General features: G+C 48.6%; 31 protein-coding genes. 7 read left to right on the forward strand and 24 right to left on the reverse strand.

All coding sequences use genetic code 11. The annotated features are described in order from the left end of the window. Positions 1–505 precede the first annotated feature (505 nt). Positions 506–3,073 carry an alpha-glucan family phosphorylase gene (glgP, locus tag AS151_RS12345; protein ID WP_071517369.1) on the forward strand — a complete coding sequence of 856 codons (2,568 nt, stop codon included), beginning with the start codon at positions 506–508 and terminating at the stop codon, positions 3,071–3,073. A 152-nt stretch (positions 3,074–3,225) separates the two neighbouring features. On the opposite strand, the gene AS151_RS12350 is transcribed toward glgP, so the two are convergent. From AS151_RS12350 to AS151_RS21565, 3 genes are all read right to left on the reverse strand, one after another. Continuing rightward, complete coding sequence (locus AS151_RS12350; protein WP_071517370.1) at positions 3,226–5,967, reverse strand: MASE1 domain-containing protein; 2,742 nt, start codon at positions 5,965–5,967, stop codon at positions 3,226–3,228. Between the two features lie 152 nt (positions 5,968–6,119). Further along, on the reverse strand, positions 6,120–12,041 hold the full coding sequence (locus AS151_RS12355; RefSeq protein ID WP_071517371.1) for a hybrid sensor histidine kinase/response regulator: 5,922 nt from the start codon (positions 12,039–12,041) through the stop codon (positions 6,120–6,122). 322 nt (positions 12,042–12,363) lie between these two features. Next, the gene (locus tag AS151_RS21565; protein ID WP_139240637.1) at positions 12,364–12,624 is read right to left on the reverse strand and encodes a hypothetical protein; all 261 of its coding nucleotides are present in this window, start codon (positions 12,622–12,624) and stop codon (positions 12,364–12,366) included. Between the two features lie 110 nt (positions 12,625–12,734). On the opposite strand from AS151_RS21565, the gene AS151_RS12360 reads away from it, so the two are divergent. From AS151_RS12360 to AS151_RS12370, 3 genes are all read left to right on the forward strand, one after another. Next, positions 12,735–13,736, forward strand: a complete 1,002-nt coding sequence (locus AS151_RS12360; protein ID WP_071517372.1) for an aldo/keto reductase — start codon at positions 12,735–12,737, stop codon at positions 13,734–13,736. Positions 13,737–13,901: 165 nt separating this feature from the next. Beyond that, on the forward strand, positions 13,902–15,164 hold the full coding sequence (locus tag AS151_RS12365; protein WP_071517373.1) for a type IV pilin-like G/H family protein: 1,263 nt from the start codon (positions 13,902–13,904) through the stop codon (positions 15,162–15,164). Positions 15,165–15,178: 14 nt separating this feature from the next. Beyond that, entirely contained in the window at positions 15,179–15,472 is a 294-nt protein-coding gene (locus AS151_RS12370; RefSeq protein ID WP_071517374.1) for a hypothetical protein, read from the forward strand. Between the two features lie 1,024 nt (positions 15,473–16,496). Here AS151_RS12370 and AS151_RS12385 read toward each other — a convergent pair. The 7 genes from AS151_RS12385 to ureG form a co-directional block, all read right to left on the reverse strand. Beyond that, entirely contained in the window at positions 16,497–18,008 is a 1,512-nt protein-coding gene (locus tag AS151_RS12385; protein WP_071517377.1) for an NAD(P)/FAD-dependent oxidoreductase, read from the reverse strand. Between the two features lie 9 nt (positions 18,009–18,017). After that, the gene (gene urtE, locus AS151_RS12390; RefSeq protein WP_071517378.1) at positions 18,018–18,716 is read right to left on the reverse strand and encodes an urea ABC transporter ATP-binding subunit UrtE; all 699 of its coding nucleotides are present in this window, start codon (positions 18,714–18,716) and stop codon (positions 18,018–18,020) included. After that, positions 18,716–19,465: an urea ABC transporter ATP-binding protein UrtD gene (urtD, locus tag AS151_RS12395; RefSeq protein WP_071517379.1), complete on the reverse strand. Its 750-nt coding sequence runs from the start codon at positions 19,463–19,465 to the stop codon at positions 18,716–18,718. Before urtD ends, urtE begins: the two co-directional genes overlap by 1 nt. Continuing rightward, complete coding sequence (gene urtC / locus AS151_RS12400) at positions 19,462–20,658, reverse strand: urea ABC transporter permease subunit UrtC (RefSeq protein WP_071517380.1); 1,197 nt, start codon at positions 20,656–20,658, stop codon at positions 19,462–19,464. The genes urtD and urtC overlap by 4 nt, the downstream gene beginning before the upstream one ends. 20 nt (positions 20,659–20,678) lie before the next feature. Beyond that, positions 20,679–21,821, reverse strand: a complete 1,143-nt coding sequence (locus AS151_RS12405) for a branched-chain amino acid ABC transporter permease (RefSeq protein ID WP_071517381.1) — start codon at positions 21,819–21,821, stop codon at positions 20,679–20,681. A gap of 79 nt (positions 21,822–21,900) precedes the next feature. Beyond that, complete coding sequence (gene urtA / locus AS151_RS12410; protein ID WP_071517382.1) at positions 21,901–23,226, reverse strand: urea ABC transporter substrate-binding protein; 1,326 nt, start codon at positions 23,224–23,226, stop codon at positions 21,901–21,903. Positions 23,227–23,577: 351 nt separating this feature from the next. After that, positions 23,578–24,216 carry an urease accessory protein UreG gene (gene ureG / locus AS151_RS12420; RefSeq protein ID WP_071517384.1) on the reverse strand — a complete coding sequence of 213 codons (639 nt, stop codon included), beginning with the start codon at positions 24,214–24,216 and terminating at the stop codon, positions 23,578–23,580. Between the two features lie 439 nt (positions 24,217–24,655). Here ureG and AS151_RS12425 point away from each other — a divergent pair, with 439 nt between their 5' ends. After that, positions 24,656–26,245 carry an iron uptake porin gene (locus AS151_RS12425; protein WP_071517385.1) on the forward strand — a complete coding sequence of 530 codons (1,590 nt, stop codon included), beginning with the start codon at positions 24,656–24,658 and terminating at the stop codon, positions 26,243–26,245. Positions 26,246–26,366: 121 nt separating this feature from the next. Here AS151_RS12425 and AS151_RS12430 read toward each other — a convergent pair whose 3' ends face one another. The 5 genes from AS151_RS12430 to AS151_RS12455 all read right to left on the reverse strand — a co-directional run bounded on the left by AS151_RS12430 (position 26,367) and on the right by AS151_RS12455 (position 31,166). Next, positions 26,367–27,077, reverse strand: coding sequence for an urease accessory protein UreF (locus AS151_RS12430; protein ID WP_071517386.1), 711 nt, complete (start codon positions 27,075–27,077; stop codon positions 26,367–26,369). Positions 27,078–27,107: 30 nt separating this feature from the next. Then, complete coding sequence (gene hetR / locus AS151_RS12435) at positions 27,108–28,058, reverse strand: heterocyst differentiation master regulator HetR (protein WP_071517387.1); 951 nt, start codon at positions 28,056–28,058, stop codon at positions 27,108–27,110. A gap of 228 nt (positions 28,059–28,286) precedes the next feature. Then, entirely contained in the window at positions 28,287–29,588 is a 1,302-nt protein-coding gene (locus AS151_RS12445; RefSeq protein WP_071517389.1) for a glutamate-5-semialdehyde dehydrogenase, read from the reverse strand. 204 nt (positions 29,589–29,792) lie between these two features. Then, positions 29,793–30,626, reverse strand: coding sequence for a class I SAM-dependent methyltransferase (locus AS151_RS12450; protein WP_244532992.1), 834 nt, complete (start codon positions 30,624–30,626; stop codon positions 29,793–29,795). A 51-nt stretch (positions 30,627–30,677) separates the two neighbouring features. Next, positions 30,678–31,166 carry a Spy/CpxP family protein refolding chaperone gene (locus AS151_RS12455; protein WP_071517391.1) on the reverse strand — a complete coding sequence of 163 codons (489 nt, stop codon included), beginning with the start codon at positions 31,164–31,166 and terminating at the stop codon, positions 30,678–30,680. Positions 31,167–31,374: 208 nt separating this feature from the next. Here AS151_RS12455 and AS151_RS12460 point away from each other — a divergent pair, with 208 nt between their 5' ends. Both AS151_RS12460 and AS151_RS12465 read left to right on the forward strand, forming a co-directional pair. Further along, positions 31,375–32,670 (forward strand): sensor histidine kinase, encoded by a 1,296-nt coding sequence (locus AS151_RS12460; RefSeq protein ID WP_244532994.1) that lies wholly within the window; start codon positions 31,375–31,377, stop codon positions 32,668–32,670. Next, positions 32,663–33,295 (forward strand): response regulator transcription factor, encoded by a 633-nt coding sequence (locus tag AS151_RS12465; RefSeq protein ID WP_071517393.1) that lies wholly within the window; start codon positions 32,663–32,665, stop codon positions 33,293–33,295. The genes AS151_RS12460 and AS151_RS12465 overlap by 8 nt, the downstream gene beginning before the upstream one ends. Before the next feature lie 31 nt (positions 33,296–33,326). Here the strand turns inward: AS151_RS12465 and AS151_RS12470 are convergent, their stop codons facing one another. The 9 genes from AS151_RS12470 to AS151_RS22135 form a co-directional block, all read right to left on the reverse strand. After that, positions 33,327–33,848, reverse strand: a complete 522-nt coding sequence (locus AS151_RS12470; RefSeq protein WP_071517394.1) for an O-acetyl-ADP-ribose deacetylase — start codon at positions 33,846–33,848, stop codon at positions 33,327–33,329. A 418-nt stretch (positions 33,849–34,266) separates the two neighbouring features. Then, the gene (locus AS151_RS12475) at positions 34,267–35,100 is read right to left on the reverse strand and encodes a DUF1868 domain-containing protein (protein WP_244532996.1); all 834 of its coding nucleotides are present in this window, start codon (positions 35,098–35,100) and stop codon (positions 34,267–34,269) included. Positions 35,101–35,172: 72 nt separating this feature from the next. Next, the gene (locus AS151_RS12480; RefSeq protein ID WP_084639554.1) at positions 35,173–35,844 is read right to left on the reverse strand and encodes a pentapeptide repeat-containing protein; all 672 of its coding nucleotides are present in this window, start codon (positions 35,842–35,844) and stop codon (positions 35,173–35,175) included. A 130-nt stretch (positions 35,845–35,974) separates the two neighbouring features. Then, the gene (locus AS151_RS12485) at positions 35,975–36,739 is read right to left on the reverse strand and encodes a hypothetical protein (RefSeq protein ID WP_139240638.1); all 765 of its coding nucleotides are present in this window, start codon (positions 36,737–36,739) and stop codon (positions 35,975–35,977) included. A gap of 148 nt (positions 36,740–36,887) precedes the next feature. After that, positions 36,888–38,120 carry a hypothetical protein gene (locus tag AS151_RS12490; RefSeq protein ID WP_071517397.1) on the reverse strand — a complete coding sequence of 411 codons (1,233 nt, stop codon included), beginning with the start codon at positions 38,118–38,120 and terminating at the stop codon, positions 36,888–36,890. A gap of 160 nt (positions 38,121–38,280) precedes the next feature. After that, a complete protein-coding gene (locus AS151_RS12495) occupies positions 38,281–39,069 on the reverse strand; it encodes a DUF1822 family protein (protein WP_071517398.1) in 789 nt (262 codons plus the stop codon). A 317-nt stretch (positions 39,070–39,386) separates the two neighbouring features. Further along, positions 39,387–40,091 carry a hypothetical protein gene (locus AS151_RS12500; RefSeq protein ID WP_139240639.1) on the reverse strand — a complete coding sequence of 235 codons (705 nt, stop codon included), beginning with the start codon at positions 40,089–40,091 and terminating at the stop codon, positions 39,387–39,389. Positions 40,092–40,242: 151 nt separating this feature from the next. After that, entirely contained in the window at positions 40,243–43,179 is a 2,937-nt protein-coding gene (locus AS151_RS12505; protein WP_084639555.1) for a CHAT domain-containing tetratricopeptide repeat protein, read from the reverse strand. 107 nt (positions 43,180–43,286) lie between these two features. After that, positions 43,287–43,460 carry a hypothetical protein gene (locus AS151_RS22135; protein WP_170861386.1) on the reverse strand — a complete coding sequence of 58 codons (174 nt, stop codon included), beginning with the start codon at positions 43,458–43,460 and terminating at the stop codon, positions 43,287–43,289. Between the last annotated feature and the right edge of the window lie 195 nt (positions 43,461–43,655).

Genomic DNA, 43,655 nt, shown 5'->3' on the forward strand with positions numbered 1-43,655 from the left:
GCGTTGACAGGCAATTTTCGGGATTTGAGCCCATCTTGGCGTTCTCTCAGCCCATCATTGCCAACTTGCCGACAGATTTCCCACTACGACTCTACCTTTGAGCCTGGCGGCATGTCGGCTTGAGGGGAGAATTCGTAGCTGAGAGGCAACATGATGTACGAAAATAGATAAAAAAAATTTCGCCTGCTTTTTTAGATTGTAGACCTCAACTTGATTTTAACGGTGGCGACCGCCGCACGGGTTGCTTTTCATCCCTGCGCGTGAAAAGTCAGGGCTTTCAAGCTCCCGATTCATGGGGTAACTTCAAAAACTTCCGTTAAGATCGGCAACCGTCCCTGCCAAGTTGATCGACAATAGACAACATAGATAGCATTTGTGCAACGGTTTTTGCGAACCCTTACCTATCCCCAACTTGACTTGTGCTGCTTTCTAGATTTGGTTTTCAACTTCCGATTGGCCACCATTTCCACAGTGCCGAATACTTCTATTTTCTAAGATTTGACATATGCAACCAATTCGTACATTTAACGTTTCGCCCTCCCTACCGCCGCAGTTGGAAAAACTGCGCAAACTGGCATACAACCTCCACTGGGACTGGAACGTAGAAACGAAAGACCTATTCCGGCGTTTGGACCGGGATTTGTGGGAATCCAGCCGCCACAATCCCGTGTTAATGCTAGGAACCATCAGTCAAGAACGCCTCAAAGAAGTGGCGGAGGATGAAGGGTTCCTAGCGCAAATGGAACGCGCCGAAAGCCAGCTCGATGACTATCTCCGAGACCGCCGCTGGTATCGCAAAAATCGCTCCAATCCGCCCCAATCGGAATGCTACGCCTATTTTTCGGCGGAATTTGGCTTAACCGATTGCATGCCCATTTATTCTGGCGGTTTGGGCGTTCTAGCGGGGGACCACCTCAAATCAGCCAGCGACTTGGGATTGCCCCTAGTTGGAGTGGGATTGCTCTATCAAGAAGGATATTTTGCCCAATATCTCAACGCTGACGGCTGGCAGCAGGAACGCTATCCCATCAACGACTTCTACAACATGCCCCTGCATCTAGAAAGGGATGCGGAGGGCAACGAATTGCGCATTACCGTTGACTATCCGGGTCGGCAGGTCTACGCGCGAATTTGGCGCTGCCAGGTGGGTACGGTGCCCCTGTACTTGCTCGATACCAACATCGAACCCAATAATCCCTACGACCACGATATTACCGACGAACTCTACGGCGGCGACCTGGATATTCGCATCCACCAGGAAATTATGCTGGGCATCGGCGGCGTGCGTGCTTTGAAAGTGTTGGGATACGAACCTTCTGTTTACCACATGAACGAAGGACACTCGGCGTTTTTGACCCTCGAACGCATTCGCTGCCTGATGCAAGAAGATGGGCTGTCGTTTTCCGAAGCCCAGGAAGTGGTGATTGCCAGCAGCTTGTTTACCACCCACACGCCTGTTCCTGCTGGGTTCGATATGTTTCCGCCGGATAAGGTGACCTACTACTTGGGACACTATGCCAATATATTTGGCATGTCTGCGGAGGAGTTTCTGTCTTTAGGACGGGAAAATCCCGGGGATTTAGAGGCACCATTTAACATGGCGATTCTGGCTATTAAAATGGCGAGTTTTATCAATGGTGTCAGCAAGCTTCATGGTAAGGTTTCCCAGGAAATCTTTAAGGGGTTGTGGCACAATCTCCCCGTGCAGGAAGTTCCCGTTACTTCCATTACCAACGGCGTGCACGCGCGCAGCTGCGTTGCCCAACCGGTGCAGGAACTATACGACCGCTATTTGGGTCCCAAATGGTCTTCTGCTCCCAGCGACCACCCTTTGTGGGAACGTATTGATTCGATTCCCGATGACGAACTGTGGCGGTTGCACGAACGCTGCCGTTCCGAGTTGGTGGTGTTTGCCCGGGAACAGTTGCAACAGTGGATGCAAGATATTGGGGCGTCTCCTTGGGAAATTGCCAAGGCTCAAGATGTACTCGATCCCGGCTATTTGACCATTGGGTTTGCCCGTCGCTTTGCTACGTATAAGCGGGCAACGCTGTTTTTGTGGGACTTGGAACGTATCAAGCATATCATGCGGGATAAGAAGGTCCAGTTTGTGATTGCTGGGAAAGCCCATCCCAAGGATGTACCGGGTAAAGAGATGATTCGCGATATCATTCACTTTATCCGCGAACATGGCATGCACGACCATGTGGTGTTTATTCCTGACTACGATATTCATGTTTGCCGCAAAATGCTGTGCGGTTGCGATGTGTGGCTGAACAATCCCCGCCGACCCCGGGAGGCTTCGGGAACCAGCGGCATGAAAGCGGCGATGAATGGGTTACAAAATCTCAGTATTCTCGATGGCTGGTGGAATGAGGCGGATTACGTGCGTACTGGCTGGCCCATTGGCAATGGGGAGGTTTACGAAGACCGGGAGTATCAAGACCGGGTGGAAGCGAATGCTCTGTACGATTTGCTGGAACAAGAGGTAGCACCGCTGTTTTACGAACATCGCGATGAGGAAGATGTGCCCCGTCGCTGGGTGAAGAAGATGAAGGATGCCATCCGGTTGAATACGCCGCGGTTCAATACGGCACGCATGGTACGCGAGTATGCCTTCCATTATTTTGAAGCAAGCGATCGCTACCATGCCCTTACCAAGGATAAGTGCCAGCCTGCCAAAGAGCTAGCCAGTTGGAAACACCATCTGTTCGAGCATTGGTACGAAATGAAAATCCGCGATATTGATATTTCGGCACCGGCTGATATTCAGGTAAATGAAAATGTGGCGGTGAAGGCACTTATTGATTTGGGCCAACTCAACCCCCAAGATGTACAGGTACAGCTGTATGTAGGCAGCGTCAATGAAGATGGGGAAATTACTGATGGTACACCCATGGGCATGCAATACCAAGGACAAAATCCAGACAACATTAGCATTTACACCGGCAACATCAGTTACGATTCTTCCGGCTTACAAGGATTTTCTCTCCGAGTGCTTCCCCAACACGACAATTTGAGCAACGTATACGAGCCGCGTTTGATTTTATGGGCTGAAGGTGCCGAAGGATAGGCTTTTTCGCTGCTCTCTTTTAGGTTGAGAAATCCCCTCAGGTAGTTTTTGGGGGGATTTTATTTTTTTTGGGATTTGCTATGAGCGCCCCTACCAGGGCAATGGGGAAATTCCGGACAATCGTTGTTTTGCGGATTGTTGCTTTGATCCCCTCAATTGGGATGGTGTTTTTCCAGGAACTCTAGTAGTTTTTCTTCTTGGAAGGAGCGGGCCAATTGGAGGACTTTTTGGGAAAAGCTGGTCAGTTGGGGATCTCGTTGCTGTAGAGAGGCAACGTATTTTTGAACTTTTTTTAAACTCCCTTTGCGGGTGAGTTGGTACAGGGTTTCTATTGCGTCGGCAGGGGGAATGGTGGGGGGGTCTTCGTTGCTTGCGGGGGAGGGTTGGGGGGTTGGGGATTTCTCTTGGTAGATCCACTGCAATTGTAAGTGTTTTTCTAATTTTTGCAAGAGTTCTGCCGGGTCGATGGGGTGCGATAAAAAGTCGTTGCCACCGGCGGCGATGCTTTGTCGGCGATCGCTAGTTTGGGAAGTATCTAGCAATACGATAATGGGAAGATGGGCCAAGTATTGGCTTTGCCGAATTTGCCGCACCAGGTAAAAGCGATCGCTGTTAGGAAAAGTGGCTTTGGTTAGAATTAGATCGGGTATCAATTCCTGCGCCCGGCGGATGCCACTGGTAGTGTCTGTTGCTTCTACAATATCAAATCCTAACGGTTGCAAGCAATCTGCGATCGCGGCGCGGTTTTCTGGTTGGGAATCTACCACCAACAGGCAACGGGTGTAACCTTGGTAACCGGTGACTTGCCTCTGCTGGATTGACATACCTAGCTGAGAGCTGGGTTGCGCCAAGGGAAAATCAACATCAAACCAGAAAATACTGCCTACTCCCGGTTCGCTAATAACTTGAATTTCGCTATTCATGAGATTTATTATTTTTTGACTTAGAGATAATCCCAATCCCGTTCCTGCTGACTTTTGGTTGAGTTCGCCGATTTGCTCGAAAGGTTGGAAAATTTGTTCTAATTGTTCGCGATCGATGCCTACTCCCGTGTCTTGAATCTGAAAGCGCAGGCGTTGGTTGGTTGCTGTTTCCGCAAAATTGGTGGGTTGTGTTTCTAAAATAGATACTTGAAAGGTAACGTTACCGACTTCTGTAAATTTAACTGCGTTGTCGAGCAAGTTAGTCAGCACCTGTCGCAGCCGTTTTTCGTCGGCATATACCGCTTCGGGAAGCTGCGGGTCGGGTTCGTAGGTGAGGGTAATATTTTTGCGGTTAGCTTGAAATTGGTATAAATGCACAATGCGAGCAAGCAAAGAAGGCAGGTGAAACTCGCTGGGATGCAGTTGCAGCTTTTGCAATTCGATTTGAGAAAGTTCCAAAATATCGTTGATGAGGGTCAGCAGGTGGGAACCGCATTCTTCGATGATTTGCACGTTTTGGCGATCGCTCTCGCTAATGGTCGCACAGCGGCGTAAAATCTGAGCGTAGCCCAAAATGCCGTTGAGGGGGGTACGCAGTTCGTGACTCATGGTAGCAAGAAACCGACTTTTGGCACGGTTGGCGGCTTCGGCGGCTTGACGTGCGTGTTCCAGTTCCGATTCTACTTGTTTGCGTTCGGTAATGTCAGCGGCTACACCCAGAACGTAGGTTTCTTGAGTTTCTGGTAATTGCAAAGGCGTTTTGATGGTCTGAAAATGACGCAGTTGCCGATTACCATTGGTGACGCTTTCTTCGAGAATACGCGTTTCGCCAGAACGAATAACCTGCTGGTCGTCTTGGTGAAATTGTTCCACTTGTTGGCGGTTGGGGTTGAAGTCGGCATCGGTTTTGCCGATTAAGTCTTCAATGGTGGTTCCGTAAACATTGGCCAAAGCTTGGTTGGCTAGCCGAAAACGACCTCGATTGTCTTTAACAAAAATAACGTTGGGATTGGTATCGATGACTTTGCGGAGAAAAGTTTCTTGTTTTTGTAACGTTTCTTCACTGTTTTTTAAGGAAGCTGTGCGGTCTTGAACTTGTTTTTCCAGCTGTTGGTTAGCTTGTTGTAGCTGGATTTGTGCTTGCTGCCGTTCGTACAAAACAGTTGACAGGCTTAAAATGGTCAGGGTAATGACGCTGAGAAACAGTTGAAAGGAGGTGATGGCTTCTAGCATGGAAGTTTCCACAAATTGGTTAGCGTTTTTGGTGGTAATTTCCCAGATGGCTAGTGCCGAGAGGATGGCAATCGATAGAGTCACGATTTGCCGGTTGAAACGATAGGCTATCCAAGCCAGCAGGGGCAGTAACAAGTATTCTAGAGAGAGGGATTGTGTAAAGGTAATATTTGTAAAAGCGATCGCACCCCCTAGCAGCCATACCAACTCGACAATTTGGTATTTCGATTGCACCCAATTTCCAGGAGATCCTTCGCTCCAGGTAAGAAATAGAGGCGTGGTTACAAAAATTCCTGTAATATTACCGACCACCCAAGTTTGCCAAATGCGTCCGAAAAGGTCCCAAGGAGCTTGTTCGGTGGCACATAAGATGATTCCTCCCAGGGTAGCACTGGCGAGGGGAGGGGCGATCGCGACGATGCCAATAAAAATAAAAGCGTCTTTTAATTGACTCAACCAAGGCGGTTGGCTGAAACGACGTAAAATCCAACCTCCCAATGCAGCTTCGCTGGTGTTGGTTAGAGCCACCCCAACAGGAAGAAGGAGACTGACAGCAGATAAGTTATAGTAGATTAGGTTGGCAATGAAGTAACCTAGGAACAAACCTGGCAGAACTTGCAAGCCAAAGATGGCTATCCATGCGATCGCAATTCCCGAAGCAATCCAAACCACCGCTGCCTTTCCATCCGGTAAGGTTAGCAAATAGAAACCAACTTGACTCGCCAGAAGTGCAAGCACAGCAGCCAGAAGATTTTTGGCGATCGTAGGGTTTCGTAACCAAGACGACAAACTAGAGAAATCCATGGTCTTTTAGAAATCACAACAACTGGAGACAACCAAAACCGCTACTATGAGATCGGTTAACCCCCCATATTCCCCGAGAAAACCAATTATTGTTGCTGTTGTCTCTGCGTACTACAGGTTTTTAAAAATTCTAGCAATTCCGTTTCTTGGAATCTACTGGCTAGCCGGGCAACTTTCCGAGCAAAAGTCTGTAACTTTGGGTCAGCTTGGGATAAACCGCGAACGTATTTTTCCAGTTTTCTCAAACTGCCTTTGCGGGTTAGTTCTTGGAGGTAATTTAGTTCTTCCATAGACGGTAAGAACAAAACTTCGATACTGTCAGATTCCGATTCTTCTTCGTTAGAGATGGCTGGGGTTGTTTCTTGGAGAATCCATTGTAGCTGCAGATGGAAAGCCAGTTTTTGTAGCAGTTCTGCAAAATCCACTGGTTTGGGAAGAAAATCGTCGCCGCCGGCTTTTTGAAATCTTTCCCGATGGCTGGGAAAAACGTTGGCAGAGGAGACAATAATAGGGATTTTGGCAAGTTCTGGCGCTTGGCGCAGTTGTTGCAGCCAGTCGGCTTCGTTTTCTGGAAAAACCGAGGTATCGGTAATCGCTAAATCGGGGGGCAATTCTCGACTTTTGCGCCATATGGCAGATGGATAGGTGGCTTCTACAATTTCAAATCCCAACGGTTGCAAGAAATTAGCAAAAACGGCACGATTTTCCCAGCAATCGTCTACTACCAAAATGCGTCGTTTTTTCCCGCGATAGCCTACAATAGAATGGCTGTCAAAGCGATCGCTTGGCTTCGTTTGTTGGGTGCTTTCTTCCCCCACAGGAAGCACAACATCCAACCAGAAAGTACTGCCATACCCAGGAGTACTGCGAACTTGAATGTGGCTATCCATAAGTTGGGCAAGTTTTTGACTTAAAGGCAAACCCAATCCCGTTCCTTGTATTTGCCGGTTATCGGGAGTGACTTGCTCGAACGGTTGAAAAATATTGTCAATTTTTTCCGGTGGGATCCCCATACCGGTATCCTGAATTTCAAAGCGAATGGTGGCAGTAGGATGACCCATATCGCTTGTCGTTTCTCTAGTTATCGCAGTCGCCTGAAAAGTAACATTGCCTGCATTGGTAAATTTCACAGCATTTCCCAATAAATTGACCAAAATTTGCCGCAGCCGTTGTTCGTCTCCTACCACCATTTTCGGCAATGCCTCGTCGGCTAAGTAGCAAAAGGCAAGTTCTTTTTGCTGTGCTTTAATGCGACACATTTGCACGACCCCAGTCAGAAAGGAAGGCAAGTGGAAAGGTGCCAAATGCAGTTCCATTTTCTTGGCTTCGATTTTGGATAGATCCAAGATATCGTTGATGAGGGTCAGTAAATGGGAACCACAGTCGTTAATGATTTTCGCACTTTGGCGATCGCTTGCAGAAATTTCTGGCGATCGCTGTAGAATTTGGGCATATCCCAAAATCCCGTTCAGTGGCGTGCGCAATTCGTGGCTCATAGCCGCCAGAAACTCGCTTTTCGCCGCATTTGCCGCATCGGCTTGTTCCTTGGCAACCGCCAGTTCCGCCGTGCGCGCTTCCACTTTTTGTTCTAGTGTTTTAGAATAGTCCTGCAACTGCTCGTACAAATAGGCATTTTCTAAAGAAATCGCCGCTTGCACTGCTAAAATTCGCAAAATTTCCCAGCGACTTTCCGTAAAAGCGCCCCGCGTAATGGTATTTTCTAAATAAAGAATTCCTTGCAGTTTCCCTTGATTGACCAACGGCGCACACAACAAGGATTGGGGTTGGTTTTGTTGGATGTACGGGTCATCGACAAAATTTCCCGATTCTGTAGCTTCATTTAACAAGACCGTCTCCCGCGTGCGAGCCACGTAGTTCACAATCCGAACAGATAAGCGAGAAGTATACTGTTCTACCGGGATAGATTGGCGCACTTGTGGCGGTTCAGTTTCGCTGTTTTTACTGGCTTCCACCAGGAGTTGGTTGTTGGTAGCGCGAATAAACATTCCCCGTTGCGCGCCGGCATTTTCCACCGATGTATCGATCAAAGAAGCCAGCAATTTATCGAGAACCAATTCGCTGGAAATGGCACTGGTGGCTTTGATAACTGTAGCCAAATCCAGGGTTTGGTTGCTATCTGAAAAACTGGTAGAATCTTTTTGCGGTCTAATTTCCTTTTCTTGAGCCAGCCAGTGGGGATATTGACCGGCGAGCAAGCTGGTTTTTGCCCAAGCACCCCACCGTTGATAGCTATCAAAAGCTTCTTTGAGATAGATTTTGGCAATGGTTTCCATACCTTGTGCGTGGTAAAAAGCACCCGCCAACTCCCAACCCAAAGCCTCTTCCTGCAAGTATCCATTGGATCGAGCACCTGCGATCGCGCGTTCGTAGGCTTGTGCGGCTTGCCAGGGATGGTGGGAAAGTCGAGCTTGTTCGGCAGCCACTAGATCCAACTTGTGTTGGAAATTCTGGGGAGCGTGGCTGGCCCAAATTTTCATTTTTTCTTGGTTGGCAGTAACGTGCTGCCAATATATTGGTTGTTCTGTGGTACTAGCATGGGGATAAAGTGCCAACAAAGCCAACGACTCGTAAAGAGATTTAACCGATAAATAATAGATACCCACCGCTGCTGCTTCGTAAGTTTCCGATTGTTGGCTGTAAAGGTAGCTGGCAGCAAAATCGCCAAATGTATAGCTAAGTATAATTTTGGCTAGATAAAATACAAACAAACTGGCATGATTGTTACTCTCGTTCAACCAAGCTAGCATATCCGCTTCCCGCATCCAAGTTCCCGTCAGTTCTCGATTTTGGCAGGCCGGCGCTTGTAAATTTTCTGCTACTTGTCCGTAAATACAACTGTTAATATAGGGATGTTCCTGATTGATGCGGCGGGCAAAATTGGCATTCGCCAGCAGCTTTTCTTGTACGAAGGGAAGTGGCGTGCCTAAATGGAAGGTATACAGTGCTGCCATCATGCGGCTGTAACCGGCAAATTCCAAATCGCCAGTCTCCAAACCATCTTCCGCACTGGCATCGAGGGGGTCGATGGTGGTTTGCAGGTGTTCTTGCCAACAGCGAATAAAGGTGTTAAAGACCAATCCTACTTTGCAGCTGACGGCTTTGGCTTGCAAGCGGTCCAACAATTTCCAGGCTAACTTGCCGTACTGGTAGCCGCGGGAAATATTTTCCAAAGTTGCGCACAAACACAAGCCATACTGTACGTAAGCAAAAGGAGCAATGGTAGAATGACCGTGGTGCTGGCAAATGTTGACCATGGTGAAAATAATTTGCGGATGCAGGGAAGGATCGGAACAATAGGCAGCTGCGACCATATGGCTGAGAATTTTTAATCCCGATCGCTTGTTAGGATTTTGAAGGAGAGGTAGTTGGTAGAGGGTATCTAAGTTGGCTGCTTCTGGTGGCGTGCTATCGATAGAAATTTTGAGTTGTTGCAGCACTTGCTTTCCTAAATGCAAAGCCGATTGCATTTGGTTTTGGGAAATATAAAATTGCATGAGGTTTTCATAGGCGGCGACACGATCTAAAATAGAACGGGCATGTTGCTCGATGGTGTCAAAGCAAGCATGCATTTTGGAAAAATCGCCCCCTAAATAAGCCGTTTCCATGGCTTCCACGTGCAATTCTAGGGTGAGTTGGTAGCGATCGCGCCAGTTGTTTTCGCCGAACTCTTGTTGTACAATGTCCATACCGGCTTGCAAGTAGCTAGCGGCGGCCGTGTAGGCGGTGGCAGTTTTGGCTTTTTTGCCAGCTTGCAGGTTTAAATGCGCGATCGCTTCCCGTTGCGAAGCATTTGCCAGTGCTACCCCTAGGTTCAACCGATCCACCATGGCAAACAGCCGTTCCTCGTATTTTTCCGCATCGGTTTCCTGCTGCCAGAGGCAACCGATTTGCAGGTGAATTTGTTTTTTTTCCGCTTCCGGTAACAAGCTATACGCCGCTTGCTGTACCCGGTCGTGGGAAAATCGGTAGGTAGCAACGGACAAATCGATATCCAACTGGGAAGTCGGCAGCAAAAATCCCGCTTGCACTATAGGTAACAACTGGCGTTCGATGTTGGCTTTGCTATCGCCAGCAATTTGCGAAAGCAGGGTGAGTTCAAATTTCGTTCCGATGCAGGCAGCTAGGGATAAAATCCGTTGGGTGGTGGCAGGTAGTTTTTGCAACTTTTCCACCATCAATGCTACCACGTTGTCGGTAATGCCTTTGGCTTGAATGCGGCCTATATCCCACTGCCAAACCTTGGCTTTGGCATCAAACCACAGGCAGCTTTCCTCGTATAAAGTAGCGAGAAACTGATTGATAAAAAAAGGATTGCCGCCGGTTTTTTCCGCAGTCAGATTGGCGAGGGGAAACGGGTTGCTTTGCAGTTGGTGGCGAAAGGTATCGCAAATCAGCTGGCTGATGTGGTTGGCGGTGAGGGGAGGCAGTTGTATGTGAGTGACGGTGGCATTTTGTTGTTGCAGTTTTTGCCAAGCCAGCAATAGGGGATGACCGGGGTCCACTTCGTTATCCCGATAGGCACCCACAAATAGCAAGTGAGCCAGATCGCGATCGCCAATCGTACGTTCTATGAATTTTAACGTAGCCGCATCCGCCCACTGCAAGTCATCTAAAAAAATAACCAAGGGATGCTCTGGCGCGCAAAACGTACGAATAAATCGCTGGAAAACCAAATAAAAGCGATTTTGGGATTCCGTCATTCCCAACGCTGGTGCTGGCGGTTGTGGACCAATGATTGCTTCTATTTCTGGAATTGCGTCAATAATAATTTGTGCGTTGTTCCCCAAAGCCGCTTGCAATGTTTCCCGCCACTGCTGCAGCCGGGTTTCGCTTTCTGCCAGCAACTGCCTCACCAAACCGGCAAAGGCATCCACAATGGCAGCGTAGGGGATGTGGCGTTGAAATTGGTCGAATTTTCCCCAAATAAAATATCCCCGCTTTTCGGTGATGGGTTTGTAAATTTCCTTGACCAAAGCCGTTTTGCCAATGCCAGCGTAACCGCTAACCAAAAGCAATTCGGCGGTTTGTTGGTTGGCTACTCGGTCAAATCCAGCCAGCAGCATCTCGATTTCCTTTTCCCGACCGTAGAGTTTTTGAGGAATTTGCAGTTGGTTCGCAAAATCCTGTTCGCCAAGGGGAAATTCGCAGATGGTTCCCCTTTGTTGCCACTGCTTCCGGCAGCGTTCCCAATCCGCTTGCAAGCCAGCAGTACTTTGATAGCGGTCTTCGGCGTTTTTTGCCATGAGTTTTTCTATAATTTGTGCGATCGCTGCTGGGATATCCGGTCGCTTTTCGGTGACCGCAGGCGGCGATTTCGCCAGGTGACAGTAAACCAATTCCAAGGAATCTTTTCCTACAAAAGGTAATTCCCCGCACAAAAGTTCGTAGCAGGTGACGCCTAGGGAGTAAAAATCTGTGCGATAGTCTAAGGTACGATTGGTTCTGCCAGTTTGTTCGGGAGATAGATAAGCAATGGTTCCTTCTAGGGTATTGGGATGGTTGGGGGTGGGGGTTTCGCCGCTGAGTTGGGTGGCAATGCCAAAATCAATAATTTTGACCACCCCAGTCTCAGGGTTGAAGGCGATATTGCTGGGGTTGATATCTTTATGAACGATATTTTGGGCGTGGATTTGGGATAAACTGTCCGTAATTTGGATAGCCAACGGCAGAAATTCATCCACCGATAGGGGTTGCTGCCTCTGCTGCAGCCACGCTTGTAGAGAAATGCCGCCAAAGTCTTCTAAGATCATGGCGAGGCTTTTGTTGTAGGTTCGCAGTTCGTAGGCTTGGGGAACACCTGGGATGTTTTGCTGGCGCAACAGGTGGTATTCTTGTTGGTAGCGTCGCAACTGTGCGGGGGAATGGCGATCGCTTTTGAAAATTTTAACCATGACCGGTTGGCGGTCTGCTACGCGCAAGCCACGGTAAACCTGTGAAGTTTCGCTATCGGAAACCAAAGCCAATACTTCGTATCCATCGAGATCCATAAAATGCAAACCAAAAATAAGGATACTGTGAAGGTTTATATCGGAAATAAGAGATTGAGAACCAAAGTTCGCATTTGGTGGAGAAGATACCGGCAAGTTTCAGCCGCAACCCACGGTCGTACATAGAAGAATCGTTGACCCGCATCAGCCATCCCAGCTTGCCAGCCATGTAGGATTTTTAGTTGATTTCGCCCATTGTTGACTTTTTGAGATCGATTGACCGCCTCCAGAGGGAACTACCGCTCCCTATTTTATCCCAAAATCTTTCTATACATTTAAGATATGTTAAGCTACGAACCGAATTTGATGGGAGCGAGCTAATTTACGTGTTTTCTACGTGTTTTCTACGAGATTGCGATCGCGAAATATCAAAAAAATTTTCTCTAAACCGTATTTTTCGTGAAAATACGGGAGCTTGAAAGCCCTGTCTCTTTCCCAGCAGGAAGGAAAAGCCACCTGTGCTACCATTTATTTGTGCAACCAAGCTGACAGCATTTTTGCCGAGGTACTGAATTTGAAAGCTCTTGAGCGAGTTTCTGTCCATTTTGTCTAATGAAGCGAGCATCTCACGAATAGAATTCATGAGAGTGTCAATCTGGTAGGGAAAGCTATCCTCGTTTTTACAGTCCCATCGGTGGATTTTATTTTTTTGTTAAAATTCCTCTAGCAGATGCAACGGTAGGCAAGCTGATTATGGAATACACAAACATTGGTCCTCTCAACAAATCGGTTTCCCGCGTTGGTTTGGGAACCTGGGCCATTGGTGGTTGGATGTGGGGTGGAACGGAAGAAAGGCAATCCATTGACGCCATTCTCTGTGCACTGGAACGCGGTGTTACATTGGTAGATACAGCTCCCATTTACGGGTTCGGTCGTTCGGAAGAAATTGTCGGCAAAGCCATTGCTGAATATGGCCAGCGGGATGAGGTGGTTCTTGCTACCAAGGTAGGTTTGGAGAAAAACGACGACGGCATCTTTCGCAAGTGTACCCGCGATCGCATTTTCCAAGAAATCGACGCTTCCTTACAACGATTGCAAACCGATTATATCGATATTTATCAAGTTCACTGGCCCGATCCGGTGGTTCCCTTTGAGGAAACGGCAGGGGCCTTAAAGGAATTATACGAACAAGGGAAGATTCGCGCCATCGGCACCAGCAACTATTCCCCCGAACAAATGCAGCAATTCCAAAATGCTGCTCCTCTGCATTCCCACCAACCCCCTTACAACTTGTTTGAACGCGGCATCGATAGCGATGTTTTGCCTTACTGTCGCGATCGCGGTATTGCTCTCATCACCTACGGTGCCCTTTGTCGGGGATTACTGAGCGGTAAAATGTCTCCCAAGCGTCAGTTTCAAGGGGACGACTTGCGCAAAATGGATCCCAAATTCCAATCTCCCCGCTACCAACAGTATCTCGAAGCTGTGGATAAATTGGATCAATTTGCTCAGGAAAACTACAACAAGCGTGTTATTGACTTAGCCGTGCGTTGGATTTTGGACCGCGGCGTCAGCGTTGCTCTGTGGGGAGCCAGAAATCCCGCACAATTGGAAACTGTTGACCGGGTCGCTGGCTGGTCATTGCAAGAAGATGACTTTGCAGAGATCGATCGCATCCTCACAGAAACCATTAAAGACCCTGTGGGTCCGGAATTCATGGCCCCTCCCAGCCGCCAACAAGCAACCGCTTCCTAGGATTTTTTCCACCAAACGACACATCGGGGCAACCACAAAGGTTGTCCTGGTAACCACCGAACCTAGAGAAAATGCTATAATAAATTGCTAATTGATTTGCTGAAAATTATCTCCATTTCCAAGTTTTGTTTTTGATATTTGGAAGGTTCGTTTTTGGAAAAGCTGATGGTCAAACGTTTCCTGTCATCTACTGCCGTAACCCTAAGTACCCTTATCCTCTTTGGCTGTACCCCGGAAACCAGCCGACAACAGTTGGAAATTCAGCAAAAATTTGCCTCTCCAACCAACAACCAAGAACTCCAAATAGAAAATTGGTACCGACAGGAAGAATTATATATCAACAGCCGTTCGGAAAATCGTCTTTCTCCCGCAGAAATGGATACTTGGGTGGCGGTAGAAGTAACAGGAACCAATACCTCCCAAACCGATACCAGTTCATTAGCTGGCGAATATCTTCTGCAAGACGCGCAAGGTCGCCAATACCAACCCTATGAAAGCGATACCATCGAACAATTCCGTCAGGAAAGAAGGTTTCAAGCAATTGACGCCGATATCGAACCGGGAAACAGTGCTAGCAGCGTTCTCCTTTTTCAAACTCCCCAAGACGCGCAAGAGTTTTGGTTGCAATGGGGGGAGCATACCATTTATTTAGGTTGCACGCAAAAAGCTCAAGAATGTGCCGGTCTTCAGGGGGAAACTTCGCCGCATCCTTTAATGAAAATACCACCAACGGCGGTAGAACTGCGAGCGAAAAATATTTTGGATGTTACCAATCGCATCCAACAATCCTATCGCTTGAAAAACGATCGCTTTGCGGAAAGTTGGGAAGACTTGCAACTGGATTTGGAACGGTTTTCCCGGGGAAAATTTTACGACTATCAAATCGAAAAAGCCGATAAAAATGTAGCGATCGCTACAGCTAAAGCCAAATATCCCGATCGCTTAAAAAGTTTCACCAGCGTAATTTATTTGAACGATAGCAATAATAGCATCACTGCCGATTTGTGCCGCACGGAAACCGTTTCCGGCACCCCACCAACCCCCGAAATTGCTGATAGCGGTCAAATTGATTGTACCGGTGGTCTGGTAGAATATCCCGCCAAACTATCGGCAATTGAACGCCACAAAAACTACGGTGTCATTCTCATGTATCGCAATGAAGATAGCATTCGCGAACAAGCCACTCGTCTAAAAGACCGTCTGGGAGACCAAGGATTTCGAGTATTGCAGTTTGAAGCAGTCAGCGAACCCAAGCGTTTGTATGCCTACGACCGCAAACCAGGAAATGCCTATTTAAGTTTTGACACTTCAGTTCCCGATGGCATCCGCGAAAGCGTATCGCAAAATGTCTTAGAATTCCTTCCCAATATTATTATTGATGAGGTGGAGAAGGCGAGGAATAATTACTTTTTGATTTGGTTGCTTTGAGGGGTGGCATACTTATGAATGCGATCGCACTCCGCTCGAACAATTTCTCCAAAGATATTTCCGCGAAAGAAATTGCGATTTCGCTATCAGTTGTACGCCGTCTCGAACAAGAGTTTCCGCCGTTCAAAGATACTGATTGCCAAGTTGGTATTGGCGTTGCCACGGGAGGCAATCGGGTTTTTATTGGTCTTTACGATCGCTTGAATGTAGAAGCAGAACGCAAACTTCCCCTAACAACAACACACGGTAAGGAAGGCTTTACCCGCATCACAATTGATACTATCTTCTTTCCCAAAAATGGGATTTAAAAGCATTACAAGCAGTTTTGCGATCGGAAATCGCCACTCTGTTCGTTTCAACTTACTCCACTCGAATACGCGTTGGATATTGACGTTTCCAAGCGCGATACCCCGTCTCCCTTATTGGCAAGACGTGTCGCCAGCAATGTGTAAGGAACTCGTGGCAGCGTTGTCTCTCGGCTGTATGGATTGATTGAGTGAAAAAGAACAAAAGACTAACTTTCCCAGAAAGTATTGACAAATTTGAAAAAATAGAGGAAAATCGATCCTAGACATAGGGTGGTGGTGTTCCATCGCCATAAAAAAGGGGAGGTCGCGGACGCCTTTACCCAAACATCTAACCTGCGCAAAAATAGAATTTTGTTCGTACAAAATACCAACAAATGCCACCAGTGGGAAAAACAACCAACCCATAGGCACCTCTGGTAGCAGTTAAAAGCGAATCCCTACTTGTCCGTTAATCCCGCGTATGGCATGATATCCTACACCCAAAAAGATATTGCTAGGACTAACCCAATCACTGGACAAAAAATGACATTCGTGTCGATTGCGTTCGGTTCGTCCAGCCTTGGTCTCGTAGCAGACTCCGTTATTTCGGTCATGACACCTTTCGCGGTCCAGCCTGAAGCTCTGTCGTTCGTCGTTAAACAGGTCTAGGTGATTCTAGAAAATCCAGTGCGGCGGATGCCAAAAGCCGAAATCACATTGGCGAGGAAAACTTAACCCGCAAACAGCGGAGTTCATCCATAAAGCTGACTTAACGCAGGTTCGGCAAAACCAATTGTCCCAATTGTCGCGATGCCAATGGTGGCACTAGCAGCGAATAGTTTTTGAAAAAGGAAATGCATAAAACAGTTTGATTTCAATTAAGCTCGCAGTTCATACTATCACGAAAGGTATATTTTTTCGTATATTCTCGATCGGGTTGCCATTTTTGTACAAAAGCGACATCACGAACTTAGATATCAATATCAAAGCGATTTTTCCGGGGTCTACACTTTTTTGACTTTGAATATTTTCTGCCTACCATTTTCTACCCCATCACCTCATCCAACAGATTGTTCACTTGAGAAACGCCAACCAGGGTATTGGCACACAAAATCCCTGATGCTGCTACAGCAGGAACGCCAATGCCTGGCATGGTACTGTCGCCAACCCGATACAACCCCTGAATAGGCGTTTGGGTACTGGGAAACATACCTTCCTCGCAAGCAATCGCTGGTCCGTAGGTGCCTTGGTAGCGACGCAAATAACGCGCATGGGTCAAAGGCGTACCAATCAATTCTACCACCACGCGATCGCGAATGTCGGGAATTACTTTTTCCAAAGCTTGGTAGAGAGATTCGGCTTTTTCTTGTTTTTTCTGGTGGTAGTGGCGGTCTCGCTGCCAGCCGGTATAGGGTTCTAAGGTATAAGCGTGAATGGTATGGTGGCCTGCTGGTGCCAAATTGGCATCCCAAACGCTGGGAATGGAAATCATGCAAGTATTGCCAGGAAGGGTAATATCTTGGTTGCTATCGCGAACGACCACATGGTGACCGTTTAAATCTGACAATCCGGTGGCGCGAATGCCCAAATGTAGGTGTATGAAACTTTCCACCGCTGGCGTTTGCAAGCTTTTTCTGCGGTAATCTGCTGGCAAATCTTGGGGTTGCAAAAGATGTTCGTAGGTATCCCAGAGGGTAGCGTTGGAAATGACGGTGTTGGCGGTGATGGTTTCGCCTTTGCGGGTACGAATGCCGCAAGCGCGACCGTTTTCTACGAGAATTTGTTCTACGTGGGTTTTCAGGCGCAGTTCGCCTCCCCAACGCTGCAATCCCCTCACCAAAGCGGCGACAATGGCTTCGCTGCCGCCGATGGGATATTCGATGGCTACGCGATCGCGTTCTCCCAACATAAAGGCAACTTCCGGTAAAATGGTACCGCGTGCTTTTAATCCCGACAGCAGAAAGCATTCTACATCAATTAACCTTCTCACAAAGCTATCGCTGACATGGCGGTCCATGACTTCGCCGACGGATTTTTGTACCATTCCCAGATGGGGAAGCAACGACAGCAACCCCGGAATGTAGCGCATCAGGGTAAAAATTGCCTGCCAGTCCGACCGCAATGCTAAAGTGGGAACTGCTTGCAAGCCTTTATACAAGTCTAACAGTTCTTGGGCAAATTTTTGATATTCCCTAGCACCTTGTGAGGTTATTTGCGCGATCGCTTCTAGATATTTTTGCAAATCTCCATATACGGGAAACTTGGCTTCGGGAAAATGATAAATTCCCAGCGGCGAATAGGGAACCACTTCTATCGATTCTCCCAGAACTTGCAACACTTGCCGTAAAGGATTGACGCTGTTGGTATCGGCAAGACCGCAATAAAACGAAGGTCCGGTATCGAAGCGAAATCCCTCATAAGAAAAACCGTGCGCGGCACCACCAGGAACGGTATGGCTTTCGCAAACCAACACCCGCCGACCGTAACACGCCAGCAAAGCGCCAGCAACCAAGCCGCCAATACCGCTGCCTACAACGATAACATCCCAATCTACCATCAGCTTTCCTTAAACTGCCAAGAACTGCGCGATCGTGTCTTGACTCAACTCGCTGGTTGGTCCCGAAGCTACCACGCCACCTCTTTGCAAAGCATAGTAGCGATCGGCTTGGCGCACGAAATGCAAGTGCTGTTCTACTAATAACACAGAAATGCCTTCCGATTCCACAATGCGCCGGATGGCATTTTCAATTTCTAACACAATCGATGGTTGGATGCCTTCGGTGGGTTCGTCCAATACTAACAAACGGGGTTTTCCCATTAAAGCACGCGCGATCGCTAATTGTTGCTGCTGACCGCCGCTTAAATTTCCCCCCATCCTTCCCAACATGGACCGCAAAGCCGGAAATAATTCCAAAATTTCCTCGGGAATCTTAGAACTTTTCACCGTTTTTTGACGCGCTTCCCATCCCAATAATAAATTCTCTTTAACCGTCAATCGGGGGATAATTTCCCGACCTTGGGGAACGTAACCAATTCCCATTCTCGCACGACGGTCCGGCGTTTTCTTATTAATTTTTTCCCCATCAAATACAATCGTTCCCCCACGCGGCGAAAGCAACCCCATAATTGCTTTCATCAACGTTGTTTTTCCCACCCCATTGCGACCGATAACGCATACCATTTCCCCAGCTTCAACGCTTAAATCGATATCGCGCAAAATGTGACTTTCGCCATAAAAAACATTTAAACTCGATACCTGCAACATTAGGCTACTTCCTCCGATTTTCCTAAATAAACCTCAATGGTTCGCGGGTCGTTTTGGACTTCTTCCATGGTTCCTTCGCACAGAACCGAACCTTCATGCAAAACTGTTACGTGGCGGTTGAGTTGGCGTACGAATTCCATATCGTGTTCGATAACCAAAATGGTATGGGATTCGGACAAAGATACCAACAAATCTCCGGTTAAAAATGTTTCTTCATCGGTCATTCCTGCTACTGGTTCGTCTACTAATAGTAGTTCCGGGTCTTGCGCGACCAACATGCCAATTTCCAACCACTGTTTTTCCCCATGGGATAAAAAGGCAGCTTGGATATTGGCTTTGGCGGTTAAACCCACAATTTCTAACAGCCGACCGATTTTTTCTTTTTCTGATTTGGTGCGCCGGGAAAACAAACTAGCAATAACGGTTTTATTGGGAACTACTGCCAGTTCTATATTTTGCCAAACGGTGAGATTGGAATAAACTCGCGGAGTTTGAAATTTGCGACCAATTCCCAAACGCGCAATTTTATATTCGGGAAAACGCCGCAAATCTTTGCCTTTGAAATAGATACAACCGCTGGTGGGTTTGACTTTACCAGTGATAGCATCCTGCAATGTGGTTTTGCCAGCACCATTGGGTCCGATGAGAACCCGCAGTTCCCCTTCGTATAAAGTTAAATTGAGATGGTTGATGGCTTTAAACCCATCAAAGGAAACGGTGACGTCTTGAATTTCTAAAATGGGGTTCATGGTTTTTCTTGATGGCTATCTTCAACGGTTTCTTCGCGTTCCTGTTGCACTTCTGGGTTGGCTTCAATTTGTGGATAGGTGGCGAGGTATTTATCCATTCCCAACCAACGACGCAGGTAAAAAATCCCGTCTTGACGCAGCCAGCCAATGATGCCGTTGGGAAGAACAGTCACCACAATTAAGAACAAAGCGCCTTGGAAAAATAGCCAAATTTCGGGAAATTGTTCGCTGAGAAAAGTTTGCGCAAACCGTACCAGTAATGTCCCTAAGATAGCACCAACTAGAGTACCGCGACCGCCGACAGCAACCCAGATTACCATTTCGATGGAGAAGGCGATTTCCATGGAAGATTGCGGGGTGATAATTCCCGACTGCACGGTATATAAAGCACCGGCAATGCCTGCCAATCCCCCAGAAATAGCAAATACCAAAACTTTAAATCCGGTGGGGTTGTAGCCAGAGAACAAAACCCGATTTTCATCATCGCGAATGGCAATTAACAAGCGGCCAAATTGTCCGCCAATCAACCATCGGCAGAAGGCATAGGCAAGGGCAACGGCTATGACGGTGATGATATAAAATACCAGTTGTACGCTGTCGGAACCTACTTGATAGGTACCGAAAAGATTGGTGGTGGAGGTTTTTAATCCGTTGGTCCCGTTAATGAGTTTTTGCTGTCCGTTGAAGAAGTTGTAAAATACTAGCAAGGCGGCTTGGGTGACGATGGAGAAGTAAACGCCGCGAATGCGATTTTTAAATAGCAAATAGCCAAATAAACCGGCGACGATGCTGGGAATTAAGAAGATAGCGACGATGGAAAAAGGAAAGGAATGGAAAGGCTGCCAAAACCAGGGCAATTCTTGTACGCCGTAGAGGGAAAAGAAGGAGGGAATTTGACCTTCGGGTAGCTGCAAGTTTAGATGCATGGCAAAGGCATATCCTCCCAAGCCAAAGAAGATGCCATGACCCAAACTTAACAATCCGGTGTATCCCCAGATGAGGTCGATTCCCAAAGCTACGATCGCTAAGGATAAGAATCTGCCCAACAAGTTGAGTCGAAATGTTGGTAAAATTAAAGGGATAATGGCTGCTAGAAGAAAAGCGATCGCGATGACGATGCCGGTTTCTAGCAAGACTTTTTTACGCTGTCTTTTTTTATAGGTTCCTTTCGCGATCGCAGTATCCCAAGTCATACACTCATCCTACCAAATTGCTACGATCGTCCTTTCTGCGGGAACAAGCCTGCCGGACGGATTTGTAAAAAGGCGATAATTAAAGCAAAAACCATGACTTTCGCCATACTGGTGGTGGCAAAAAAGTTGAAAAAATCTACAATGGCTTGCCAATCGGAAAATACCAATGCCATCACTCCCGAACCAATCAAATAGTTGGCTGTACCAATCAACAAAGCGGCGACCACGCTGCCAACAATTTTGCCAACGCCGCCAACCACCACCACCATAAATGTATCGACAATGTAATTCACGCCTACGTTGGGACCTACCGACCCCAACAGGGTAATGGCGCAACCGGCAATGCCTGCCAATCCCGACCCCATGGCAAAGGTCAGCGCATCCACTTTGGCGGTGGGAATTCCCAGACAGGAACTCATGCTGCGATTTTGGGTAACCGCGCGAATGCGCAATCCCCAGTTAGACCGGTTGAGAAACCAGTAGGTTCCCAACACACACACAATGGTTAGTCCAATAATAAACAAGCGTGCGTAAGGCAGTTGAAAGCCTCCCACTGGTAAGCCTCCCCGCAACCAATTCGGCGCGGTGACATCCACGTTTTGCGCGCCAAACCAGGGTTTTGCCAGGAATTCCTGACTTTGCAACGCCACACCAGCGGTAATGGCAAGGCCAGCAGCTAAAACGGACAATACTCCGATTGCGCGCTTGTGAATGTTTTCCCATTGGGTGTAGCGCCGCAATAGCCACTGCGATCCAAAAAATAACAAACAAAACAAACCAATGGCGATCGCGAAATTCCAACTGACGCTACGCACAAACTGGCGCAAAATTAAACTAATACCCCAAGTAGCCAGTAAGGTTTCCAAAGGTCTGCCGTACAAATGACGAATAACGCCCCGTTCTAAAATCAGTCCCATTAACGCTGCTACGAAAAAAGCGGCTGGCAAAGCGGCAAAAATATAAAACTCTAGCCAGCTTTCTCCCAGCCAGGCAAACCCATTTTGCACGACATAGGTGGTGTAAGCACCTAACATCATTAGTTCTCCGTGAGCTAAATTAATCACCCCCATCAGTCCCAGCACAATTGCCAGTCCCAATGCCGCCAGCAGCAATACCGAACCAATGCTGATGCCGTTGAAAACGCTACTGAAAAAGAGCAGCAACTTTCTGTTCCCCCAAACACGCCAAAAATCGAACGGTAAGATGGGGGCAGTTTCCTCTGGCTGCCCCCGCTATGCCTAGCTAAATTTTATACTTGCCGCCTTTTTCCGGATCGGACCAGTCGCAGGCGAAGCCTTTGGTTTCCGGAACGTATTGGTTCCAGGGTTTCGGTTCGACAGCACCATCGGTTTCCGAGATAATTTCAAACAAACCATCTTCACGGACGCGACCCACGCGCACCCACTTAGACAAGTGATGGTTGGCATTCATGGTGACTTTGCCTTCGGGGGCATCGAAACTCTGACCGTAGGCCGCCTGACGTACGGCTTCTAAGTCGGTAGCGGTTCCCGCTTGTTCCACGGCTTGCTTCCAAATGTATACCATGTTGTAAGCCGCTTCCATAGGGTCGTTGGTCACCCGGTCTTCGCCGTATTTGTCTTTAAATTTCTTCACCCACTCTTGGTTTTTCGGGGTATCTACGGTTTGGAAATAGTTCCAGGTGGCGTAGTGACCCTGTACAAACTCTCTGCCGATTTGACGCACTTCTTCTTCGGAAACGCTCACCGACATAACCGGATATTTATCTGGTGTCAAACCAGCACCTTGCATTTGTTTGAAGAAAGCAACGTTGCTATCGCCGTTGAGGGTATTAAAAATTACGCCACCATCGGGTAAAGCAGTTTGAATTTTGGTGATAATCGGGGTTACTTCCGTACTTCCCAGGGGCAAATAATCTTCGCCAACGGTTTCGCCGCCTTTGGCTTTGAGTTGTTGCTTGATAATGGTGTTGGCGGTGCGGGGAAATACGTAGTCAGAACCGATGAGGAAGAACTGGTTGCCTTTGTTTTCTAAAAGCCAGTCTACTGCTGGCTGAATTTGCTGGTTGGGGGCCGCACCACTATAGAAGATGTTTTTGGAACATTCCTGACCTTCATACTGCACGGGATACCACAGCATATGGTCTTTGGATTCAAACACCGGTTTAACCGCTTTGCGACTGGCGGATGTCCAGCAGCCAAAGACGGTAGCGACTTTGTCTTGTTCGATTAGCTTGCTGGCTTTTTCGGCAAAGGTTGGCCAGTCGGAAGCACCGTCTTCTCTGATGGGTTCGATTTGTTTGCCTAAGACACCGCCGGCGGCATTGATTTCTTCAATGGCTAGCATTTCCGCATCCACCACGGTGGTTTCGCTAATAGCCATGGTACCGCTAAGGGAGTGCAAAATGCCTACCTTGATGGTATCGCCACTGGCAGTTGTGGCTGCTGTTTCGGTGCTGGTGTCGCTGGTTTCGCCGTTGTTGCCGGCGGTTGTATCGGTGCCGCCACCACAGGCTTTTAAAAAGAGGCTAGCGCCCAAACTAGCAGAACCATATAGTAGAAATTTACGTCGGTTGAATCTACGAGCCATATTGATTTTTTGCTCCTATCTTTTCATTGCTCCCAAGCAAAAATGTTTGTGGTTGGGTGCGGTTTTGAGATGCTGGACTTTTGGCTTTGCCGCTGCTGGATTGGCTCCTGCAATCGGTTTTTTCTACTTGGATTTTTTGAAGAAAAAAGGGGGTTCTTTTTGCCTAGGATGGCGATCGCTTTTTTCCAGTTTTTGGCTAAGGATAGATGGCGCGATCGCCGCAAAAAAACTTATCGATTGGTTGTCAATCCTATGATGGAGTGCTGGAAAAATAATGTATTCTACGATACAAAAAATCAAACTCTTCCCTTAACTGGGGCATTTTCCCAGCAATTTTGCCGCCACCATCCTTCAAGTTTGTTGGTTGGTTTCAATTGGTTTTGATTGCGATATAACGATTAAGTTATTTATAAATTCTACGACTTTTTCCAAACCGGTTTGGGTTTTTAAATTGGTAAAAACAAACGGTTTTTCGCCACGCATGGCTTGGGCATCCCGTTCCATCACCGCTAAATCTGCGCCCACGTAGGGTGCCAGGTCGGTTTTGTTGATAACCAACAGATCGGATTTGGTAATGCCAGGACCGCCTTTGCGGGGGATTTTGTCGCCGGCAGCTACGTCGATGACGTAAATGGTACAATCGGCAAGTTCCGGACTGAAGGTGGCTGCCAGATTGTCACCGCCGCTTTCGATGAAAATTAACTGCAAATCGGACAATTGTTCTTCCAACTGCGCGATCGCAACCAAATTCATGGAAGCATCTTCGCGAATGGCGGAATGGGGGCAGCCGCCGGTTTCCACCCCTTGAATGCGGTGGGCTTCTAAGGCTTGCGATCGCACCAAAAATTCCGCGTCTTCTCGGGTGTAAATATCGTTGGTGACCACCGCAATTTGGTAGCGCGATCGCAAAGCTTTGCATAGGGCATCCACCAACGCCGTTTTTCCAGAACCCACAGGACCGGCAACACCAATTCGCAGTACGTTCGCCATCTCTATTTCCCTCCATTTCTTTATCTAGTAGGATAAGCCATTGGCGAGCTGTTAAAAATTATACAATTACAAAGAAAATCTAAAAAATCGATGTCTGGCGGTTGAGCTTCATACTGTATTTTATCGAAATGATTGGGGCTGCGCGACGGTAAAACAGCCATTCGCCTCCACCAGAAAGCCAAATTTTTCATAGGATTGAATTTCGATCGATTTTTCTCTCAGCGATCGCATCTTTTTTTGAAAGAAAACATATATATTGTCTACACGAAACAAACCAATTCAGATCGAATATATAGAAATTTTTGACACTTAGAGAATTTTCCTGCATTTTTGTAGCCCCAAATACTTCTTTCCCCTAGAATTTTCTCGTATCTTAACCAAGACTTAATCGTTTCTGACCCCGTACCGAGAATCTTTTTATTGTGTGAGGAGAGGAACTATGTTCCACAGATTCCCAGCGATCGCGGCGATCGCGCCAGCAGCTCTGGCAATTCCCAGTTTGTACGTCCTCCCAGCAACAGCAGCAGACCCAACGCCTGTTTCCGAGTTACAACAACAAGCATCTACACCAAATTTTGCAGATGACGAGCTATCTCAAGTTACCTCCGTTTCCCAGCTACGAGACGTACAACCCACCGACTGGGCATTTCAGGCTTTGCAATCTTTAGTCGAACGTTACGGCTGTATTGCCGGCTATCCCGATCGCACCTTCCGGGGCAACCGAGCCATGACGCGCTACGAATTTGCTGCTGGCTTGAATGCCTGTATGGAAGTGATGACCCAGCTCATCGAACAAAGTACCGCCGACCTCGTAAGACAAGAAGACCTAGCTACCCTGCAACGGCTGCAAGAAGAATTCCAAGCCGAACTGGCTACCTTGCGCGGTCGTGTAGATAGTTTGGAAGCGCGCACCGCGGAACTAGAAGCCAACCAATTCTCCACCACCACCAAACTCAGCGGCGAAGCTGTCTTTGCCCTCAGCGACTCTTTCAACGACGACCGAGACACCCAAACCGTCTTCCAAGGTCGGGCGCGTTTGAACTTTGTTGCCAGCTTCACCGGCAGAGACCAGTTGAACGTACGTTTGGATGCCGGCAATGCCGAATTTGTCGGGGGGACCAACCAAGGAGCTTTTACATATAATTTCGACAGCGGCAACAGCTTCGAGCTAGGTTGGATGGCATACTATTTCCCCATCGGCGATAAAATTCAAGTATATTTGCCCGCGGCATTCCCCTTATGGCAGGACTTCGTACCCACCATTAGCCCGGAATTGGAAGGTTTCACCGGTGCCAACAACGCCCTCACCAGCTTTGGTGAATCGAGTCCCATCTACAAAATCGGCTTGGCGGCCGGTGGCGGTATTGGTGCCAACTACCAACTGAGCGACCAACTGACCATTTCCGCCGGTTACTTTGGTGGCGATTCTTCTGACTCCGGTCTAGGAACGGGCTTGTTTAACGGTGAATATTCTGCCCTGGGACAAATTACTTTTGAACCCACCGACGATATTCAACTGGCTTTTACTTACGTAAATGCTTACTTTAGCGAACGAGGCAGCGATACGGCCATCTTCGATTTGGGCGTTGGGACCAACAACGGCGTTCAACCCTTTGGCGCTGGTGCTGCGACCATTACCAACTCCTTTGGTTTGCAAGGGTCTTGGCGCTTGTCTTCTCGCTTTGTAATGAATGCCTTTGGTGGATACACGGATGCCTCCGAAACCGAAGGCAGCGATGATGCGGAAATTTGGTATTACGGTTTGGGTTTGGCATTTCCTGATTTGGGACAAGAAGGCAATCTTGCCGGCTTGATTGTGGGGGCAGAACCCTATGTCGGTGGTCTCAACGGCAGTGCTGCCGAACCTAATGCTGACGATGTTGCCTGGCATGTGGAAGGATTTTACCGCTACCGGCTCAACGACAATATTTCCATTACGCCTGGTGTGGTCTGGCTGACATCTCCCAATGGGGAAGATGATGCCGACGATACAATCTTAGGAACGATCCGCACCACGTTTATGTTCTAGTTGCTTCCTGCTTCCTGGGTGGGTGGGTGGGAAGGGAATCTACGTTGTCGTTCGCTTGTTTGGATCTGCCTATGGAACAATGTTAACCTTTCGTCGTTACCTACTGGCGTAGTTTTCTGACTCAACTGCGACACAGACGTGAATACAGCGTTTCGTGTTGCATACTGGCTAACGATAATCCCCAGGTGCAGCTTTCGAGATCGTCGTTTGGGAGAGCGGCGATCGCGTGGGCTGCTTTTTCTATATCAGAACTGAGCTGATAGGTAATTTTTTGAGCGGTTGTTTGTCCAATAGGAATCAGGCGTACCCCAGCGTGAATCAAATTGCTGCTCCAAGCGTGCAGGTACCCCAGGGTAGCGTGATGTTCGTCAATGCCCCAGGTGGCGGCAGCGATGCCAAAGACAAGAGCAAAATTGCGGGGAGATTCGCAAGCATCCAGCCACGGTTGGGTCGTAGGGGCGATCGCGGCCAGCAAATCCGCCAGAGATTTACCCATTTGCCAGGCTGCCTGTCGCAGTTCTTCCGTTTCTCGGGTAGCCGACAGCCAGTGGTTCCAAAAACACAACCCCGCGCGATCGCCCGCCACCACAGCCCGATAGCCCCGCAGCATCGCTGCCGTATCGATACGAACGGACCCATATTGTAGTTGGTGCTGCAACCAAGCGTGCAAACTCACCCCATCAACAATTTTGTGGGCAGCTATCCAAGTTTCCAATCCCTCCGAGTAACTGTATGCCCCCACAGGCAACCCAGGACTCACCAACTGCAGTAAGTGCAACAGCGCTTTATCCTCCGATTCTGGGGTGGGGTTGGTGATGTCCGTCAGTGCCATATTCCTCTTCGCTAGCAACTCTTGGGTGGTTTATGAGTGACCCATGAGGTCCTTGTCTTGCTCTCCCACCACCATTTGCAAAGCCATGGGGGTACCGCCCTGTTGGTGGTACTTATCCGCCCAAGCACGCACGATTTGGTCCAATTCTTGGAAAGCTTCCTCCATGCGGTCTTCGGGAATATCCAACTCTTCCAAAACCCGCATAACCTTAGGATGGTGTTGTTCCCACCCCTTCATCATGCGGAAGAAACGCGCCGTATCCTCAATGGTGACGTAGGTGCGTTCCTCGTCATCCACCGGCGTGTAGGAAGCGCGGGTGAGGGCATACAAAGGCGTTCCCCAGGGAGAATCCAGTTTGGTCACCGTGCCGGAATGAATCAGCCGGCGTTTGATATGTTCGGCGAGGGCTTCGCTGAGGGGAATGCATCGTTCCTCGGGCAAATCTTCCTGGGAACGTGCGTGTAGAAATTCAATCAGTTCCATGAACTGGAAAGAATTAATAAATTGGGCGTTGGGGATATCCGCGGGTAGCTTTTGCTCTAGATACCGCTTTTCTGGCAGGGGTAAGCGATCGCCAGGAACCCTTGGTTCTCCAGGTTTCCAGGGATATTTCTCCAACCACACATAGGGAAACTGAATCAAATAGCGGGGTTCCGCCGACCCCAACATTTTCAGCAATTTTCCCTGAGTAAGGGCTTCGCGCACTTCTTCCACAATCGCTTTCACCCGTTTGGGTTCGATGTGGTGCAAGTGCCCGGTCATGCGCAAATTTTGACCTTGCTCGATGTAGGTCATGTAAATGGCACATTTGGCAGCCGTTGCTGCCGCATCTAAAAACGCCCCGTGGCGGTGACCGCCAGTTCTCATGGCGCTAAACGCCAGATAAATCATAATTTGGTCCATCGCACTCGGGCTGAGGCGATCGACCAAGTCCAAATCTTGATTGAGTTCCCGATCTGAGATGGATGGCTCGGCAGGCATTACATCCTCCTACGCAATTTTGCAAAACAATGACCAAGAAAGCCAAATTTTGGCAGTAGTTCCTGTTTTACTACAGTTTTCCCTGGAAAATCCGAACCGATCGCACCCATTTGGCAACAAACTAGTGACATGCTTCCATCGTATCCTATCCTACATTGAAAATTGGCGATCGCCTTGGGGATAGAATGGTGCCAAAAAAACCCGACCGCAGCATTGTTTAGAGCAATCTTAAGATAGCTCTCGATGGGAGAAAGGTTTGGCATTGGCACCACTGTACGTAGCGGCTACGTGACCGTCACCGGTTAATTGGTATTTGTACGTAACCAACCCTTCCAAACCAACTGGACCCCGCGGCGGCATTTGTTGGGTACTAATGCCCACTTCCGCACCAAATCCGTAGCGGTAGCCATCGGAAAATCGGGTGGAACAGTTGTGAAAGACCCCAGCAGAATTTACTTGAGCTAAAAAGGTTTTGGCAGCTTGCGGGTCTTCGGTGACAATGGCCTCGGTATGACCGGAACCGTATTGGTTGATATGTACCATCGCTCGATCTATAGAATCTACCATTTTAATAGACAGAACCAAATCGCTGTATTCGGTAGACCAATCTTCTTCGGTTGCTGCCGCTAGCTGGGGCATGATTTCCCGTACGGCATCATCTGCTTTTAAAGTGACCCCATTGTGTTGCAAAGCTGGTACCACTTGGTGCAAGCATGAGTTGGCGATATCTGTGTGAACCAACAAAGTTTCCACAGCATTGCAAGCGGCGGGATATTGGGTTTTGGAATCCACTACAATGCTAGTAGCTTTTTCCAAATCGGCGGCGCGATCGAGGTATACGTGACAAATACCATCGGCGTGACCCAAAACCGGAATTTGGGTGTTTTCTTGAACAAACCGCACGAAGGAATTGGACCCTCTAGGAATAATTAGGTCCACATATTCATCCAGTTGCAGCAATTCCTGAATTTGTTCCCGACTGGTTAGCAATTGAACCACAGCCGGGTCGATAGCCGTTTTTTCCAACCCTCGAACGATGGCTTGCACGATGGCTTGACAGGAACGAATCGCTTCCCGACCGCCTTTGAGAATCACTCCATTGCCGGATTTAACCGCCAAACTGGTAATCTGAATGACCGCATCCGGACGCGATTCAAAAATAACACCCAATACGCCTAAAGAGCAGGTTATCCGTTTGAGAATTAAGCCGGTGTCAAGTTCCCGGTGGATCTGTACGTTCCCTACCGGGTCTTCCAGGGTTTTGACATTGCGTACGCCAGCGATCGCGCCTTGGAGTTTGGTAGCATTGAGTTTTAAGCGATTGTAGAGGGGTTTGGACAATCCTTCTGCCTCTGCTTGCCGGCAGTCTTCGGCATTGGCCGCCAAAATTTCCTCAGATGCCGCTTCTAAAGCCTGCGCGATCGCTTCTAGCGCATCGTTTCTGGCTTCTGTGGGCAAAACTGCCAGTTGGCGAGCGTGGGTGCGGGTTTGTTGGGCAATTTCAGTAATGGAATTAGACGTGGTTTGCATAGATGCGAAGTATCTAAAATATCCTTAGCAATAACGACAAGAGTGCGTCGTGCAACCTTTCTCTATCCTACCGTTGTCTCGGCCCGTTTGTTTGACGAATGGGGCGTTAGGCTAGAAAAGTTTGCGCCTGCAGGCGTCGATCGAGATTTGATCTCGGAAACGCTAGAATAAATTCAGATAAGCTTCTATCTTGCAAAAATAGCTCTAGGCTTTGGGAAAAACCACGTAAAAAACGTAACCGTATTCATGGCTGTATTTTCTATACAAGTCAATTTCCTGTTGTTCGCTGCGAAGAATCTCTAACGCCTCTGGTTGTGCCGCATATTTTTCTTGCAACAGGTGTACCCTGCTTTCTAAAGGTGTATAGTAATCATCCCACCAATCAGATTCGGGTAAACAAAAATAGCCAATAGTTTCGTATCCAGCGCGTTTGATGGTTTGTAAATTTTCCTCAATGGTTTGCATGGCGGGATAGTTTGCCTGCCAAAAATTTTGAATTTCTGGCGATGGCTTTGAGGTTAGCCAAGTCAGTTCGGTAACCGCCATATATCCGGGATGGTTTAACCAGCGTTTCCACTCCGACAATCCCCTTTCAAAGCCAAGAATATAAATCGCCCCCTCCGCCCAAATAAGATCGAAACCTTCCCTACCCAAATCCAAATCAAACATATCTTGACATCTGGCATCAATACGTTCGGCAAACCCTTCTGCTTGCGATCGCATTATGAGTTTATTTATATACGGCAAATGATTGTCGATGGCAACAATGGTACCGCGCGTTAAGCGTAACAAATCCAGCGTTTGCTGTCCCGGTCCGCAACCAATATCGAGAATTCGCGGTGTCTGTGGCAAACCAGAAAGCATGGAAAAGGCCTTTTGCGTAGAAGCAAAACTACCCGGACCTTCCCGGGGCAAATCTTGGTGAACTTCCATGAAAAAGGCGATCGCATCGCTCATATTTTTATATGTCCTAAATTGTGCCAGTTCCCCAATCCATTCCAGTAGCGATCGCCCAATCAAGTGTCTCGACTGCCCCATCTAGCTATAGAATAGCAGAAAACGACAGTCGAGCTACCATCAAAATTCAGTTTAACGGCGGAAATTGCGGCGACGTTCGCCAAATCGTTCGCGACGCTGCTGTATCATCTCTGCCAGTTGTGCTTTTTGTTCGGAAGTGAGAACATCCCGAATTTGCAGCATGGTTTGAAAACGATGGTCTCCCATTTGCTGCCGCAACTGTTGCATTTGTTCGTGTTGTTCCATCAACTGGTCGTTGCCGGCATCGCTGGAAAGTAGAGACTGCATTTTATCGCGTTCTTGTTGCAATTGCGATCGCAATTCGTCGGCTTCCTCGCGAGATTCCTCCCGGATGGCACGAATTTGGTCAACTTGTTCCTCGCTGAGGTCTAACTGGTCGATAAACCTCTCAAAGCGATCGCCGCGATGTCCATTACCCGGACCCCTTTGTGTTAGGATTTGAGAATCATCAGCATCCCAGTTTTGCGCCTGTACCGCCGGCATTCCCACAGCAAAAAGAACTGGAATCGCAGAAAGTAAAAAGATATGGCGTAACTTCATGGTATCGGTCTCCTACGAACAGCAAACGACATGCAGGTCGCTAGCTTGCAAACATCTCTATCCTAAGCAAAACCATCCCACAGCCGCTTGGATCGCAATTCCCAAACCATCTAGAACCAAAGTTCCAAATCGATTTGAAACCTTGGCTCTATTGCCTGACGAGAAATTTTCCCTCTAAGATTCTAGTTTGCCAACATAAAAGCGATTTGTGGAAACAACCGTGCAAAAACTGTTTCGCCAAAGCCATCCGTTTCGCCTGTTGCTCTATCTGGAGTGGATTTTGCTGGGAATTGCCCTGCTAATGGTCTTCTTTTCCCTACCCCTTCCCCATCCACCCCACCACCGCTTCTCCATCGACCGCGCGCCATATAGACTTGCTGCCACCACTGCCATCGCCGCTTTAGGATTGATGGGATGGCGTTTTCCCGTGGCATCGCGATTCGCACAAGTTTTGTATACCGTGGTAGGATTTGGATTAAGTTGGCTGGCAGTCATGTTAGGCGGTCGCGGACATATTTTGTTTACCGCCTTGTTGCTGGTGGTGGTGATTCGCGCCTGTCTAATGTTTCGTTGGGGTGGTCGTTTGGTGGTTGCTGCCATGGCATACGGGTCGTTTTTATCCATGTCGTTGCTGTCACTTCTCGGTATTCGTCCGTTCGGAATTCCCCTCGGCAGACCGCTACCGCCAGCGATACGGCGACTGCCCGCAGACCTATTGCAGAATTTCTTATTTGGGTTAACGTTCAATATGGCCTTGTTGTTTGCCCTGGTGTTGGGATTTGTGCTGTTGCTAGTGAGTTCTGTCGTGGCAGAATCGCGCAGCCGCAAAGAACTTGCCAGCGCCAACCGTCGCCTGCGTCAATATGCCCTCACCATCGAGAATCAAGCTACTTTGCAAGAACGTAATCGCATTGCCCGGGAAATTCACGACTCGGTGGGTCATGCCTTGGCTGCTCAAAGCATACAATTGGAAAACGTAGCCATGCTGTTACCAGACAATGCGAGCCATATTCGCGATCGCTTGCAAAAGGCACGAGACTTGGGGCGCGAAGCCCTCCAAAGCGTCCGTCAATCCGTGGCTACCCTACGTCAAAACCCCCTCAAACAGAAAGATTTGCCCGCTGCGATCGCTTATCTAACTGAAGAATTTACCGCCAATCACAACATTCAAATTGATACAGATATGCGGGTTCGTTCTCAACTATCCGCAGAAGCGATCGCGCCAATTTATCGAATTCTCCAGGAAGCCCTCACCAACATTGCCAAACACAGCGATGCCGACCGAGTACGCTTGCATGTCATCGACAATCCAACCGAAATTTCCTTGCTTGTCGAAGACAATGGCTGCGGGTTCGACCCCAGCGCCAATACCACCGGATTTGGATTGCAAAGCATGCGGGAACGCGCGGAAGCCCTCGGCGGTCGATTGACCTTACACAGCCAACCCGGTCGGGGATGTCAAATTCGCGTGACCGTTCCCCAGGAGGGAGAAAGCAGTGATTAAACTGTTGCTGGCAGACGACCAAAGCATCGTTCGCGAAGGGTTGCGCAGCCTGCTGCAAGCCAAACCCGATTTGGAAGTAGTTGGAGAAGCAGAAAACGGTCAAATTGCCCTAGAACAAGCGATCGCTTTGCAAGTGGATGTGGTATTGATGGACGTACGCATGCCTGTCATGGATGGGGTTGCCGCCACCCGCCACCTGTACGAACGCGCCCCAGAGATTAAAGTATTGGTACTGACTACTTTCGATGATGATGAATATGTTTCCCAGTCCATGCGCTACGGGGCCAAGGGATATTTGCTCAAGGATACGCCATCAGAAGAACTTGCAGAAGCCATTCGAGCGGTTTACAAAGGGTATACACAGCTCGGACCGGGGTTGTTTGAAAAAGCTATGGCTGCCCCACCACCAGCCGACGACCCACCGGCATTGGAATTGCTAACGCCGCGAGAGCGAGAGGTATTGCGGCTTATTGCTCAGGGATACAGCAACCGCGAAATTGCCAGCCAACTCTACATTTCCGAACGCACGGTGAAAAACCACGTCAACAGCATTCTCCATCGGTTGGATTTGCGCGATCGCACCCAAGCAGCCATTTTCGCCACCCGCCACTTGCGCTTATCGTGAGATACATTTCGCGATCGCATCTGGTAAAAACTTATTCTTGGGCAAAGGTATTTGCGTAAACCTTTTTATCCTGCTCGGAAAACAGCACAAAAATAACTTTCTCTATTTCCGGATGTCCTTCTAAAAACGCCGCCACCGTATCCACAGCAATTTGACTCGCCTCACGGATGGGATACCCATAAACCCCACAGGAAATCGCCGGAAAAGCAATGGTTTTTACCTCATTTTCCACAGCCAATTGCAGGCTATTCCGATAACAATTTGCCAGCAAATCCCCATCATTGGGATTTTTCCCGTAAACCGGACCCACCGTATGAATCACATAACGCGCCGGCAGATTGTAGCCATTGGTGATTCGAGCTTCCCCAGTAGAACATCCACCTAACCTCCGGCATTCCTCCAGTAACTGCGGACCAGCCGCGCGATGGATAGCACCATCGACACCACCCCCACCCAACAGGGAAGAATTCGCCGCATTGACAATCGCATCCACCTTCATTTGGGTAATATCGCCGCGAACGACTTCCATGCGATCGCGAACTTCCGGTTTCATAAGATTCCTCCTTAACAACCAACAAAAAAGAAATCCCACCATAAATCATATCAAATCCGATATTTCTAAACCACAAATATAACCAAAACCGTCCCCCTTTACAAGGAGGACTACAGGGGGTTCCAACCGACGATAACTTGCGAGTCTTTACAGTACAGATTCCGTATCATATCACAATTATTCTAGCCACGATCGACCCCGGCACCAAACAAGTTCCCAATCCCATTTTCTTTCTAAGAAATCCAATTTTTTGATACCAAAAATTCCCTGTAGGGGCAACCCCCCGTGGTTGCCCCCTAATTGTGGTTGCCCCATAATTGTGGTTGCCCCATATAATTGTGGTTGCCCCCTAATTGTGGTTGCCCCCTAATTGTGGTTGCCCCATAATTGTGGTTGCTACAACATCAAAAATATCGATTCACAAAGCCACAATCGGAAAATGGGAATCCCGATAAAAACAAGTCATATCGTCAAACTTGCGCAACTCCGCCTGTTTTATCCAAAAAGAACTGGGATAATTATCCAACCACCATTCATTTAAACGAGATAGCCGCCAGCCAAGCCAATCGCGATCGCTATTTAGAAAAACCTCTCCCCAATAGCCCAACGTAATATGTGCCGTAAAATGGAACTGCTGGGCAATCCCCAACCCCATCACACCAGCATTCCCATAAATACAACGGCGCAACGCCACAACCCGCTGATAAGAAACCCCATCTCGAGGCAACAACGCCACCCCAACCGCACTCGGCATCACGATAATCCCTCCAAACCGCCAATAATTCGGATAGGAATCCCCCAGAGATTTATATTCCTGAAAGCTATCCCGAATAGATTCTTGCAATCTTTCCTCAAAATTGGGATAACTTGCCACCGCCTGCCGATAGCCATCATCGCAAATCAAATCGGCTAACGTCAGATGAAAACTAGCCGGCGGCAGAGAAACCATCATTCCCGCAAACAATTCTTCTGCCAGAACCTTTTGCAATTCCCACAAACCAGCATAAAACCCTTCATTTTCCGACGCTTCTTCCCAGGGGGAAGTAATTACCGTATAGCCGGGAAATGCAACTGCTTCCCAACCATGGTTGTCACTACGGCGAAACTTCGACGACTTCTGCAAGTGGTCTACTTGGGAAGTATAGGCTGCCGTTGCGGTCATTTCAGCCAGTCGATTGGTGTAAATTGTATAGGTATCATCCATTATTTTTTGCCAGCAAGGCCAATCTGTTTCTTTTGCCATTCTATTCATACCAAACTCATAACATAACCACCAAAAAATTCTGTCGGGGCAATCGGAGGTGGCGTTGCCCCTTGCGAAGCACTAACGCGACTTGCGCCTGATAACGCTGGAACCCACCGACAAACGCAACATCTTCAAATACATATTCTTACCTGCCGTATTCTCCAAATTCGCGCCATCTAAATTCGCCGTCGCCAGATTCACCTGGGAAAGATTCGCATCTGCCAAATTGGCACCCCGCAAATCAGCCCAAGTGAAATTGGATTGACTCAAATTCGCATTGCTAAAATTCACGTGGGCAGCATAAGCCTGAGATAAATTGCAGCCAACCAGACTGGCTTCCGAAAAATTGCTTCCCTCGGCAAACACATGTTTGGCATTGCTAAAATCAAGGATGCTGCGGCTAAAATTAGCATAGAGAAGGCACGTATAGCTCAAATCGCAGCCGATGAGTTCGCTATCGGTTAAAACCAAATTTGTCAAATCCAATCCTCGCAAATCGATATTGGCTAACAGCAACCGTTCAAACCGTCGTTCTCCCGCTTCCAAGCGTTTCCGAAAATCCTGCGCCGTCATGGGAGTTTTGGGTAAATCCGAATCAATATTGGACCGTTGGGAATCTCTTTTGGACAAGATAGATTTTAAGGTTTTCCACATGGTGTCTTTCTCCTTTTGCAGTTGTACAATGGTTTTTTTGGGATAGTTCTCAGCGATTTGGGTTGGGGGCAACCACGGGGGGTTGGAGGCAACCACGGGGGGTTGCCCCTACGGGGAATTGGTGGTGTGGAAACATGGGGGTTGGAGGCAACCACGGGGGGTTGGGGGCAACCACGGGGGGTTGCCCCTACGGGGAATTGGTGGTGTGGAAACATGGGGGTTGGGATTATTCCTGTTCCTCAACAACGGACCCCCAGAGGTTCGGTACCTTACGGGCAATATTGCTGCGTAGCCGGGGAATCAGCACTTGGGCGGCGTAGTACAGTTCGTAAATGGTATTGTCTAGAACAAGACGTTGTAGGTCTGTGTGGGGATGGCAGGTGAATTGCTGTTGCAGTTGTTGGGGACGGAATTTTTCGGTTAAATGAGACAAACTGTGGCGCAAATCGTTAACGCGCTTGACTGTATCCATGTAGCAAAGGGCAAATCCTTCTTCAACCCCTGGTTCTGGCGGGTCGAGATGGTTCCGCGCTATGGCTGTGAGTCGGTCTATGGGGTCGAACAGTTGCCTGACTGTCTCGGCAATTTCAAATCCCTGTTCTGGCATGGGCGTTTCTTGGTTTTTTACTTGGTTTGCCAATTGGTGGGTGAGGTGGGCAAGTTGTTCTACTGGCAAAGCGATCGCTTCTTCAATTCTATCTAGCTCCTCATACAAGTATTGAGCATGTTTGGGACTGATGAATTTGCGCTGACGAACCAAACGGGCAACTTCCAAAAACGCCAAGACATTAGGGCACTTGCCACTTTGGTGATATTGTTTTTGAGAGCGAAGTAGGACTGTGCGATCGCTAACGGCTGGTTTTTTCTCCTGCGGGGCAGGCTGGTGGCTTTTTTCCGGGCGTTCAACTGGCGTCAGATGGGGAGAGCGTTCCAGTTGGCCATTGGGTTGTTCTTGGGGAGCTTGCATGGGCACCACTTTCCTTTCACTCATAGGTTCAAGGGTCCGCGATCGCTTTTTTGGCATCATGCCACGCGATCGCTTTATAATAACTACGACAAAAAACTGACTTTTTATGCAAATGGCTCAAAAATTTCTTCAGGGCATAAAAAGCATAGGTCAGTTTGAAGAAATCTCCCTATCAATCATCTGGGGATTCCGCCTCCGACTCCCCATCATCCGCAGCAGCAATCAAATACTCAAAATAGGCATCAATCGCCTCGCCCACCGCTGCATCGCGAGACATAGCCACATCTTCCCGTTGCGCGTGAGTCAGCGTCAGCAAACAAGCCGCACCACTGGTCACCACCGAAAGCAAAGCAAAAAACATCGGAAAGCCCAATCCCGCAACATCGCCAGTTTTTAGCTTATCGTACAAATTTAAAGCCGCCAAACGCACCGTTTCCGTACCAGATGTGAGTTGGTAGCTGTCATTAAAATGTCGTTGGAACAACTGCGGCAGTTCCTGCTGCAAAAACAGCACATCATCCCCAATTTCTCCGCGTTTGGCTAACTTTTGATTCCACTCCTTTTGTGCTTGTCGTTTCTGTTGGCTCGCTCGTTTTTCCAAACGCAACTTCCGTTGTTCCAGGGGTAAATTCTCCGTTGGCACCTGACTCCAATCCTTATTGCGTTCTGACCAACGACCGTACAATTCCACATAAGTTGCATCCCATTCCGGGTCGCTTTTGGGCAAGCGTTCCAGTTTGGCACGTGCCCTTTCGTAGGCTTCGCGGGCTTTTCGTGCCTGCTCAGTGGTCGCTGGTATCTCCTGAATTTTCTGAGTTTTCTCAGCAATCAAGTTCTCCGCCTTCATTCGCGCCAGTTGCGGGCGATTGTTCATGGCTTCCATGCCTACACCAGCAGCCACCGATTGTAAAACACTCATCGCCACCATAGCAGCAGCACCTGCCCGGCTCCAAGCGAGATTTTTGTGTTTGCGCCCTGCCACCGCCGTACCGTTGTCGTTGGTAAACTTGACAATCAGCAGATTAAGAACTACACTAGCGCCTACGGCAGGACCACCGCCAAAATCCTTAAAAGCGAAAAACAACAGCGGTTGGTTGGTAATGGCGTTAAAAAGACTGCCCACGCTAATCACCCGTGCCGTCAGCTGGGAATGTTCTTCCAATTCGCCGGTGACGTAGTGTTTGCCGTGGAACTCGCGCGGATTGGCTAGCAGCAAATTTTTGACAAATCGAACCGGTTTGGTAACTGTTTGCCAAGTGTTATCCACCCAAATGCGAACTTGGCTGCGTGGTTGGGCGGGTTGGGCGAGTTTGGGATCTTCTTCCCGTAGCGTTGCTGCTACTTGTTGGGCTTGTTCTTTTTCTTTTGGATCGGGAAGCGGTAAGTTTTTGGAATTTGCAGTCATAATGTCCCCCAGTAGAGTGTGATTTTTGGCTTTCACTATTTCCACGCTGACTAGGGGAATTTTTATGCATTTAAGGGAAAATTTTTCTGTGGGGGAGCAATGCTGTGGGGTGGGCGATGCCCACCCTACGAGGGTTTTGGCTCTTTAGAGAGGGGAGCAGTCAATCTAAATTTTCTCGCAAAGATTGGAAAATACGTTGTACAATCGATCGCAACTCGGCGCGATCGCTACTGTCTTCACCTTCCCGAATCAAAACTACCTCTTCTTTCTCCTCCGTTTCCGCAGATTGGGCAAGCAAAGACTCCAACTCTTGGGCAGCCGATTCCACCTGGAAACTCTCATCCGACTCCAAAAGCAAAGCTCGTTCTAACTGAGCCACAATCGCCAAACGCTGCTCTTCATCCCAACGATGCCAATAGGATTTTAACTCCGAAAATAGCGATTCTTCTGCCAGAGGATCCGCCATTTCCAGCAAATCCAATAGCTTCTCTTCCGACAGAAGGTCTTCGCGAGGAATGCTCAAATCCGGGAACTCCACCTCCAAAGCCGGCGTAAATCCCAAAATGGCTCCCCACGTATTGTCCGCATTCGTTTCTACAGCAATGTAGGCAATGCGATCGCTCATGACCGCCTGTTCCGGAATTTCTAAGGTTTCCGCATCGCTAGCCATAGGAATGCATTCTACCATACCCAAAAAGCGATCGCCCTCAAAAACCTCCAAATCCGCCAAATCCGTCAGCAAAGCCGTAACCACATTCCAACAACTGCTTTGCTGGTAATCGCAACCGTAACCAAAACGATTCAGATAGCGAGAAACCACCCAAACCGCAATGGCACGCCGACAAACCTCCGTAGCGCGTTCCGGCTGTACCTGGGAACCAAGCTTCATAATCTGTTCTTGGATACTTGGGGGAATAGGAACCAATTGGGCAAATTGTTGCGTATTCATCGAAAAACCTCCAAAAAATTGGAATAACTCTTATTCATGCCAAATCCGAAACCTAGAAACCACAAACTTAATCAACTTAACTTTAACCGTCCCCCTTTACAAGCTAGAGGGGGTTCTTTCACATTTCGGGGTTTGCCAAATCCGAAACCTAGAAACCATAAACTTAATCAACTTAACTTTAACCGTCCCCCTTTACAAGGGGGACTACAGGGGGTTCTTTCACATTTCGGGGTTTGCTAGAGCAGATTTCGTATAACTTCATCATTTTCATCATTTCTAGAACCTAAAAAAATCGATTGCCTGCCAACCAACACCCCCTAGACAACATAATTAAAAACTTCTTGCAATAAAGGCCTTAATTTTCTGGACCAGGCAGAATTCATCGTTCCTTCCTTCACCTCAAAATGTTCCGCCAACAGTTGAATCGTCCATTGTTCCCCCGCAACACAGCGTCGGTAAATTTCTAAAAACACCTGTTGGGCAGTAATAGGCGGTGGTGGCGTTTTGCGAACATAGCTATTTTTGTACTTGCCCTCAGCATCCTCTTCCAAAACTTGGCGCACCCTTTCCAGCAGTTCAGACACAGAAGGTTGGTTAGAAGCTGGCTGGGGAACCTCCTCAATATTGAAAGCCTCTCCCGTTCTGGCATCAATGCTAACAAACTGCGGTTGGTCTTGCTGGAGACCTCTGTATACCTTTTCACAGCGTCTATTCCAAAGCGTAATCGGACTGGCATCACCCTTATCCGGATCGTACTTTTTTTCCTCCGTCGTTCCCTTACCGCGAATATCCCCGTGAATTTTTCTTTCGATATAATCCCAAGCGTCATCCACCGCCTGGAAATATAGCAATTCATCCTCAAGGTTGGGGGGACACCAAAACAAACGATCTGGTGCTGCCCTCATCTTACCGATACCTTTTCTTATCAGCGACGCACGTTCCTTTTCGGATTCTGCCCGTAACGCCTGGCGGAAAATTTCCTTTAACTCCTCGTGGATGGGATGGGGAGAATCTTGAGTCACCGTACCTTCCTACCAACACTTGCAACTTGCAGCCAATTATAGAGCGCCAACCGTACTCCTGCAAGCCAGCAAAGGAAGCTATCGACGCGAAAAGAAACTTCGCCAAAATCTCCACCATCCCATCCGCAATGGTACCGGTATTTGGTTCTAGCTAGCGCAAACCGTAACAACCCAAAGATGCCCAATGAACGGGATGGTCAAACGGACAACCTTTGTCGTTGGCATAGCGGTTGATGGCTTTTTGCGCATTCTTAATCTTCCTGAACTCTGTTTGCGTTTGATTTTGGTTCGATTGTTGTCTCAACCGCTTTTCTTGTTCTTTGAGATGCTTTTGTAAAGACTGGCTGTAGTCTTTTTTAAACACCGCCCCCGTCATTTGCCGCATCTTTTGCTGTGCCGCCTGCAAAGCCAGAGAACGGTTTTTCCCTTGGTGACGCTGTTCGTGATAGAGAACCGACAGCAGAGCAGCCGACAAATCATAAATCGACCAGTGACTGGCAATCACTCCCCGCGCCCCAGCACAGAGAAACCCCGTACTGACAGCCACCGGTTCGTCAACAGCACCTTTTGGTGCAAACAGCCCCGTTTCGCAGCAAGAAAGGTACACCTCCTCCAACTGGGGAAACCGCCAGCCCGGGGAAAACAGTTGGGTAACAGCAATCTTGCCATCGCTAAGCTTCAACCCCGACTCCTCGGGATTGTCAAAACGACTTTGGGCGTGGTGGCTGCTCACCAAATGCGTGGTTCCCTGTTCCGCCAGCAAGCGACGGTAGGCATCGCGAGTGGCTTCCTCACCCACCAAATGTTGTTCTGGGGGAATTTGGAACAGCCGGGCAACATTGCTGCCTTCAAAACCACTAAAGGGCAGGTCGTTGGTAGCGTTTTCTACCGTGGCGTAGTGGCGCTGGGAGACAGAACCGCGACGGTGGCAAAAGCCCAAAACCTGCAAGCTGGGCGCATACCGCAAGCAGAATTTATCTCCCAAATAGGCTTTCTCCCCAGAAAGGGGCAAAGCGGCAAAGGGAATTTGATGCAGGAACAGGTGGGGAATGAGGATGAGTTCGTCCACATCGGCAAGTTGTTCGGCAATGAGACGGTCCAAATCCAGCCGTTGGGATAGTTCGGCGAGGATATCGGGCATTTGTTGGATCCACTGGCTTTTGTTGTTGTTGTAAGGATTGACCCAAGTCTCCCGCAGCCATTGTTGCAGCTTTTGGTATCCCTGCCCGGAACAAGTGAAACAGTCGGGCGTCGTTTCCCCGGCGCGCAGGATAAAAATGTGGGTGTCATTTTTGGTGGTGTAAAAACTCAGCAAAGCAGCATGGGGGCTATCTTGTAGCAGGGGCAGGAACTCTTGCAGTTGCGGCGGTTGCACTTGCCGCAGTTTGGCGATGACTTCGTCGCGGCTGTTGATTTTATCGAGGATGGCTTGTTTTTCCCGTTCCAGTTGCAGAATCTGGTCGGATGTCTCCTTGGCAGCCCGGAGTTGGCGGGTTTTAAGTTTGTTGTCGCTGCCGTCGTTGTCCTTGTCGTCCATTTGCTGCCGTTGGATAGCAATTTGGTCGTCCAATTGGTCCAACTGTTGCAACCACTGGCGGACTTCTTCGGGAATGTTGCCATCTTGGTAAAGGTCGGCAGTTGCCATCAGGTCTTTCAAGCGTTTGGCGCGTACCCGTTCCGCAATTTCCAAGGCGGTGGTAATCTCCTGGCGGTTGATGGCAGCTTGGATGGCATTTTCGTAGACATAGATGGAATTAGCCACCACTTCCTGACGTTCGGCATTGCTGAGGCGCTGGGTACGGCTGTACTCAATCGCTTCCATGGCATCCCGGTAACCTTCCAAAGCCAGATGCCAGTCTCCCTGGCGAAAGCCTAAATTGCCTAAAGCGCGGGCAGCTGTGAGACAGTCAACCGGCAAAATTTGGGGACGGACAAATTGTAGGGCTTTTCGGTAGCAGTTGGCAGCTTGTCGGCGGTTTTCCGCCACGTTTTCTCCCACTTTGTCGGCTTGGATTTGGTAGGCATTCCCCAGGTTGGTCAGGGTTTGGGCAAGGTCTTTTTCCAGTTCCAGACGCCGGAAAATCTCCTCAGCTTGCCGGTAGGCGCGGATGGCTTCTTGCAAATTGGCTGCCGGGTCTTGTCCCAATTCGGCTTGGTTGCCGTAGGCAATCCCCAGGTTGTACAGGGTAGTGGCAAGGTCTTTTTCCAGTTCCAGACGCCGGAAAATCTCCTCAGCTTGCCGGTAGGCGCGGATGGCTTGTTGCAAATTGGCTGCCGGGTCTTGTCCCAAATCGGCTTGCTTGCTGTAGGCATTCCCCAGGTTGGTCAGGGTTTGGGCAAGGTCTTTTTCCAGTTCCAGACGCCGGCGAATCTCCTCAGCTTGCCGGTAGGCGCGGATGGCTTGTTGCAAGTTGGCTGCCGGGTCTTGTCCCAATTCGGCTTGGTCGCTGTAGGTATTCCCCAGGTTGTACAGGGTAGAGGCAAGGTTTTTTTCCAGTCCCGGACGCCGGAAAATCTCCTCAGCTTGCCGGTAGGCGCGGCGGATGGCTTGTTGCAAATTGGCTGCCGGGTCTTGTCCCAATTCGGCTTGGGTTTTGTAGGCAACCCCCAGGTTGGTCAAGGTTTGGGCATGTTTTTCGGGAACGCTATGGCGCGGTCGAGCTTCTAAAACCAACTCGTACAAAGAAATCGCCAGGGTAATGTTCTCTCCCTGACGACCTCGGGGATACCCTTGCAGGCGATTTGCCAGGTTTTCAATCAGTCCGACGGCACCATCTTGTAATTCTTGGTCTTGTTCGGTGCTTAGCTGTTCCAGCAATGCCTTGGCTGCTGCTGGTAATTGTGGGTCTACCCTGCCGTTTCGTTCGTCCAGTACCTTATAAACCGCCTCAGCGCCGCCTTCCGCTCCTGCTTGCAGTAAGGTTAGCAATAAAGTTTGTGCTGCCTGGCTGGTGGTGGCTGGCGATGGGGTTTTCCCTGGTTGTCCGGGTTTCAACACATTCTGGAGTTGCGCGTATCCCTGTTGGGCAACTTGAACTGTTTTTTTAAAAAAGCCACAAATTTGTTGGAGTCGTGATGGGGATGTCATAGGGCTTTGACCTCCGAGGTTTGGTTTGTCAGGTGGGCAGATGAGACGAAAATAGAGGAGTGGGAGAGTGGGAGGAGGGGGAGGAGGGGGAGAGACAACAAGAAGTTTTAGCTTGGGGGATCGTTCGGTTTTTGCAGTACGGATTTGGTATAAGTTCCTATTCCTTTGGCAAGGGCAAGGATGCGTTGGTGGTGGTTTTGTTGGTTTTTCAAGAAAGGCACCGTAAAGCCAAGTGTCTTGAGACGTTGGATATAAGGCGCGTTGACTGAGAGATTCGACATCTTGAAGCCGGGCAAATCGAGAAATTTCTGCTATATTTGACCCATTGACGGCTTTTGGAGAGAATCCCCTCTGGGGTGGAAAGGAAGTGCATTCCTGGAAACTTTAAGGTGTCGTCACTGACCCCGCGCTAAAGCGACGGGGCTTGGGAACAGCCAGGTTCCCGTAGTAGTGGCTAGACCAAGAGCCGATAGTAG

This window comes from Geitlerinema sp. PCC 9228 (assembly GCF_001870905.1).
GTDB lineage: Bacteria > Cyanobacteriota > Cyanobacteriia > Cyanobacteriales > PCC-9228 > PCC-9228.

What these genes read in the sequence shown, in the direction of transcription:
- urtA (WP_071517382.1), bottom strand. Translation starts at nt 23,226, where the DNA reads ATGGCTCGTAGATTCAACCGACGTAAATTTCTACTATATGGTTCTGCT.
- AS151_RS12385 (WP_071517377.1), bottom strand. Translation starts at nt 18,008, where the DNA reads ATGGTAGATTGGGATGTTATCGTTGTAGGCAGCGGTATTGGCGGCTTG.
- AS151_RS12425 (WP_071517385.1), top strand. Translation starts at nt 24,656, where the DNA reads ATGTTCCACAGATTCCCAGCGATCGCGGCGATCGCGCCAGCAGCTCTG.
- glgP (WP_071517369.1), top strand. Translation starts at nt 506, where the DNA reads ATGCAACCAATTCGTACATTTAACGTTTCGCCCTCCCTACCGCCGCAG.
- AS151_RS12365 (WP_071517373.1), top strand. Translation starts at nt 13,902, where the DNA reads ATGGTCAAACGTTTCCTGTCATCTACTGCCGTAACCCTAAGTACCCTT.
- AS151_RS12470 (WP_071517394.1), bottom strand. Translation starts at nt 33,848, where the DNA reads ATGAAACCGGAAGTTCGCGATCGCATGGAAGTCGTTCGCGGCGATATT.
- urtC (WP_071517380.1), bottom strand. Translation starts at nt 20,658, where the DNA reads ATGACTTGGGATACTGCGATCGCGAAAGGAACCTATAAAAAAAGACAG.
- AS151_RS12430 (WP_071517386.1), bottom strand. Translation starts at nt 27,077, where the DNA reads ATGGCACTGACGGACATCACCAACCCCACCCCAGAATCGGAGGATAAA.
- AS151_RS12490 (WP_071517397.1), bottom strand. Translation starts at nt 38,120, where the DNA reads ATGACTGCAAATTCCAAAAACTTACCGCTTCCCGATCCAAAAGAAAAA.
- hetR (WP_071517387.1), bottom strand. Translation starts at nt 28,058, where the DNA reads ATGCCTGCCGAGCCATCCATCTCAGATCGGGAACTCAATCAAGATTTG.
- AS151_RS12445 (WP_071517389.1), bottom strand. Translation starts at nt 29,588, where the DNA reads ATGCAAACCACGTCTAATTCCATTACTGAAATTGCCCAACAAACCCGC.
- AS151_RS12360 (WP_071517372.1), top strand. Translation starts at nt 12,735, where the DNA reads ATGGAATACACAAACATTGGTCCTCTCAACAAATCGGTTTCCCGCGTT.
- AS151_RS12455 (WP_071517391.1), bottom strand. Translation starts at nt 31,166, where the DNA reads ATGAAGTTACGCCATATCTTTTTACTTTCTGCGATTCCAGTTCTTTTT.
- urtE (WP_071517378.1), bottom strand. Translation starts at nt 18,716, where the DNA reads ATGTTGCAGGTATCGAGTTTAAATGTTTTTTATGGCGAAAGTCACATT.
- urtD (WP_071517379.1), bottom strand. Translation starts at nt 19,465, where the DNA reads ATGAACCCCATTTTAGAAATTCAAGACGTCACCGTTTCCTTTGATGGG.
- AS151_RS21565 (WP_139240637.1), bottom strand. Translation starts at nt 12,624, where the DNA reads ATGAATTCTATTCGTGAGATGCTCGCTTCATTAGACAAAATGGACAGA.
- ureG (WP_071517384.1), bottom strand. Translation starts at nt 24,216, where the DNA reads ATGGCGAACGTACTGCGAATTGGTGTTGCCGGTCCTGTGGGTTCTGGA.
- AS151_RS12505 (WP_084639555.1), bottom strand. Translation starts at nt 43,179, where the DNA reads ATGACATCCCCATCACGACTCCAACAAATTTGTGGCTTTTTTAAAAAA.
- AS151_RS12370 (WP_071517374.1), top strand. Translation starts at nt 15,179, where the DNA reads ATGAATGCGATCGCACTCCGCTCGAACAATTTCTCCAAAGATATTTCC.
- AS151_RS12450 (WP_244532992.1), bottom strand. Translation starts at nt 30,626, where the DNA reads ATGGGGCAGTCGAGACACTTGATTGGGCGATCGCTACTGGAATGGATT.
- AS151_RS12495 (WP_071517398.1), bottom strand. Translation starts at nt 39,069, where the DNA reads ATGAATACGCAACAATTTGCCCAATTGGTTCCTATTCCCCCAAGTATC.
- AS151_RS12475 (WP_244532996.1), bottom strand. Translation starts at nt 35,100, where the DNA reads ATGAATAGAATGGCAAAAGAAACAGATTGGCCTTGCTGGCAAAAAATA.
- AS151_RS22135 (WP_170861386.1), bottom strand. Translation starts at nt 43,460, where the DNA reads ATGTCGAATCTCTCAGTCAACGCGCCTTATATCCAACGTCTCAAGACA.
- AS151_RS12485 (WP_139240638.1), bottom strand. Translation starts at nt 36,739, where the DNA reads ATGAGTGAAAGGAAAGTGGTGCCCATGCAAGCTCCCCAAGAACAACCC.
- AS151_RS12355 (WP_071517371.1), bottom strand. Translation starts at nt 12,041, where the DNA reads ATGGATCTCGATGGATACGAAGTATTGGCTTTGGTTTCCGATAGCGAA.